This is a genomic window from Streptomyces sp. NPDC088794, from assembly GCF_044750545.1.
Taxonomy (GTDB): Bacteria; Actinomycetota; Actinomycetes; order Streptomycetales; family Streptomycetaceae; genus Streptomyces.
In genome coordinates this window covers 1-55,868 of sequence record NZ_JBIVKB010000029.1, presented here as the reverse complement: position 1 = coordinate 55,868, position 55,868 = coordinate 1, and the positions used below count along the sequence as shown (strand labels likewise).

At 68.8% G+C, this 55,868-nt stretch carries 47 protein-coding genes and 6 pseudogenes; 27 read left to right on the top strand and 26 right to left on the bottom strand.

Features of this window, described 5'->3' with window-relative positions; all coding sequences use genetic code 11:
- Both ACIP6U_RS46935 and ACIP6U_RS46930 read left to right on the top strand, forming a co-directional pair.
- Positions 1–1,080, top strand: a pseudogene (locus ACIP6U_RS46935) (flotillin family protein); the annotation flags it as partial.
- Between the two features lie 115 nt (positions 1,081–1,195).
- Positions 1,196–4,803 (top strand): annotated as a pseudogene (locus ACIP6U_RS46930) (DNA repair ATPase).
- A 394-nt stretch (positions 4,804–5,197) separates the two neighbouring features.
- On the opposite strand, the gene ACIP6U_RS46925 reads toward ACIP6U_RS46930, so the two are convergent.
- On the bottom strand, positions 5,198–6,274 hold the full coding sequence (locus ACIP6U_RS46925; protein WP_401729480.1) for a PucR family transcriptional regulator: 1,077 nt from the start codon (positions 6,272–6,274) through the stop codon (positions 5,198–5,200).
- Between the two features lie 483 nt (positions 6,275–6,757).
- Here ACIP6U_RS46925 and ACIP6U_RS46920 point away from each other — a divergent pair, with 483 nt between their 5' ends.
- Complete coding sequence (locus ACIP6U_RS46920; protein WP_401729475.1) at positions 6,758–7,201, top strand: hypothetical protein; 444 nt, start codon at positions 6,758–6,760, stop codon at positions 7,199–7,201.
- Between the two features lie 27 nt (positions 7,202–7,228).
- Here ACIP6U_RS46920 and ACIP6U_RS46915 read toward each other — a convergent pair whose 3' ends face one another.
- The 6 genes and pseudogenes from ACIP6U_RS46915 to ACIP6U_RS46890 all read right to left on the bottom strand — a co-directional run bounded on the left by ACIP6U_RS46915 (position 7,229) and on the right by ACIP6U_RS46890 (position 12,051).
- Positions 7,229–7,729: a CBS domain-containing protein gene (locus tag ACIP6U_RS46915; RefSeq protein WP_401729473.1), complete on the bottom strand. Its 501-nt coding sequence runs from the start codon at positions 7,727–7,729 to the stop codon at positions 7,229–7,231.
- Positions 7,730–7,846: 117 nt separating this feature from the next.
- Positions 7,847–9,145, bottom strand: a complete 1,299-nt coding sequence (locus ACIP6U_RS46910; RefSeq protein WP_401729472.1) for an SLC13 family permease — start codon at positions 9,143–9,145, stop codon at positions 7,847–7,849.
- Complete coding sequence (locus ACIP6U_RS46905; RefSeq protein WP_401729470.1) at positions 9,142–9,564, bottom strand: hypothetical protein; 423 nt, start codon at positions 9,562–9,564, stop codon at positions 9,142–9,144. The genes ACIP6U_RS46910 and ACIP6U_RS46905 overlap by 4 nt, the downstream gene beginning before the upstream one ends.
- A gap of 22 nt (positions 9,565–9,586) precedes the next feature.
- A complete protein-coding gene (locus ACIP6U_RS46900) occupies positions 9,587–10,822 on the bottom strand; it encodes a cation:proton antiporter (RefSeq protein ID WP_401729468.1) in 1,236 nt (411 codons plus the stop codon).
- Positions 10,823–11,177: 355 nt separating this feature from the next.
- Positions 11,178–11,614: pseudogene (locus tag ACIP6U_RS46895) on the bottom strand (cation:proton antiporter); the annotation flags it as partial.
- Between the two features lie 23 nt (positions 11,615–11,637).
- Positions 11,638–12,051: a MerR family transcriptional regulator gene (locus tag ACIP6U_RS46890; RefSeq protein WP_401729467.1), complete on the bottom strand. Its 414-nt coding sequence runs from the start codon at positions 12,049–12,051 to the stop codon at positions 11,638–11,640.
- Between the two features lie 421 nt (positions 12,052–12,472).
- Here ACIP6U_RS46890 and ACIP6U_RS46885 point away from each other — a divergent pair, with 421 nt between their 5' ends.
- Positions 12,473–13,963: a SulP family inorganic anion transporter gene (locus ACIP6U_RS46885; RefSeq protein ID WP_401729466.1), complete on the top strand. Its 1,491-nt coding sequence runs from the start codon at positions 12,473–12,475 to the stop codon at positions 13,961–13,963.
- 363 nt (positions 13,964–14,326) lie between these two features.
- Here ACIP6U_RS46885 and ACIP6U_RS46880 read toward each other — a convergent pair whose 3' ends face one another.
- The 6 genes and pseudogenes from ACIP6U_RS46880 to ACIP6U_RS46855 all read right to left on the bottom strand — a co-directional run bounded on the left by ACIP6U_RS46880 (position 14,327) and on the right by ACIP6U_RS46855 (position 18,904).
- On the bottom strand, positions 14,327–14,944 hold the full coding sequence (locus tag ACIP6U_RS46880; protein WP_401729464.1) for a uracil-DNA glycosylase: 618 nt from the start codon (positions 14,942–14,944) through the stop codon (positions 14,327–14,329).
- Positions 14,945–15,100: 156 nt separating this feature from the next.
- Positions 15,101–15,469, bottom strand: coding sequence for a hypothetical protein (locus tag ACIP6U_RS46875; protein WP_401729463.1), 369 nt, complete (start codon positions 15,467–15,469; stop codon positions 15,101–15,103).
- 595 nt (positions 15,470–16,064) lie between these two features.
- Positions 16,065–16,874 carry a hypothetical protein gene (locus ACIP6U_RS46870; protein WP_401729461.1) on the bottom strand — a complete coding sequence of 270 codons (810 nt, stop codon included), beginning with the start codon at positions 16,872–16,874 and terminating at the stop codon, positions 16,065–16,067.
- Positions 16,861–17,520: pseudogene (locus tag ACIP6U_RS46865) on the bottom strand (ATP-binding cassette domain-containing protein). The gene ACIP6U_RS46870 and the pseudogene ACIP6U_RS46865 overlap by 14 nt, the downstream one beginning before the upstream one ends.
- 141 nt (positions 17,521–17,661) lie before the next feature.
- The gene (locus ACIP6U_RS46860; RefSeq protein ID WP_401729459.1) at positions 17,662–18,144 is read right to left on the bottom strand and encodes a hypothetical protein; all 483 of its coding nucleotides are present in this window, start codon (positions 18,142–18,144) and stop codon (positions 17,662–17,664) included.
- 244 nt (positions 18,145–18,388) lie between these two features.
- Entirely contained in the window at positions 18,389–18,904 is a 516-nt protein-coding gene (locus ACIP6U_RS46855) for a nitroreductase family deazaflavin-dependent oxidoreductase (protein ID WP_401729457.1), read from the bottom strand.
- Between the two features lie 169 nt (positions 18,905–19,073).
- On the opposite strand from ACIP6U_RS46855, the gene ACIP6U_RS46850 reads away from it, so the two are divergent.
- From ACIP6U_RS46850 to ACIP6U_RS46840, 3 genes are all read left to right on the top strand, one after another.
- Complete coding sequence (locus tag ACIP6U_RS46850) at positions 19,074–20,171, top strand: PP2C family protein-serine/threonine phosphatase (protein WP_401729456.1); 1,098 nt, start codon at positions 19,074–19,076, stop codon at positions 20,169–20,171.
- 34 nt (positions 20,172–20,205) lie between these two features.
- Positions 20,206–20,742, top strand: coding sequence for a MarR family winged helix-turn-helix transcriptional regulator (locus ACIP6U_RS46845; protein WP_401729454.1), 537 nt, complete (start codon positions 20,206–20,208; stop codon positions 20,740–20,742).
- Between the two features lie 80 nt (positions 20,743–20,822).
- On the top strand, positions 20,823–21,512 hold the full coding sequence (locus tag ACIP6U_RS46840) for a hypothetical protein (RefSeq protein ID WP_401729453.1): 690 nt from the start codon (positions 20,823–20,825) through the stop codon (positions 21,510–21,512).
- On the opposite strand, the gene ACIP6U_RS46835 is transcribed toward ACIP6U_RS46840, so the two are convergent.
- The 5 genes from ACIP6U_RS46835 to ACIP6U_RS46815 form a co-directional block, all read right to left on the bottom strand.
- Complete coding sequence (locus ACIP6U_RS46835; RefSeq protein ID WP_401729452.1) at positions 21,513–22,259, bottom strand: DUF4142 domain-containing protein; 747 nt, start codon at positions 22,257–22,259, stop codon at positions 21,513–21,515.
- A 201-nt stretch (positions 22,260–22,460) separates the two neighbouring features.
- The gene (locus ACIP6U_RS46830; protein ID WP_401729450.1) at positions 22,461–23,165 is read right to left on the bottom strand and encodes a DUF4396 domain-containing protein; all 705 of its coding nucleotides are present in this window, start codon (positions 23,163–23,165) and stop codon (positions 22,461–22,463) included.
- 4 nt (positions 23,166–23,169) lie between these two features.
- Positions 23,170–23,415, bottom strand: a complete 246-nt coding sequence (locus tag ACIP6U_RS46825) for a hypothetical protein (protein WP_256910739.1) — start codon at positions 23,413–23,415, stop codon at positions 23,170–23,172.
- 94 nt (positions 23,416–23,509) lie between these two features.
- Positions 23,510–25,189 (bottom strand): chloride channel protein, encoded by a 1,680-nt coding sequence (locus ACIP6U_RS46820; protein ID WP_401729479.1) that lies wholly within the window; start codon positions 25,187–25,189, stop codon positions 23,510–23,512.
- Between the two features lie 198 nt (positions 25,190–25,387).
- Positions 25,388–25,876, bottom strand: coding sequence for a hypothetical protein (locus tag ACIP6U_RS46815; protein ID WP_401729449.1), 489 nt, complete (start codon positions 25,874–25,876; stop codon positions 25,388–25,390).
- A 278-nt stretch (positions 25,877–26,154) separates the two neighbouring features.
- Between ACIP6U_RS46815 and ACIP6U_RS46810 the strand changes: the two genes are divergently transcribed.
- The 8 genes from ACIP6U_RS46810 to ACIP6U_RS46775 all read left to right on the top strand — a co-directional run bounded on the left by ACIP6U_RS46810 (position 26,155) and on the right by ACIP6U_RS46775 (position 33,512).
- Complete coding sequence (locus tag ACIP6U_RS46810; RefSeq protein WP_401729448.1) at positions 26,155–26,832, top strand: hypothetical protein; 678 nt, start codon at positions 26,155–26,157, stop codon at positions 26,830–26,832.
- A complete protein-coding gene (locus ACIP6U_RS46805) occupies positions 26,769–27,413 on the top strand; it encodes a DUF1775 domain-containing protein (protein ID WP_401729447.1) in 645 nt (214 codons plus the stop codon). The genes ACIP6U_RS46810 and ACIP6U_RS46805 overlap by 64 nt, the downstream gene beginning before the upstream one ends.
- A gap of 89 nt (positions 27,414–27,502) precedes the next feature.
- A complete protein-coding gene (locus ACIP6U_RS46800) occupies positions 27,503–29,305 on the top strand; it encodes a copper resistance CopC/CopD family protein (protein ID WP_401729445.1) in 1,803 nt (600 codons plus the stop codon).
- 94 nt (positions 29,306–29,399) lie between these two features.
- Positions 29,400–30,203 carry a hypothetical protein gene (locus tag ACIP6U_RS46795; protein ID WP_401729443.1) on the top strand — a complete coding sequence of 268 codons (804 nt, stop codon included), beginning with the start codon at positions 29,400–29,402 and terminating at the stop codon, positions 30,201–30,203.
- A gap of 382 nt (positions 30,204–30,585) precedes the next feature.
- The gene (locus ACIP6U_RS46790; RefSeq protein ID WP_401729442.1) at positions 30,586–31,032 is read left to right on the top strand and encodes a superoxide dismutase family protein; all 447 of its coding nucleotides are present in this window, start codon (positions 30,586–30,588) and stop codon (positions 31,030–31,032) included.
- The gene (locus ACIP6U_RS46785; RefSeq protein ID WP_401729441.1) at positions 31,011–31,613 is read left to right on the top strand and encodes a copper resistance protein CopC; all 603 of its coding nucleotides are present in this window, start codon (positions 31,011–31,013) and stop codon (positions 31,611–31,613) included. The genes ACIP6U_RS46790 and ACIP6U_RS46785 overlap by 22 nt, the downstream gene beginning before the upstream one ends.
- Positions 31,614–31,934: 321 nt before the next feature.
- Complete coding sequence (locus ACIP6U_RS46780; RefSeq protein ID WP_381300143.1) at positions 31,935–32,372, top strand: NfeD family protein; 438 nt, start codon at positions 31,935–31,937, stop codon at positions 32,370–32,372.
- Positions 32,373–32,411: 39 nt separating this feature from the next.
- The gene (locus tag ACIP6U_RS46775) at positions 32,412–33,512 is read left to right on the top strand and encodes an SPFH domain-containing protein (protein WP_401729439.1); all 1,101 of its coding nucleotides are present in this window, start codon (positions 32,412–32,414) and stop codon (positions 33,510–33,512) included.
- 57 nt (positions 33,513–33,569) lie between these two features.
- Here the strand turns inward: ACIP6U_RS46775 and ACIP6U_RS46770 are convergent, their stop codons facing one another.
- The gene (locus ACIP6U_RS46770; RefSeq protein WP_401729477.1) at positions 33,570–34,847 is read right to left on the bottom strand and encodes a ferric reductase-like transmembrane domain-containing protein; all 1,278 of its coding nucleotides are present in this window, start codon (positions 34,845–34,847) and stop codon (positions 33,570–33,572) included.
- Between the two features lie 372 nt (positions 34,848–35,219).
- Between ACIP6U_RS46770 and ACIP6U_RS46765 the strand changes: the two genes are divergently transcribed.
- Positions 35,220–36,452 carry an alpha/beta fold hydrolase gene (locus ACIP6U_RS46765; RefSeq protein ID WP_401729437.1) on the top strand — a complete coding sequence of 411 codons (1,233 nt, stop codon included), beginning with the start codon at positions 35,220–35,222 and terminating at the stop codon, positions 36,450–36,452.
- Positions 36,453–36,840: 388 nt separating this feature from the next.
- Entirely contained in the window at positions 36,841–37,305 is a 465-nt protein-coding gene (locus tag ACIP6U_RS46760; protein ID WP_401729435.1) for a hypothetical protein, read from the top strand.
- Between the two features lie 176 nt (positions 37,306–37,481).
- Here ACIP6U_RS46760 and ACIP6U_RS46755 read toward each other — a convergent pair whose 3' ends face one another.
- From ACIP6U_RS46755 to ACIP6U_RS46745, 3 genes are all read right to left on the bottom strand, one after another.
- The gene (locus tag ACIP6U_RS46755; RefSeq protein WP_401729434.1) at positions 37,482–38,303 is read right to left on the bottom strand and encodes an alpha/beta fold hydrolase; all 822 of its coding nucleotides are present in this window, start codon (positions 38,301–38,303) and stop codon (positions 37,482–37,484) included.
- Between the two features lie 18 nt (positions 38,304–38,321).
- Positions 38,322–38,576 (bottom strand): transcriptional regulator, encoded by a 255-nt coding sequence (locus ACIP6U_RS46750; RefSeq protein WP_401729433.1) that lies wholly within the window; start codon positions 38,574–38,576, stop codon positions 38,322–38,324.
- A 96-nt stretch (positions 38,577–38,672) separates the two neighbouring features.
- Positions 38,673–40,253 (bottom strand): AMP-binding protein, encoded by a 1,581-nt coding sequence (locus ACIP6U_RS46745; RefSeq protein WP_401729431.1) that lies wholly within the window; start codon positions 40,251–40,253, stop codon positions 38,673–38,675.
- 304 nt (positions 40,254–40,557) lie between these two features.
- Between ACIP6U_RS46745 and ACIP6U_RS46740 the strand changes: the two genes are divergently transcribed.
- Complete coding sequence (locus ACIP6U_RS46740; protein WP_401729429.1) at positions 40,558–40,818, top strand: hypothetical protein; 261 nt, start codon at positions 40,558–40,560, stop codon at positions 40,816–40,818.
- Positions 40,819–41,035: 217 nt separating this feature from the next.
- Positions 41,036–42,694: a penicillin-binding transpeptidase domain-containing protein gene (locus ACIP6U_RS46735; protein WP_401729426.1), complete on the top strand. Its 1,659-nt coding sequence runs from the start codon at positions 41,036–41,038 to the stop codon at positions 42,692–42,694.
- A 163-nt stretch (positions 42,695–42,857) separates the two neighbouring features.
- Here ACIP6U_RS46735 and ACIP6U_RS46730 read toward each other — a convergent pair.
- Both ACIP6U_RS46730 and ACIP6U_RS46725 read right to left on the bottom strand, forming a co-directional pair.
- A pseudogene (locus tag ACIP6U_RS46730) lies at positions 42,858–43,622 on the bottom strand (DUF4142 domain-containing protein).
- 425 nt (positions 43,623–44,047) lie between these two features.
- Entirely contained in the window at positions 44,048–45,022 is a 975-nt protein-coding gene (locus ACIP6U_RS46725) for a DNA-directed RNA polymerase subunit alpha (protein WP_401729424.1), read from the bottom strand.
- Positions 45,023–46,552: 1,530 nt separating this feature from the next.
- On the opposite strand from ACIP6U_RS46725, the gene ACIP6U_RS46720 reads away from it, so the two are divergent.
- From ACIP6U_RS46720 to ACIP6U_RS46690, 7 genes are all read left to right on the top strand, one after another.
- Entirely contained in the window at positions 46,553–47,668 is a 1,116-nt protein-coding gene (locus tag ACIP6U_RS46720; protein ID WP_401729422.1) for a hypothetical protein, read from the top strand.
- A gap of 19 nt (positions 47,669–47,687) precedes the next feature.
- A complete protein-coding gene (locus tag ACIP6U_RS46715; RefSeq protein ID WP_401729420.1) occupies positions 47,688–48,287 on the top strand; it encodes a hypothetical protein in 600 nt (199 codons plus the stop codon).
- A gap of 209 nt (positions 48,288–48,496) precedes the next feature.
- A complete protein-coding gene (locus tag ACIP6U_RS46710) occupies positions 48,497–48,943 on the top strand; it encodes a hypothetical protein (RefSeq protein ID WP_401729418.1) in 447 nt (148 codons plus the stop codon).
- 53 nt (positions 48,944–48,996) lie between these two features.
- Positions 48,997–49,836: a transposase family protein gene (locus tag ACIP6U_RS46705; RefSeq protein ID WP_401729417.1), complete on the top strand. Its 840-nt coding sequence runs from the start codon at positions 48,997–48,999 to the stop codon at positions 49,834–49,836.
- A 589-nt stretch (positions 49,837–50,425) separates the two neighbouring features.
- Positions 50,426–51,763, top strand: coding sequence for a hypothetical protein (locus tag ACIP6U_RS46700; protein WP_401729415.1), 1,338 nt, complete (start codon positions 50,426–50,428; stop codon positions 51,761–51,763).
- A gap of 110 nt (positions 51,764–51,873) precedes the next feature.
- The gene (locus ACIP6U_RS46695) at positions 51,874–52,962 is read left to right on the top strand and encodes a NucA/NucB deoxyribonuclease domain-containing protein (RefSeq protein WP_401729414.1); all 1,089 of its coding nucleotides are present in this window, start codon (positions 51,874–51,876) and stop codon (positions 52,960–52,962) included.
- Between the two features lie 18 nt (positions 52,963–52,980).
- Positions 52,981–53,508 (top strand): hypothetical protein, encoded by a 528-nt coding sequence (locus ACIP6U_RS46690; protein ID WP_401729413.1) that lies wholly within the window; start codon positions 52,981–52,983, stop codon positions 53,506–53,508.
- A gap of 215 nt (positions 53,509–53,723) precedes the next feature.
- Here ACIP6U_RS46690 and ACIP6U_RS46685 read toward each other — a convergent pair.
- Positions 53,724–54,856: pseudogene (locus ACIP6U_RS46685) on the bottom strand (IS256 family transposase).
- A 169-nt stretch (positions 54,857–55,025) separates the two neighbouring features.
- Between ACIP6U_RS46685 and ACIP6U_RS46680 the strand changes: the two are divergent.
- Complete coding sequence (locus ACIP6U_RS46680; protein WP_401729412.1) at positions 55,026–55,445, top strand: tyrosine-type recombinase/integrase; 420 nt, start codon at positions 55,026–55,028, stop codon at positions 55,443–55,445.
- Between the two features lie 4 nt (positions 55,446–55,449).
- Here the strand turns inward: ACIP6U_RS46680 and ACIP6U_RS46675 are convergent.
- Positions 55,450–55,868, bottom strand: a 419-nt coding sequence (locus ACIP6U_RS46675) for an integrase core domain-containing protein (protein ID WP_401729411.1), incomplete at its 5' end; no start/stop codon positions are given.

Here is a 55,868-nt window from a genome sequence, read left to right as displayed (position 1 = left end):
CTGGAGGTCATCGCCCGGGAGCGGGAGACGGAGCTGACCCGGATCGCCGCACAGAAGGAGGTCGAGGCGGAGAAGCGGGAGATCGCCGAGGTCGTGCGGGAGCGGGTTGCGGTGGACCGTACGGTCGCCGAGCAGGAGGAGTCCATCAAGAAGCTGCGCGCTGTCGAGCAGGCGGAGCGCGACCGTCAGACCGTGATCATCGCCGCCGAGGCCGAGGCGCAGGAGAGGCTGGTCAAGGACATCAAGGCCGCAGAGGCCGCCGAGCAGGCCGCCACCCACCGTGCGGCAGAGGAACTCACGCTGGCCGAGGCGCGGTTGAAGTCGGCGGACCTCGACGCGCGGGCAAAGGCGCGGCTCGCCGAGGGTGTGCAGGCGGAGGCCGCCGCCGAAGGGCTGGCCGCTGTGCAGGTCCGTGACAAGGAGGCCGAGGTCATCGAGAAGGCCGGCCGTGCGGAAGCCGGGGCGGCCCAGGCCCGGATGCTCGCCGAGGCCGAGGGCACCAAGGCGCAGGCGATGGCCGAGGCGCAGGCCATCGGCGAGAAGCTCAAGGCCGAGGCCGCCGGTCTCACCGAGAAGGCCGCCGCGATGGCCGCCCTCGACGACGCCTCCCGCGGTCACGAGGAGTACCGGCTGCGGCTGCAGGCGGAGAAGGACATCCGGCTCGCCGGACTCGACGTGCAGCGGCAGGTCGCCGAGGCGCAGGCCACCGTGCTGGCCACCGGGCTGGAGAACGCCGACATCAACATCGTCGGCGGGGAGTCGGTCTTCTTCGACCGACTGATGTCCTCGATCGCACTCGGCAAGAGCGTCGACGGCTTCGTGCAGCACTCCGAGACCGCGCAGGCCCTCGCGAAGCCCTGGCTGGACGGCACTTCCGGCTTCACCGACGACCTGAGCCGGATTCTCGCCTCGGTCTCCACGGCCGATGTGCAGAACCTCACCGTCTCCGCGCTGCTGATGAAGCTCATGAACAACGGCGGCGCGGAAGCCGGACAGCTCCGGCAGCTCCTGGACAAGGCAGGCGAGCTGGGCCTCGCCGACACCTCGCTGGCCGCGCTCAACGGCAGCGTCAGGCCCTGACCGCCACCGGGTCTGACTCGCACTGCCACGGCCCGATCCCGACCCGTGGTCCGGAGCTGCCGCACAGGGGACGGCAGCTCCGGACCGCGTCGCTCCGACTTCCGAGAGGGACTCCATGACCACCGGGACCACCGGTCTGGACACCGGCACGTACGAGGTGCTGCGCGACCGTCTCACCGCGCAGGCCGCCGAACTCGCCCGGCGCGCCGAGGCGCTGAACGCTCTGCGGACCGAGGAGTTCGGCGCCAGCCGGCTGGAGCTGACGAGCACCCGACGGCTGCGCACCGAGCACAACTGCGTGCCCCGCGACGTCGTCGCCGTCGGCGAGACACTCCTCTTCGGCCACAACGTCTTCCTCGGCCTGAAACCGGAGGTGACGGTGGGCGACGTCTTCGCCCTGTACGACCGTGACCTGAACCGGCTGCCTGAGCATGCCGTGCCCGGCCTGCTCGACGACCCCGTCTTCGTCCACGAGTTCGCCGCCCTGTACCGCTACTACCGCCAGGCCCACCTTCTCCAACTCCGCCGCGTCGACGGCAGGTTGCTGGCCGTCTTCCAGACCGGCGAGAAGACCGGCGACATCCGAGTCCTGCGCTGGGCGCTGACCGACGACGGCCGGGCGACCTTCCTGGACGCGCGTGGCGACCGCGACCACGTCTTCCCGCCCTCCCACGACTTCGCATGGAAGCAGACGAGCCGGGAGCACCACGTCCTCGGCCGTCACCCACATGTCTCCATCGAGGGTGAGGTCTTCGTCCAGACGGTCGGCGGCACGCTGACCGTCAAGGTGGAGGACAGCACCGAGACCGGCGAGGGGATCTACGCCGAGTCGGTCACCGAACCGCTGCAATCCCTCGCCGACGCAGACATCTCGTACGCGCGTGTGGGCCCCCTCATCCTCTTGGACATCCGTCCCTACAACGAGGACGTTCACCGCTACCTCGTGTTCAACACGCTCACCAAGAGCGTCGTCCGGCTCGACGGCATCGGCCGAGCATGCCGTGCCCTGCCCGAGGACCAGGGGATCGTCTTCCCCGGCGGCTACTGCCTTGCCACCGGGACGTACAAGACATTCGACGGCATCGACACTGCGGACCTGGAGTTCGAGCGGGTCGTGCGTTCCCCGAACGGTGAGGACGTGCTGTTCGCGTTCCACGCGCGTGTGGAGGGCCGCAGCCTGCTGCTGCCGTACAACATGATCCGCAAGGAGACCGTCACCCCGCTGTCCTGCCACGGCTGGGCCCTCTTCGACGACGGCGCGCTGATGGTGCTGCGTGCCGACAGCGATGAGCCGCAGCGCGTCCACCCGCTCCAGCTGTGGAACTCCCCCTACGTTTCCGACACCCACGCCGCCGCCCAGCCCGTCGGCACCGGCCCGCTCGCCCGCGTCGGCAACGCGGACCTCGTCCGCGGCATCTCCGACTGCCTGTCCATCACGCGCGCCGTCAACGAGACCACCCCGACGAGCGAGGTCTCACCGGCACCGACTACCGCTCGCCGGTCACGGACCCCGACTTCGCCGCCACCCGCCCCTACTGGGACCGCCCGCTGCCCTCGGAGTCACCCGAGGTCTACCGTGCCGAGCACCTCGCCGCACGCCTGCTGGCCGAACACGGACCCGAGGCTCTGGCGGAGGCCGACCTGCCCGCCCTCGTCCGGCAGGCGGCGGAGGCGGCGTACGACGAGGGCCACCAACGGGGAGTCCACGACCACGACGCGGTCCTGATCCTCACGACACTCCTGCGCCTGCACGAGGACGCCGGCTCGCTGCGCCACGAGCCCGCAGCCCGCGCCGCCGCCCAGCTGTTCTGGGCTCACGGCACGACAGCCGAGGAACGCGAGAGCTGGACCCGGCGAGCGGTGTCGCTGGCACGCGCCCGGGACACCTTCGGGTTCGCGCCTGCCATCGACGACCTGCGGGCCGAACTGGCGGAAGCCATCGGCACCCAAGCGGCGGCCGCCTACCTTTTCGAAGAGCTGACCAGCGGCCCCGACGGCTTCGTCATCAGCGTCGGCACCCGCACGCTCCTCGACAAGTTCGGCCGTACGGTGGACAGATCGGCCTACGACGACGACCTCGCCGTCCTCCCCGACCTGCCCGCGCGCAGGCAGCTGGTCGAGGCGTGGCTGACGTCGTACTCCACCTCGACCGGCGCCGAGGTCACCCCTGACGACCTGGCCGAGGCGGTGACCGACCAGCTCTGCCCGGACCTGCCACGCTACGAGTCCGCCGCGACCCTCACCGCCACCGTCGAGGGCCTTCTCGGCACCCACCCGCGCATCAGCGACCGCACGCTCACCGTCCGCGTCGACGAACTAGTGGCCCGTACAGAGGACTTCCGGACAAACGAGGTTCCGGCCCACCGCGCCTACCAGCGGCGCCGGACGGCGTTGGTGGCCGCTGAGCGCACACGTCTCCGGCTGGACGAGCATCGGCCACGCGTCATGTCCGCGTTCGTACGGAGCAAGCTCATCGACGAGGTGTACCTGCCGTTGGTCGGCGACAGCCTCGCCAAGCAGCTCGGCACCACCGGCGAGTCCAAGCGCACCGACACCGGCGGCCTGCTGCTGCTCATCTCCCCGCCCGGCTACGGCAAGACGACGCTCATGGAGTACGTCGCCGACCGCCTCGGTCTCCTGCTCGTGAAGATCAGCGGTCCGGCGCTGGGGCACGCCGTGACCTCACTGGACCCGGCCGAGGCCCCGAACGCCACCGCCCGCCGGGAGATCGAGAAGATCAACTTCGCGTTGGAGGCGGGCAACAACACGCTGCTGTACCTGGACGACATCCAGCACACCTCGCCCGAGCTGCTGCAGAAGTTCATCCCGCTGTGCGACGCCACCCGCCGCATCGACGGCGTGCGGGACGGCGAGCCGCGCACCTACGACCTGCGCGGCAAGCGCTTCGCCGTCTGTATGGCCGGCAACCCGTACACCGAGTCCGGCAGCCGCTTCCGCATCCCCGACATGCTCGCCAACCGCGCCGACGTGTGGAACCTCGGTGACGTCCTGACCGGCAAGGAGGACGCCTTCGCGCTCAGCTTCATCGAGAACGCGCTCACCGCCAACCCGGTCCTCGCCCCGCTCGCCGGCCGCGACCGCACCGACCTCGACCTGCTGATCCGCCTGGCCGGGAGTGACCCGACGGCCCGCGCCGACCGTCTCACACACCCGTACACCCCCGCCGAGCTGGAGCGGGTCCTGGCCGTCCTGCACCACCTGCTGACGGCCCGTGAGACGGTCCTGGCGGTCAACGCGGCCTACATCGCTTCGGCGGCCCAGTCCGACACCACCCGCACCGAGCCGCCCTTCCAGCTCCAGGGCTCGTACCGCAACATGAACAAGATCGCCCAGCGCATCCAGCCGGTCATGAACGACACGGAAGTGGCCGTACTGGTCGACGACCACTACACGGCCGAGGCCCAGACGCTCACCAACGCCGCTGAGGCCAACCTGCTCAAGCTCGCCGCGTTGCGTGGCACGCTGACTGACGAGTCGGCGGTGCGCTGGGCCGAGCTGAAAGCGGCGTACGTGCGTACCCAGACCCTCGGCGGCCCGGACAGCGATCCCCTCGCACGAGCCGTCGCCGCCCTGGGGCTGCTCGCCGACAGGGTCGCGGCCGTGGAGACAGCGATCGACCGTGCCGCCGACCCACGCCGTCTCACAGCGACCCCGGACGCCCGGCACGCGGCCCGCCCGGCTACCGCCCGCGGGGAGGGGTGAGATGTCGCGCGCCCGTCCGGCACCCCTGCCTGCCCTCCCGGCCGACTGCGAAGTAAGCATGTCCCAGTCCCGTCGACAGGGTCCCATTCCCCAGGCGTGCCTGCGATTCAAGGCCGCCCGGAACCGGCCCCTGACGCCAGGCCAGAAGCTGTCCATAACGGCACTGGAGGCCGTCAGGGCGCCCGTCGGGCACGGCTTTGGACACCTCAAGAACCGGCGCGTCCTCGGCAAGGTGCGCACCGAGCCCATCTCGGAGACCGCCCTGGTCAGGGCATTGCTGGTCCTCGCGAACTGCGAAGTCGCACGATGACCTACGATCTGCACCAAGCGGGCTTCGACAGTGATTCAGTGGCTTTCGCCGCAGAGACGGGCGCGGTCGCGGAAACCGCTTTTCTTACGTGCGGCTCGGCTGCGGGAGCTCCACGGTGGGCCAGTCGAGGAGGCGGGCGCCGATGACGGCGGTCTGGAGCATGTAGCGGTGGGCCGCGTCGGCCGGATTGGCGCCGGTGAGCTGGTGGATGCGTTCCAGACGGTAGGTCATGGCCCGCACGCTCAAGGAGAGGCGGCGGGCGGCCTCGGCCGCGACACAGCCGGAGTCGAAGTAGGTGGTGAGGGTGTCCAGGAGAGGCTGCGCACCGCCCCGTGCGGTGGTGAGCGGGCCGAGTGTGTTCACCACGAGGTCGGCCATGGCCTGGCGGTCGCGGGTGAGGACGGGGTACACGAGCATGTCGGTGGCGCGCAGGACCGGCTCCTCGAGGCCCAGGCGTTCGGCCATCTCCAGGGCACTCAGGGCTTCTTCGTACGACTGGACAACCCCGCCGGGGCCGGGCTGCGGGCGGCCGATGGCGACCCGGCCGCCGTCGGTGGCGGCGTGTGCCTGTTTGGCGAAGTAGGGCAGGACCTCGTTCTCGTGGCCGGGGGCGATGCACAGCAGTTGCCCGTCCTTGGTGGTGAGCAGGACGTTGCGGTTGCCGAAGCGCGCGATCAGAGCCTGTTCGACCTGCCGCGGCACCGCACTGCCCTCGTCGTACGCGGCCGGTCCCTGGGCGACCGCCACGGCGTGGGCGTGGGACAGGCGCAGCCCGAAGCGTTCGGCGCGTTCGGCGAGGCGGCCCAGGTCGCTGCGGCCGTAGAGGAGGTCGTCGATGAACTCCCGGCGGGCGGCCTCCTCCTGACGCACGGCCAGGCGCTGGGCGTGTTCGTAGCCCTCGGCGAAGGCGTCGATGACCTGCTGGACGGCGGCCAGGGTGCCGTCGGCCGAGCCGGGGACATCCGGCCAGCAGGCGCGGGCCGCGGCGAGGTGCGCGCCGACCAGGGCGCGCAGACCGTGACCGGCCTCCGCGGCCTGTTCGCCGAGTGCGCGTCGGGACTCGATCTCCTCGCGGGTGAGACGTCGGCCGGTGGCCGAGACCTCCGCGAGGATGCGGGCATAGCCGTCCAGATACAGCTCGGGTATGTCCCGCTCCGGCACGACGTCCCCCGCGCTCTTGATGTCTCCGTGACGCTTCTTCAACGGCCACCGGCATCCAGACCCTAATGAACTCTGCTGGTGACCGGCAATGCGGGTGCGCACGTTGACCGTGCATGATGACGTTTGGTGAGCACTCGGGAGAGAGCCGACGCCGGTCCCCGGCATCGAGAGCGGGCGCCGTCGGCCGTGGACAGCTTCGACGCGGACATCGATCTCGACGCCCTGGGCTGGTGCTTTTCGTCGTCGAACCCGGCTCCGCTTGACCCACGGCACGCAACCGGGCCACCTGAGCGCAGGATCACGGGTGGGTGCCAGACCTTCTGTCACGAGGGAAGCCGCAGCAGGGCCGAGTCTCTGCTCTGGCCCGTATGGCGTAATGCAGAAGAAGGTGTGCCCCGCGCAGTGAAGTCCGCAGTACGGAAAGGGAGAGTGCGGTCCTGGACCGTTACTGGGCACAGGAGGCACGCAGCGCGCTTCTGTACGGTGCCCCTGCTCCTTGGCGCCCTGGTGCTGATCGACTGGAGGCACTCGGGGTTCTCAGGCGTGCGGCTGGTCTGGTGGGCGGCACTGGGCGTGCAGTTCACGATCATCCTGCTGCCGCCGCGGGTGGCTGCTGTGGACAACAGCCACGTCGCACGAGGACTGTTCATCCGTCGGCGCATGTGCACGGCCCGTCTGGTGGCGGTGCGGATGGTCGACGGAGTCACCCAGCGGCTCGTGCTCAGCGACGCGTCAGGGGGCCGGTTGGAACTGAACCCGCGGGTCCAGGTCGCCAACCCACTGCTGTGGCACCACCTTGAGCAGGGGGCCCGGCATTCTCTGGAACAGGGCACGCTGCTGTACGGCATGCCGGTGGTGGAGAGTATGGCCCGGCGTATCGACGGTGAGGCGTGCCGCGGGATCCTCCGGGCGTCCGACCTGAAGTAGGTCCTGCGCGAGTCGCACCACGGCTGCTCACGTCGCGTCCGGTGGTTCCGCCGCTCCCAGCAGTTCGTGCAGCAGGTGTGAGGCGGTGATCACACCGAGGAGGTGCGCACGGTCCTTCTCCCGCCTATCCGGTCCGGCGGTGGTTCGCTCCGCGACCGCCACCAGCGGGCTGCGCACCCGGGCCATCAACGCGGCCACCTCCAGCGCGGTGTCGTCGGGATCCGCGACTGGCGGAGGTTCCGCCCTGCCGGGCAGGCAGTCGCCCACCCGGCGGCCCGCAAGCGCTGCGCACAGTCGGTCGGCGTGTTTCTCGTCCACGACCGCGGCGAGTGTCGGGTCCTCGATCACATAGGCGGGCACCAGCACCTTGACCATCTGGGAGGCGGGCAGGATCGCCTTCGGCTCGCCCCGTTCGTCCAGCACGAGCAGGCCCGGCAGCCGGTGCTCGGCCATCAGTCTGGCGGCTTCCATGGCGTCGCTGTCGACGCTCACTGTCTCGTATTCGACCGCCAGGTCACGCGCGCGCACGGCGGGCTCCTCATCTGCTGAAAACGTCCCTGTGCCCAGGGTCGTACCCCCGCCGCTCCGGAGCCAGCACGTTGACGAGACCCCTACGCGGATGTTCGCGCATCCGTCACCTTCTTGTCAGGCGAGGACGAAGTAGCGCAGCCACACGTACAGTACGGACAGCCCCACGGTGACGGCGGTGACGACCAGGCCGTACTTGGTGAACTGCCAGAAGGAGATGGGCTGCCGGTTGCGTTCGGCGATGCCGAGGACGACCACGTTGGCGCTGGCGCCGATCGCGGTGGCGTTGCCGCCGAGGTCCGCGCCGATGGCCAGCGCCCACCACATGACGTGGTCGCTCGCGCCGCCCATGTTGTGCACCAGGTCGGCGGTGATCGGGGCCATGGTGGCGACGTAGGGGATGTTGTCCACGACGCCGGAGAGCACGGCCGAGGCGGTGAGCAGCAGCATGGAGCCGCCGAGTTCGTTGTCGCCGATGGCGCCCGCCAGAGATCGCGAGATCTCCCCGATCACGCCGGTCTCGATCAGCCCGCCGATCATGATGAACAGGCCCGCGAAGAAGGCGAGGGTGGGCCACTCGACCTCTTGGAGGATGTCGCCGGTCTCCACGGTGGAGACGGCGATCAGCAGGCCCGCGCCGAGGAGGGCGACGACGCTGGGTTCGTAGTGCAGGACGGGGTGGAGAACGAATCCGGCGACCACCAGGACGAGGACAGCCAGGCCCTGCATGAGCAGCCGGGGGTCCTTGATGGCCTCCTTCTCCTCCAGCGCCATGATCTCTTCGGCGCGTGTCCCGTCGTAGACGAACGACGTGCGGAACAGCCACCGGCACAGCAGCACGAGCACGATGGTGAGGAGCGCGGACAGTGGGGCGAGGTGGATCAGGAAGTCGTTGAAGGTCAGGCCGGCCCGGCTGGCGATGATGATGTTGGGCGGGTCGCCGACCAGGGTGGCGGTGCCGCCGATGTTGGAGGCGAACACCTCGGCGATCAGGAACGGGGCGGCGGGAAGCGCGAGCCGCTCGCACACCAGCAGCGTCACCGGGGCGATCAGCAGCACGGTGGTGACGTTGTCGAGGAGAGCCGAGGCGAGGGCGGTGATGACGACGAGCATCACCATCACCCGGAACGGGCGGGCCCGCGCCCTCTTCACCGCCCAGATGGCCAGGTACTCGAACATGCCGGTCTTCTTGAGCACGCCGACGATCATCATCATGCCCATGAGCAGGAAGATGACGTTCCAGTCCACTCCGGAATGCTCGGAGAAGAAGGCTGACTTGTCGTCGGTGGCGCCGATGGCCAGCATCAGCGCCGCCCCGCCCAGGGCCGCGCCGACGCGATGGATCTTCTCGCTGATGATCAGGCCGTACGTGACCACGAATACGGCGATCGCCGCCCAGCCGTGCCAGTCGTTCACGTTCCTCCGACGAGTCGTTGCGTCAGGCGGGCGGCCGGGACAGCGCCCGCGAACCGGGTGCGGTCGCCGTCGCGTTCGACGACGGCGACCGGCGGAGTGTGCGTACGGGACTTGAGGGCCGTGATGTGCATGACGCTCGTGTCCGGACCGGCCGTGGGCGGACGGAACCTTCGGCGCGACTGCCACTCGGCCACCGTGCGCCCGGCAAGCCCACCTGGCACCTCGTTGAGATTCCGATCGTCGATCACCGCCACGAGTATCGGGGCATCCAACGCGTACTCGGGCACGAGCCGCCCCATGGGCTGCGAGCCGGGCAGGATGGCGTCCGGCTGCTCGTCGCGATCGGCGACCAGCAGCCCCGGCAGCTTGTGGTCGACCAGCAGTCGGACCGCTTCAGCGGCGTCGTCTTCAGTGGACACGGGCGGGTAGGACCCAGTGAGTTCACGCGCCGACACGGCCGCTCTCCTTGCTGGTTCGGGAGACGGGGATGCCAGCGTCCAATGCGGCGAGGTCGTCCACATGGAACATGCGGGCGATCGGGACGTCGGTGGAGCTGTGCGCGATGATCGAGAAGGCGATGCACACGGCGATCAGTGTGAATGCATCCTCGCCCTGCGGGATCCCTGCCTGGAGCACCAGCAGCCCGTACACGACGGAGGCGAAGCCTTTCGGCCCGAACCAGGCGGCGACCAGCTTCTCCTGCCGCGTGAACCGGGTGCCGACCAGTGACAGCAGCAGTGAGGCGGGCCGGATCAGCACGATGGCCAGGACCACCACGGCGTACCCGCCGAACGACAGATCCCCGAACAGCTGTGGTGTCAGCAGCGCGCCGAACACCAGCAGGGCCGCGAACTTGGCCAGCTCCGCCAGGGCTTCGCCCAGTGGCTCGAACGCCGCCTTCGCCTCCAGGGAGCGCGCGGTCAGGACGGCGCCCGCGGAGAACGCGGCGAGATAGGGGTTGGCGTGCGTGAGGTGACAGACGGCGTAAAGGATCACACCGATCGCCAGCGGCAGCAGGGGCTGGAGCTTGGGCTCGGCGCCCAGCAGCCGGAAGCGTACGAGCTCGATCACGACGAAGGGGAGGACGACGCCGAAGACCAGCCCCAGGACCAGCTCCAGCGCGATCTTTCCGAGATCGGCCTCGGCGTGAACGGAGGTGGGGCCGGCCGCGGCGATCAGGATGAGCACGACCGGCAGGGCGAGCCCGTCGTTGATGCCGCTCTCCACGTTCAGCAGCTGCCGCAGCTTCGCCGGGACTTCCTTGCGCCCGACGATCGCCGAGGCGAACACAGGGTCAGTGGGCGCCAGGACGGCCCCCACAAGGAACGACGTCGTCCAGTCGAGGCCGACCAGAAAGTGCGTGATGAGCGCCGCCCCGACGAAGGCGAGTGGCATGCCGAGCCCGAGTGCGCGGGCCGGGTTGCGCCAGTTGGCGCGCAGCTTGGGGAACGAGACGTGCATGCCGTCGGTGAACAGCACGGCGAACAGTGCCAGGTCCGCTGTGACGGACACGATCTCGCTGTCCGGGGTGATGTGGATCAGACCGAGGAAGCCATCGCTGACGAGCGCGCCACCGACCAGGAAGAGCAGTGAGGTGGACAGGACGGTCCGGGCGGCGAGCCCTGACAGCAGGACCGCGATGAGCAGTGCCACTCCGAAAACCACGACGAGCACCATGATCCGGACCCCCGATCGGTGAAGAGAGCTGTCCTCCAACCGCCGACCAGACTTCCCGGCACACCGCTGGGAACCATACACGTTCTTTACGTGGCAATGACAGGTTGTTGATGCGCCCTGTGGCCGGGCGAGACATTGCCGGACCTCGGCAAGAAAGGTGCCCGCGCTTCTCGCGATCCGTTGTCATGCTGCTCGCCCGGCGCGGTCCGTGGGTCATGGACAGCACCATGCAGTTGTCCGGACTCAGCTGCTTCGTGTCCGCCAGGCGTTGGCCCGTGCTCACGCGTGGCCGACGGCGTCCTGGTCGGCGAGGGTTTCGTGGGCGTTGGTTGCTCGGCGGGCGCGTGATGTCCTGCGGCTCGATGGCCGGCTGGTGTCGGAGTCGTTCGAGCAGGCGAGCGGCCAGCGGTTCCGGGTAGCGGGCGGTGACAGGGCCGAGAAGGACGAGGATCAGGACGTAGGCGGTGGCCAGGGGCCCGAGGGAGGGCTCGATTCCGGCGGTCACGGCGAGTCCGGCGATGACGATGGAGAACTCGCCGCGTGCGACCAGGGTGCCGCCGGCCCGCCGGCGCCCTTTGGGGTCGATCCCGGCCCGGTGGGCGGCCCAAACAGCCGGTCACGATCTTTGTCAGGGTAGTGACGGCGGCCAGGGCGAGTGCGGGCAGTAAGGACCGGTGGGATGCTCGCGGGGTCGGTGTGCAGGCCGAAGAAGACGAAGAACACCGCGGTGAACAGGTCCCTCAGCGGGGCGAGCAGGCTGTGGGTGCCCTCGGCGACCTCGCCGGACAGCGAATTGATGACGTGATGCCGCGGTTCTAGAAGTGAGCGACCGGTGTGTTCTGCTCCAGTCGGGCGTCCAAGGTAGCGGCGAAGTCTTCGGCGCGGGCCAGTTGGATGCGCAGCTTCTCCACCTGTTCGGCGGCTGCCCGCTGGTAGGTGCGCACGCGCTTGAGCAAGGCCTCGCGTTCGCTGGCGTCGAGTGCATCGTGGCCGTCCAGGCGATCTGTGGCGTCCAGCAGGTCGCGCATCTGCTCCAGGGTGAAGCCGAGGGGTTTCATCCGACGGATGACCATGAGCCGGGCGACGTCGGTCTCGGTGTAGAGGCGGAAGCCGCCCTGGGAGCGGGCAGAGGGGATGACCAGGCCGGTTTCCTCGTAGTGCCGGATGGTGCGCAGAGACAGCTCCGTCCGTCCCGCGACCTCGCCGATCTGCATGTGCTTGTCGTCCACGCTCGCGGTTCCTGGCCCTTCTCCTTCGTGGGGTTGCCTGTACGACCCCACCAGTCTCTACTCTAACGTTAGGGTAGTGTCGTTGAGGGTGAGGGCGGGCCAGCTGTCCCACTGCTGCCGTTCTGGGGCCTATGGCGCCCCCGGCGAATATCCAATTCTTGCAGGAGAGAGCGTGCGTGAACCCGTGATTTTGATCGCCGCCGCCTGCCCGCCGTGACCCTTCGCCCCCTTGCGTGAGCCGCCCGGCTGCCTCGTGCGTGCCGCCCACCGCACACGACTCCACCCTTTGCGACTTCCGGCCCGTTTCTCGGGCTGTCAGCGGAGCGTCGGCCCGGCCTCCGCGCGTCCCGCACGTCCCCGGCGTTCGCCGGCCGGGCGTGCCCGAGCACGACAGGTGCCCAACTCCTTGTCTTCTGCTGCTGTGTCTCCTGCCGCGCGGCTGCGCGGTCTGCGTCCCGACTGGTTGAACGACCCGAAGGTCTGGCGCGCCGAAGTCCTGGCCGGCCTGGTGGTCGCCCTCGCGCTGATTCCCGAGGCGATCTCGTTCTCGATCATCGCCGGCGTCGACCCGGCGATCGGACTGTTCGCGTCGTTCACCATGGCCGTGACGATCTCCGTCGTCGGCGGCCGCCGCGCCATGATCTCCGCCGCGACCGGTGCCGTCGCCCTCGTCATCGCGCCTCTGAACCGGGAGCATGGCTTCGGCTACCTCGTCGCCGCCGTCATTCTGGCTGGACTCCTCCAGGTCGTCCTCGGCGCGGTCGGGGTCGCCAAGCTGATGCGGTTCGTGCCGCGCAGTGTGATGGTCGGCTTCGTCAACGCGCTCGCCGTCCTGATCTTCATGGCTCAGGTGCCGGAGATGCACGACGTGCCGTGGGCCGTCTATCCGCTGATCGTCGGCGGGCTCGCGCTGATGGTCTTCTTCCCGAAGGTCACCAGGGTGATCCCGGCGCCGCTCGTCTCCATCCTCATCCTTACGGTGATCACGGTCGCGGCCGGGATCTCGGTGCCAACCGTCGGTGACAAGGGAACCCTGCCGTCCTCGCTGCCCACCCCCGGTCTTCCGGACGTGCCGTTCTCCCTCGACACCCTCACGACCATCGCGCCCTACGCGCTCGCCATGGCGCTGGTCGGCCTGATGGAGTCGCTGATGACCGCCAAGCTGGTCGACGACATCACGGACACCCGCTCCAACAAGACCCGCGAGTCCATCGGCCAGGGCATCGCCAACATCGTCACCGGCTTCTTCGGCGGCATGGGCGGCTGCGCCATGATCGGGCAGACGATGATCAACGTGAGGGTGTCCGGAGCCCGCACACGACTGTCGACCTTCCTCGCAGGTGCCTTCCTGATGGTGCTGTGCATCGTCTTCGGCCCGGTCGTCTCCGACATTCCCATGGCCGCGCTCGTCGCCGTGATGGTGATGGTGTCCTTCGCGACCTTCGACTGGCACTCCATCGCCCCCAGGACGCTGAAGCGGATGCCGACGGGGGAGATCACCGTCATGGCGCTCACCGTTGCCGTCGTGGTCGCCACCCACAACCTGGCCATCGGCGTGGTCGTCGGTACCGTCACGGCCATGGTGATCTTCGCCAAGCGCGTCGCGCACCTCGCCGAGGTCACCGCAGTCGTCGACCCCGACGGCAACACGGTTGTCTACCGGGTCACGGGTGAGCTGTTCTTCGCCTCCTCCAACGACCTGGTCACGCAGTTCAATTACGCCACCGACCCGGGCAAGGTCGTCATCGACCTGTCCGACACTCACATCTGGGACGCCTCCTCCGTCGCTGCCCTCGACGCGATCGAGACCAAGTACGCCCAACGCGGTAAGGAAGTCGAGATCATCGGTCTGAACCAGCCCAGTGCCCAGATCCACCAGAAGCTCAGCGGCGAACTCACCGGCAGCCACTGACCTCCAGCGCCGCGGTCGGCGAGCGGGCTCCGGTCAATCGGTCGGGGCCCTCTCGGCTCCACCCAAGAGTCCTCCACAGGCGAAGGGCCGCGGCAGGTGGAGGCCGAGGTCAACCCCCCATCGGTGCGCCACGTCCATGTTGTCGCTCACCACTGGACCGCGCTGGCTCCCGTCGGCATCCGTCCTGCAGCCTGGATGTGTGCCGGGACCAGGATCGGAATCATCGAAGCCGGCGGCCATGCCCAGACCACCTAGCGGGACATGACGCCGCTCGTTCGTTGCAGGCGCCCGGACGTGACTCCCTCGACGGCAGCGCAACGTCGGGCCAATGCACGGCCGGGAGTTTGGGAAGCGGCGCCGCGGCTACTGCCGGAGCAGCTTCGCCACCAGCTGATAGGACTCGAGTCGGTGCTGCTCCCGGGCGGCACGGACGTCTGGATCCGGTGACCACAGGGCCTGCCGGCCGGGATGATAGGTGCTGACGACCTGGTAGCCGCCGTCCTGTATGAGGTGTGGGTGGGTCCTCTCGAGCCGTCGCCAGGAGTTTTGGGCGTCGACTCCCTGCAAGAGGACTACTGCGAGTCGGGGAAGCAGCGCAAGCAGGCGTGCCAAGACCGTTATCCCGGCCCCGCGTTCTTCGGCGTTCGGTGCACGGTTGATGTACCAGGGGTAGGCGTTCCAGGGCAGCGTGTCGCGTGCCTCTATGCCGGCCTTGGTGAAGCCGGTGCACTGCCGTTCGGCAGTGGCGTCGTCGTTTTCCACGCAGAGGAAACCCGAGCCCGTGCCGTCCTGGGTCTTGGGACCGGGATCCCGGAGAACGCTCAGCACGCGTGCCTCCACGCCTCCGTGCCAGGGCGCCACGTGCGGCATCCAGCCTCGGCCGTCCTGGTCGCGCAGTTGGTCGACCATCTCGTTGACTGCGCGTACATGCGGTGCGTACCGGTCTCTTTCCTGCTCGCTACGGAAGGCGTTGTCCGCCATACGTCTGACCACGTCAGATCTCCAAACGTGCTGATCGTGCGACAAGCGTCGCCATCGGCGACGATCGACAGGTTCGCGTGCGGGGGCCTTTGACGAGTGCCCAGGTGGGGCTGTGGACCTCAGCCAAGGCGGACGGGCGCCTGGGCCCGTCCATCCTCACAACAGGGCTTCGATGCCAGGGAGTTCACTGCGTACGAGGTCTGGTCGCGCCCGTTCGCGGTCCAGGATGAGAATGAGGAAGAGACCTTCGTGGACGCGGCGGTTCAGCGGGCGGATGAGGTGGAGTTCGGTGTCGAGGGTGACCATGATGTCCTCGATCCGTTCCGGCTTGTGGCCGGTCAGCTGCAGTGCGGACAGATGCGCGCGCACCACATCGGTGCAGGCGTGGGCCGCCAGGTCCAGGTCGAGGTCCGCGCGGCGGCTCTTGGTGCCCAGTGTCATGCGGCTGACGTAGTCGACGACGGCTACGCCGAGGGCTCCGTCGAGGCGCATGGCCCAGTTGAGTGCCACCTGGATCGTGGACACGGTTACCCCTCTCGCCGGTACGCCAAATCGTCGTGCCGACCAGGCTTCCCGGCGCTCCAGACCCGCCGCGGGCCCTTGCTGGTGCACGGTGCGGCGGTTCACCTTTGCATAATGCCATGGTTCTCGGCCGTCCGTGCCACCGATGTGGAGTCGTGGCCGTGAAGAGCCGCTGACGGCGGCCAGGAAAGGGGGAACCAAGCGTCTGTCGACGAGGATGCGGCGGCTCTGAACGTGGCGGCGCCCGTGGTCCGTGGTGCGCATGCCAGGGTGAGTTGGGTGGTGCCGAGGTCCAGACTCTCCGTGGGTCGGGTCCATGACGTGACCTGTCGGCGGATTGACGGCTGGGATGTGCGCGATGACCGCGCGATGCGGGCGCTTCACGTGCTGGAATTCGTCGGAGCCACGTACAGGTGTGGCCCGGCCGACCACGAAGGTCGTCGGCTCGGGAACGGTCCCTGAGCCGACTCTGTCGCGGAGAAGATGACTTCGAGGGCGTGGGGCTCGAAATGAGAAGCATGACTTCAGCTGGCCACGAGACCACGGTCATACGTCGTCTCGTGGTGCGAGTCGGATGTCCTCTCCCGGGAGTGTCCTGCTACCGCGCCCTGCGTACCGGGCGGGTCCGGACGCGGGTGCGGACCCGGAAGATCAGGAGCCCCAGGAGACCGAGTCCGGCGGCCCAGGCCGGGCCGAGGGCGAGGCGGCCCCACAGCGCGGTGTGCCCGAAGGCTCCGCCGGCCGCGAACTGCATCGGGCCGAAGGACGGGAACCATTGCAGGACGGGCTTGTTAGCGAGGGGGTTGCCCAGCGGGTTCTGCAGGAAGGTGTCCATCAGGCCGCCCATGATGATGAGGAAGAAGCCCTCCAGGTCACGTTTGACGAGCACGCCGAGGAGCAGTCCGAGGGCGCCGTAGGTGAGGGCTATCACCGTGTACCCGGCGAGGACGGCGAACCAGCCGCCTGCCGTCGGGCGCCAGAAGAACAGGATTGCGAGCGCGGTGTACAGGGCGATCGCCGCCGCGACCACGGCGACGGCGAGGGACTTGGCGCCGACGAGGGTGGACTGCCGGCATCCAACGAAGACGAGGCGCCGGTCGAAGGCGAGCGCCTTGCGGACGGCGTCGAAGACGACGAAACCGGCGATCATCGTCACAGAGTTGACGCCCGCGGAGATCAGTGTGAGCCGGCCGCCTTCGACATGCAGTACCCCGACGGTCGCGTACAGCTTGAAGTCCAGCGTCTCGCCTGAGGCCGGCGCGTCCATCACCAGGTACCAGACGGGCACGAAGAGCACGAGCAGCAGTCCGGCGAGACGATTGCGGGTCTGGTCGCGCACCGAGAAGCGCAGGGCCGTGGGGAACTGCCCGTACAGCGGCCGCTGTACGGGAGCCTCAGGCGTTGACATGGCGGTCCCCTTCGGCGGCCGTACGCAGGGACAGGCGGCCATCGACAAGGTCGGCCAGAACGTCGAAGCCGTCCTGCTCGAACACGAGGTGGGTGATGACCACGACGGCCTTGTCGCGGGCGCGCAGATCCTCGGCCAGGTCCCAGAAGCGGAGGTAGGTCTCCCAGCCGAAGCCCTGGTAGGGCTCGTCGAGGAGCAGGACGTCCGGGTCGTGCAGCAGGGCCAGGGTGAGGTTGAGCTTCTGCCGGGTGCCACCGGAGAGTTCGTCGACGACGGTCTGCTCGTATCTTTCCTAGCTGAGCAGGTGCACCAGCTCGTGGCCGCGGTCGAGGTCGGGCAGGTGGTGGGCGGCGGCGAAGTGGCGCAAGTGCTGTGCGACGGTCAGGCTGCCGTTGAGGACGGGGTCCTGGGGGCAGTAGCCGAGTGTGCCGGACAGAATGATCCGGCCGCGGTCCACGCTGAGGGTGCCGGCCAGCGCTTTGAGCAGGGTGGACTTGCCGGCGCCGTTCTCGCCGACGACGGCGACGAGTCGGCCGGGGGCGACAGTGAGGTCAGCACCGCGCAGGACACGGTGCTTGCCGTAGGACTTGTGCAGGTTACGGGCTTGGAGCGCGGGCGGTGGTGCGGGGGTGGATCCGGTCGGCACGCCTCCCTGCCTTACTCGAATGCTTCGCCTTGTGGAGGTGCGTTCAGCCCGCTCGCGTGGACGCTGAGCGTCTTTGGGGCCTGGCGCGCCACGTCGTCGAGCGACAGCGGTCGCTACTCACGTGTCAGGTCCGGCGGGAGCTCAGTCCACGGGGGACGCGTATGGGGTGGGCTCGACCGCGGTGAGGTGAGGCGGAATGGTGGCGTCGCCCGACTCGTCACCCGGCACGCCCGCCCTTGTGGACAGCATGGACCAGGCGCCCAGGGCTACGGCGATCGCGGCGGCCGTGGCGATCACGCGGCCGATGCGACGGAACTTGGCGGGGCCGTCGAGGTCCCGCCAGGGCGGCCACGGATCGTCCGGGTGCCATGGGTCGCCCTCGACGTCTGTCCTGTTGTCGGCCCGTGTGTTGCGGAGGCGCGGTTCCGGTCGCGCTGTCCGGTACGGCTTGCGGTGAGGAGGATGAAGTGGGGACATCCGCTTCTGTGCCGAGGGCTCCCTTGGGGCGGACGCGCGGATGGCCTGCTCGCAGTCCATCAGGAATCTCAGCCAGACCTCGTCCGCTGCGGGCATGGCGGCCGGCTCGTGCGGCACTTCTTCGCCGTCCGGCCCTGAGGTGGTCATGTGCTCTCTTCCCTCCGGGTGAAGCCGCGCGATCAGACAGCCGTGCTCCGGGAAGTCCGCCGACGGCCGCCGAGGTGCCCTGCGCCGCGTGATCGTGCCGTCATCACTCCTGATCACTCCTGGGCGTCGAAGGGCGAGCGGCCGTCGGCTCGACTCCCCATGCCGATTATTGCATAGTGCAAAATAAGAGCGCCAATCGGGCGGTCATTTTCGGTGCCGATCTAGCGGGCGGGCTGCCGAGCCGTCAGGGGCGTCGCGTGTGCCCACGCGTTGTCTCGCCGGCCAGTCGCACAAAGGGAATCTCCCGGCCGACCTTGCGGTACGACGCCTCTGTGCCGTCTGTTCGAAGGCTCATGAACGTGCACAGGCGTCGGGCTGTGCGCGGATGCCGGCACGCGTACTCGGCCATGATGTCGGCGCCTTCCTCGGGAGCAAGGAAGTGGGCGGTGACGGCGAGCGGGCGGTTACCGACCTGGATGAGGGTCTTCGGCTGCGCGCGCAGGTTCCGGTACCAGTCGGCCTTCGGGCCGAAGCCGGAGGCCACGGTCCAGCTCGCGGTGGCGGGGTCGTGGGTCACCACTTCGAGGGCCGTCATGTGATCCCGATCGGTCAGACGGCCGGTGTGGTGCAGTAGTAGGAGCCGCTTTCCGAGGAGAGGGCCCAGTCCCGCGCGGAAGAGCAGGACCGGCAGGCGCAGGGCCAGGCGCCGCCATCCCGTGGGCCGTTGCGGGAGGCTGGTTCCGGTGTCTCTGTCTGCCATCGTCGCCTTCCGTGCATCCGGGATACCGGCTCCCGGACTCGATTGGGTAAAGGACCTGAAGTTGGAACGGTGTCGCGGGAGCCACCTTTGCATAGTCTAAAGGTGGGGGAGGGGTGCCTGCGGGAACGGTGGGCGGCTCTCGACAGCCGCGAGACCGCTGGAGTGTGTGATGACGGACCGGAAACCACCGTCGAGTGGGGCGGTTCTGTCCTGCACGCCGGTCGTGGTTATGGCGGTGGTCGCGGTGATGGACGTCGTGGCCGGTCCTGGCATCGGTTTCCTCCCGCTCGTCTCGCTCGGACCCGCGTTCGCAGGACTGGTCGGCGGATGGCGCCGTACGGCGGTATTCGGGCTCGCGGCCCTCGTGCTGTGCGTGGCACTCGGTGTGTACGACGGCCTGTTCGAGGAACGCCGCGGTTACACCGCGCTGGCCTCGGTGGCAGGTGTCACCGGCGTGGGTGTCGCGGCGGCCGTGATGCGTTCGCGCAGGGAAGCGGAGCTGGCCAGTGTGCGGTCGATCGCTGAGGTCGCACAGCGGGTGCTGCTACGGCCGGTACCGCTGACCGCGGGTCCGCTACAGGCGGCGGTCTCGTACACCTCGGCGGTCGCTGAGGCGCGCATCGGCGGGGACCTGTACGAGGTGGTGGCCTCGCCGCACGGCATCCGCGTGATCGTCGGTGATGTCCAGGGCAAGGGTCTGGCCGCGGTGGAGACGGCTGCCGTGGTGCTCGGCGCATTCCGGGAGGCGGCTCACGACGAGCCGGACCTGCTGGGGCTCGGCGAGCGGCTGGAGCGGAGCGTGGCCCGGGAGCTGGAGGGTGAGAAGTTCGTCACCGCGATCCTCGGCCAGATCGGCACGGACAGCGAGGCGGTCTTCCTCAACTACGGCCATCCGGCCCCTATGGTCGTGCGGCGGAACGGCACCGTCGACTTCCCTCAACCGCCCTCCTTCGCCCTTCCGCTGGGGCTGGGCGCCCACGGGAGCGAGGGGCCGGTGCCCTACCGGGTGGACTTCGCCCCCGGGGAACAGCTCCTGCTGTACACCGACGGAGTCACCGAGGCCCGCGACGAGGAGGGGCGTTTCTACCCCGTCGGCGAACGGGCCCACCTCCTGAAGGACCCGGACGCGCATCGCGCCCTGGAGGCGCTGCGCGCTGATCTCGCCCAGCATGCAGGCGGCCCGCCCCACGACGACGCCGCGATGCTCCTGCTGCGCTATCACGGCCACGAGGGTCACGGGGAAGGAAAGTCTGTTCCCATCGCGTGAGTGAGCAGGGGCTTCAGCACGGTACAAAGGAAGCATGCCGGAGCGTGAGGCCCCCAATGGGGCGATGGACGATGTGGATGTGGTGACCCGTTCGGTGCTCACCGCGTCCCGCTTGCTGGTGGCGGTCTCCGCCCGTTCCCTCGCAGCTGTCGAAGAGAGAGTCACGCTGCCGCAGTTCCGGATGCTGGTCGTGCTGTCCACCCGAGGCGCCACCAAATTGGTCACGCTCGCCGACCTGCTCCAGGTCGCGCCGTCCACTGCCATGCGCATGGTCGACCGGCTGATCGCCGCCGGTCTCGCCGACCGGCAGGCCAACCCGGGCAACCGCCGTGAGACGCTGCTGCAGCTCACCGAGGAGGGGCGCCGCACGGTCGCCGACGTCACCGCCCGCCGCCGTTCCGAGATCGCCGTGATCGTGGAGAAGCTGCGGCCCACCCAGAGGCTGGCCCTGATCGAGGCGCTGGCCGCCTTCAACGAGGCCGGGGGAGAGCCGCTCGCTCCGGCCTTGGATGAGGCGGAGCCGCATCCGCTGGGCTGGGCGATGGACGTGCCGGTCGCCCGGGACGCCTGACCCGTTCCCGAGCGTCATGGTCGGGCCGGACTTTTCTGCTCTCCGCCCGTTTGCATGGTATGCGGCGAAGACGGCGGTTCATGGCCGTGTCGGAGCCGCACCTTGTGGCGCATCTGCACAGCACGGTATGGGGGCCTGCCGAATTCGTCGGGCTGCCGCCGCGCCGGCTGACGGCGAGGGCCGTTCTGGCTGGGGGTGCGGCCGTATATGCGGTCATCGGCTGCGCGGTCGCCGGTTCGTGGTACGGGGTCTCCTGGTTCGCCGACGGCGAGGCCGGTCTGCTGTATGTGGCACTGCTCATTCTTCACCTCTGTGTGCGGCGCGCGGGGCGGGCGCTGGTCGGTGTCGCCGCCCTGCTCGGTATGTGTCTGGTGTTCCAGGCGCCCCAAGCCGCCGTCAGTCTGGTGCTGGCGGAACGTGGACGTGTGGAGACCTTGGTGGTGACCTCGGTCGAAGGGGGTCCGGGCGCCGTCTCCGGGCACGGTCGTTACCTGTGCTCGGTGGCGGACGGGGACGGCGTGCCTCTGAACGTTCGCATCTGGCGCGGCTGCGGGCAGGCCACCCGGCCCGGCGACGCGATCGCTGTGGTGTACGACGTGAAGGGGCGGGTGCCGCCGCGAGGAGTGGAGGCCGGTTCTTCTCTGCTGGACCCGTTGCGTGAGTTGGGTGGCTGGGCCGCAGCCTTCGCCGTCGTGTCCGTGGTCGCGGTGGTGCGCTCTCACCGGCTTTCCGTGCCCGCATCCGGACCGAAGCTTGGATCCGGCAGCTGATCATCCGACGGCAGGGTTGGGGGAAGGGGTCGGTGAACTCGTGTTCACGTCCAAGTCCGGCCTGGGGGTGAGGACGACGACGGGGGAGCCCGGCTGGGGTGCGGGCGGCGTCAGTTGTCCCTTCGGGAGCTTGGGTGGCGTGGTCTGCTGGAAGTTGACCTGCTGGTAGTTGACCATTCCGGTGTTCTCCAGGACCGTGATGTGGTCCAGCACGGTGTCGTTGGCCAGGTCGGCCAGCTGGCGGACCAGGGTGTTCTCCGTGGTGGCACGGATCTTGGCGATGGCCGGGAAGATCTGGCCGTGCGTGACGCGCATGATGTTGACGGCGGTGGAGTCGAACTCCCTGCCGGTCTTGGAGTTCGCTGTCGCCACGAACTGCTGCTGCTGGGGAGACGCCTGGTTCGGCAGGGTGATGTTCAGTTCGGGAGCGATCCTGCGGCACAGTTGGTCGAGTCCGGCATGGCCGACGATCAGGTGCTCGCCGGCTTCCTTCATCTCTGCCGTCGTGCCCCGCTGCAGCGCCAGCTCACCCAGCGGGTACTCCCACAGCCCGGCGGCACGGACCTTGACCACGAAGTCCCGGTCGGCCTCGGTCAGTGACCCCCACTGGGTGCTGGCGATGATGCGGGACTGGTTCGTCGAGGCGTTCTGGACTCCCAGCAGGGACGGGTAGGCGAGCGCGGCCAGGGTGAGGACCAGAGCGCCGCCCACGAAGACGGTGCCAAACGTTTTGCCGGAGAAGGGCATGGGGCCTCCTGAGTCACGGACGATGTGTCAGGAGGTACGACCCAGTCGACGGATTCCTTCATTGCACTAGGCAAATTTTGCACTCTACTGTGTGATGTGTGTCACTGAATGACGCGGGATCTGGGTAGTGGGCTTTCCCGTGCCGAGCCGGGGTGTGATGAACATGCCCGATCCGCGCAATGCGGTAGCCGTCGGCCGGAGTCACATCTTCTCCTTCCAACCCGCCCGGACCAGCCAGCCGTTGACGGGCCAAGCGGTGAAGAAGCCGACGACCATGGCGAGCTGCATGAACAGCCAGTACGAGGCGGTCGTCTTGGCCAGGCCCGGCGCGAAGAGGACCTCCTGGTAGAACCACATGCCCGCGAACAGGCCGATCTGGAACGACACGATGGAGAAGGTGTCGGCCTTCACGGCGGCCCACAGTGCCCGCGTCGGCCCGATGTCGCGCACGGGGGCGATGGTGAAGTACTGGAAGCCGATGCCGAGCAGCCAGGCGAACGAGAAGTCCAGCAGGAAGTCCGCGTACAGCGGCTTGCCGGCGAGGGTGAAGCCGGCCGCGTGGACCAGCCACTCGCCGGCGATGTCACCCAGGACGCAGCCGGCCCCGCAGTGGCTGATGGCCTTGGCCGAAGTCACCCACGCGGGCAGCCTCTCCGGATCCGGCTCGCCCTCCGCCTCGATCACGGGGCGGGAAGTGCGTCGGCCGTGGGCGGCGTAGAACCACAGGGCGACCGGGCCCCAGTACAGGGCCGTGATCGGATACACGAGGTGCATGATCCACATGCGTTGGCGTGCGCCGCGCAGCCCGATGTCCGCGATGATCGCCAGCGCGCTCGCACCGGCCAGCGCCAGGCTTGCCCAGCCGAGCACCTCCAGCCAGGCCGGCGGGTCGAAGTACGCCTGCACGGGCTCAGGTCTCGTGCAGGTGTGCGGAGGCCACGCGCCCCGGCCGCATGATGCGTATCTTGTGGCTCTCGCAGGCGGGACACTGCGGGGACTGCAGGGGTGAAGGCGTGCGCTCGTCGCCCAGGTGGTAAACGGCGACGAGCCGGGCGTGCTCGTCCACCGTCACATCGATGTCATACGTGCTCTCCCATCCGTGTCCGCACTGGAGACAGGCGAAGGAGTAGGCGCGCTGGACGTGGTGTGCTGACATGGTCCACCTCTCTGGGGAACGGTCGTTCCGTCGAGGTCACCAGTACCCAGTTTTGCACAGTGCAAAATAGATGCGACGTCCTCTCGAGACCCGATCACCCGGCCGTGTGCACCGAGCGCAGCGCGCTCTGGTGGCTGAGCCAGCCGACCGGTGAGCCGTGCGCGGGATCGAGGACGGGGACCCCGCTGCCGGCGGCCGAGAGCAGGGTGTGGAGGGCCTGCGCGAGGGGCTGGTCGGTCGTGACGCGGGCGGGCATCTCGGCCAGGCGGCCGACCTCGGCCGGGGCTGCGTCCGGCTGTTCGGTCAGTGCCTCGGCGATCGCCTGGGCGGTGACGACACCCACGTACTGCCCGGAGTCGTCGACCACCGGCAGTGCGCCGTATCCGGACAAGCCCAACAGGTCTGCCGCATCAGTGAGTTCGGTTGACGCGGACAGCGATGAAGGGAGGGGGTCCATGACGGAACCCACCTGCTGGGCGCCGATCCGGGCTCCGGGGGCGGCGCCCTCGAGGTCGATGCCGCGACGGCGGAGTTTGAGGGTGTAGATCGTGTCGCGGGTCAGCAATCGGCTGGTGGCGGTGGCCAGCACTATGGCCAGCATCAACGGCAGGATGATCGAGTACTCCCCGGTCAGCTCGAACAGGATCACCACGGCCGTGATCGGCGCCCGCGCGGCTCCGGCGAACACCGCGCCCATGCCCACCAGTGCGTACGCCCCCACCGAGCCCGCCGTGCCGGGCAGTAGGTGGTGGACGCTGGTGCCGTAGGCCGCGCCGAGCATCGCCCCGATGAACAGGCTGGGCGCGAACACCCCGCCCGAGCCGCCGATCCCGATGGTCAGGCTGGTCGCCAGCATCTTGCCCACCAGCAGCAGGAGCAGGAAGCCGACCGCGTATCCGTCGGTGGTGGCCTTCTCCAGCACCGGGTAGCCGACCCCGTACATCTCCGGTAGGGCGAGCAGCACTAGGCCGAGTGCCAGTCCGCCGACCGCGGGACGCAGCCACTCCGGGCCGCGCCAGGCCCAGTCGCAGGCGTCCTCGATCAGGTAGAGCACCCGCGCGAACCCCACGCCGACCACCGCGGCGACGACACCGAGCAGGGCGAACAGGCCGTACTGCGCGAAGTGGTCGACGCGGAAGGCGGGCAGCTTCAGGAAGGCGACATTGCCGAACGCGGCCCGGCCGATCACGCTCGCCGTGACGCTGGCCAGCACGGTCGCGCCGAACGCCTCGGCGGAGAAGGTGCCGAGGATCAGCTCCATGGCGAAGAACACCCCGGCGAGCGGCGCGTTGAAGGTCGCGGCGATACCGCCCGCCGCACCGCATGCCACCAGCAGCTTCATCCGGTGCTCGGTCGCCCTCGTCATCCGGCCCAGGGTGGAGCCGAGCGCCGAGCCGATCTGCACGATGGGCCCCTCGCGGCCCACCGAGCCGCCGGAGCCGATGGTCAGGGCGGAGGCCAGGGTCTTGACCACCGCCACCTTCGGGCTGATCCGGCCGCCGCGCTGGGCGACCGCCAGCATCACCTCGGGCACCCCGTGTCCGCGTGCCTCCTTGGCGAAGCGGTTCACCAGAGGCCCGTACAGCAGACCGCCGAGCACCGGGACGATCAGGACGAAGTACGGGCCGAGCCAGGGCACGTGCGGGTTGCCGGTGCCGGGCGCGGCCGCGTAGTCCGCGTGGCCGGAGAAGAGGTGGGTGAAGGCCGTGATGCACCAGCGGAAGGCGATCGAGCCCGCGCCCGCCCCGGCGCCGACCAACACGGCGAGCGCCATCAGGCCCCAGGGTGCGGTGCGGAGCCCCGTTGCGCCGTGTACGGGGGTGAGGGTGGTTTTCGTGGTTCGGGTCCGCTCGTTCTGTTCGGCCGTCTGTCGGGCTGCCAGTCCGGCCGCCTGAGTGGTGCCCATTCGTTCCCCTTCCTTACGTTTGCATTATGCAAAGCATGTCAAGGGGGCGTCGTGCCGGGGGTGCGTTCAAGCGGTGGTGACCTGCGCCCGGGCGCGGACGAGGCCCGCCACGCCGAACTGGAGCACGACCGGCAGCATGTGCTGGGCCGTGACGCCGTGCACATGGCGGAGCAGCACGTGTGGACCGTCGCCGTCGAAGGTGACGGTGCTCCCGTCCAGGAGCGGGATTCCCGCCGTGTCCAGCATCCCGTTGCCCTTGGCCGACTTGCTGCCGACGAGTGTGCCGCGCCCTCGGTCGGGGGTGGCGACCATGCCGAGATGTTCGGGGACGCCGTCGTCGTTGCGGACGGTCATGGTGAGGGTGCCGTCGCCCGAGCGGTCGAGGTGGGCGACGGCGTGGGTGACCGTCAGGTCGATGCCCCGGGCCCGGGCGGTGGCCTCGCCGGGCGTGCTGGGCGCTGCCGCGGAACCCGGGGTGGAGGGGGCGGCGGTCGGGCTGCCGTGCGCGCATCCCGCGGTCAGGGAGACGAGGAGGGCGGAGATGGGGACCGCCAAGGTCGTTCAGGCGCGTAGGTTGATACCTGCCATGTTTGCATTGTGCCAATGTTGGCTCTCGGCCTTCCACTGACCCCGGTCGTGACCGGTGGCACGCGCCGAGTGAACGCGACGGGCAGCGCTTGCGTATCCCCTCGGGCCAAAGGGTCTGCTGGGCGGAGGGAGGGACGATCATTCAGGGCGAGTGCCGAGCAACCGCGCAGGGACCTCTGTCCCGGCCGGAGACCGGCCGCGTCACGGCCTGTGCCAGGGCAGGGGTGTTCGCCCTGGCCGGGGGCTTGATCGCCGCTCTGGGGCATCACGCGGTCGCCGACGGGGTGGTGCCGTGGCGGCTCGTCCTGCTGCTGGCGGGAGCCCAGTTCGCCGCCGTGTGGCCCGTGGCCCGGCGACGGTTCTCCCTGGGCTCCGCTCTCGGCTCGGCCCTCGCCGTGCAGGGCGGGGTGCACCTGGCGCTCACCGTCGTGGGCACGTCGGTTTCGACCCTGGGGGACGTGCGCCGTCCTGTGCTCTCCGCCGCGGCCGAAGGGGACACCTGGCAGCACGCCTCCGCCGCCATGAGCGCCGTCCACCTGCTGTCCGCGCTGGCGGTGATCTGGTTGCTGCACCGCGCCGACGCGGCCGTGGCGGTCGCCCTGGGGATCGCGCGTGCCGTGAGAGGCGTCGCGACCGCCGTCGCTTCCTGGCTTCGTTCACCGTCGGGCGGCGCTCGGGTCCGCCCGCTGCCCGCCGTGCCGCTCACCGGATGCCTCGTACGACCAGTGCGGGAAAGGCCACCGCTCCTCGCGGACGCACTGGTGCGCAGGGGACCACCGGGACACGCCCCCGTCCCGACCGGTCCCTCGTCCGGGCCGCCCCCTCGGGCTGTCCGGCTTCTCCCGCAAGGAGCATCCCTGTGTCCATCCACCCTGCCGCCCGCGCGGCGGGCCGTCCCGCCGTGGTCGGAGCCGCCGCGCTGACGGCCGTGCTGACCCTGTCCGATCCCGCCTCCGCCCACGCGGAGGTCGCGGCCGACATCCCGCGTGCCCTGGCCCGGAACGTCACCCTCACCTTCGTCTCCGAGGCGGAGTCCGACAGCGCCGGCTTCCAGCGGGTGCGTGTCGTCCTGCCCGACGGCATCGCACCCGGCGACGTCACGCTCGCCGATGCCCCGAGGGCCTGGAAACTCAAGGCCACACCCGACGGCTACACCGTCGCGGGCCCAGCCCTCACGACCGGGACAGACGCCGAACACAAGGTCAGGATCCGGCGGCTGCCGGACGCCCGGCAGCTCGTGTTCAAGACCGTCGAGACCTACGCCGACGGTGAGATCTCCCGCTGGATCGAACTGCCGACCGGCGGCGCGGCGCCCGAACAGCCCGCTCCTGTCCTGGAGGTGATGGGTGCCACGGAGTCCGCGGCGACCAGCGCGGGTCCCGACCGGAAGAAGGCCCCGGGGCGGAGCGGTGGGGCGTCCGCAGGGCTGATCGCCGTACCGCTGCTCCTGGCGGCGGGAGTCTGGTGGTTGATCAGGCGGCGGGCCTCCTCGGGCAGCGGCTGACCGGCATTCGTGCCGCCCTGCTGCGTGCCGGACGCGATCAAAGGTGTCCGGCCGCACCCGAGAACCAGCAGCCGATCCGGAGACATGACATGGAACGACGTAGGACCGAACGAAGCGGCCAGGTGACCAGGGCGCTGCTGATCGTGGTCGCCACGCTGGCCGGCGTCCTGCTGGGCGGTGCCGCACCCGCCTCGGCTCACGCGGTGCTGACCTCCAGTGACCCACGTGCGGGCACCGTGCTGAAAACGGCGCCGAAGGAGGTGACGGTCTCCTTCGACGAGTCCGTCGCCCTCGCCGAGGACTCGGTGCGGGTGCTCGACCCCGACGGCCGCCCGGTGACCGCGGGCGACCCCACCCACGCGGACGGCGCGGCGGACACCGCCCGCGTACCCGTGACCGGCGACCTCCAGGAGGGCACGTACACCGTCTCCTGGCGCGTGCTGTCGGCGGACAGCCACGCCGTCTCCGGCGCCTTCACCTTCTCAATCGGAGCACCGTCGCAGACCCGGGCCGAGGCGACCGCCGAACCGGCCGTGGACCCGTCCGTCAACGTGCTCTACGGCGTCGGCCGCTACGTCGCTTACGCCGGACTGGCCCTGCTCATCGGCGGCGCGGTGTTCGTCACGGTGTGCCGGCCCGGGGCCGCCGCCGTACAGGCGGCGCGCGGGCCACTGCTGACCGGTTGGTGGGCGCTGACGCTGTCGACGATCGCCCTGCTGCTGCTCCGCGGGCCGTACGCGAGCGGGGACGGGCCGGGCGGCGCGTTCGACCCCGGGCTGCTGCTCGACGCTGTGGACAGTCGGCCGGGCGCCGCCCTGATGGCCCGTCTGGTCCTGCTCGTGGCGGCCGGGTTTCTGTTGCGGCGGGGGCGGTTCGGGTGGAAGGCGGGCCGGCGTTGGACCGTCCTCGGCGTTGCGCTCGTCCTCGGTCTGGCCGTGACCTGGGCCGTGGCCGAGCACGCCTCCGCGGGGATCCAGGTGCCCGTGGCGATGGTCTCCTCCGTGCTGCACCTGCTCGCCATGGCGGTGTGGCTCGGTGGGCTGACCGCGTTGTTCCTCGCGTTGTACCGGGCACCGGCCGACGAACCGCTCCCGCCCGCCTCCGTGGCCCGCTTCTCCCGGCTCGCCCTGGCTTCGGTGGCCGTGCTGGCGGCCACCGGTGTCTACCAGTCCTGGCGCGGGCTCGGCTCTTGGGAGGCGTTCGCCACGTCCTACGGCAGACTGCTCGCCCTGAAGATCGGGGCGGTGGTACTGATGCTGGTGGCGGCGTCGTACTCGAGGAGCTGGACCGAGCGGATGCGGACCGTGCCCCGGGAGGAACCGGTGCTGGTGACCGTGGGGGGCGGTGATCAGGGTCCGCCGCCCGGCCCGGTGCCGGGCGGGTCCGGGACCGACAGCCACCGGCGCGGGCTGCGTCGGTCCGTACTGGCAGAGGTGGTGATCGGCGTCCTGGTGCTCGCGGTCACCACTGTGTTGACGGGCAGTCAGCCGGGGCGGGCCGCCACCGAGAGCGCGGCGGCCGAGACGGTCTCCAGGGTCCCCGGCCAGCCTGACGTGAGCCTGACCCTGATCCCGTTCGACACGGGCACGCCCGGCGGGCGCGGCAAGGTACAGGTGACCCTGGAACCGGGGCGGGTGGGTCGGAACGTCGTCGAGGTGGTGATCTTCGCCGCCGACGGCAGCCTCGTGGCCATCCCCGAACTGCGCCTCACCTTCACCCACTCCGCCCGCAACGTCGGCCCGCTCGACGCTGGGCTCGCCGACCAGCGCGGCTACTGGGGCAGTGACACCCTCGACCTGCCGCTCGCCGGGACCTGGACGATCCGGGCCACCGTCCGAATCTCCGACATCGACCAGGTCACCGTGTCGAAGAACGTGAAGATCAACCTGTGAGGCGGCGCCGAGGCGTTCGCCGACGCGCATGCGTGAACGTTTTGGTCCGCGGGCCCGTAAGAGACGGGAACCTGTCGGTCTGAGGAGCCACTCGATGCCCCGAACGCACCGCCTGCGCGGTGGCACGCATGGCGGCCACCGGGCGATCGGTGTGCCTGTGAGTGCGGCGGCCGTTCTGCGGCCGGTGCGCGCAGCGGTGTTCGCGGCGGTCTGCGTCGTGACGACGGCGCTGGGGCACGCACTGATGTCCGGTGACCTTCTGCCCTGGTGGGCGGTGGGTGTGGCCTTCGTCGCGACCGTATCGGCGGGGTGGTGGCTGACGCTCCGGGAGCGCGGCGTGGAGACGGTCGTCGGCGCCACGGTCGTCGCGCAGGGGCTGCAGCATCTGCTGTTCACCCTGGCTCCCGGGTTGCTGTCCGCGCGCAACGCGACGGCCGGTGCGCCGGAGGCAGCGAGGGTCTCCGGGACCCAGCACGGCATGGCGGCGATGTCCCACTCGGGCATGCTCGTGCACCACCCCGGCACGATGGGGCAACCCGCCGACGAGCCGCTGTTGTCCGTGGTGACGCATGGGGGTTCCGGCGGGATGCTCCTGGCTCACCTGGTGGCCGCCGTCGCGTGCGGTGTGTGGCTGTGGCGGGGCGAGGCGGCCGTCCACCGGATCGGCCGCGCCCTCGCCGCAGCCTTGTTCGCACCGCTGCGCCGCGTCTGCCGCGTGCTCTTCCGTACGGCGGCTTGGTGCGAACTCCCGTCGCACCGGGCCACTGTCGGTGGTCCTGAGCGCCGGCGATCCACTCCCGCCGAGCTGAGACACACGGTCGTCCGCCGGGGACCGCCCGCCCCGGTACGGCAGTCCGCCGCTTTGTCTTACCAGCCGTTGCTCGCGATCAGGTCCTGAGGACAGACCGATTCCGGCGGTGGCAGAAGGACGGGCGTGCGGCTGGTGCGCACATGCGTGCGCAGGCCTCTCACTCAGCTCTCCGGATCGCGCCTGACGTCGTGCCGCGGATGCCGCCGTGCAATCCGCTGGGCCGTCCGGGCACGTCCGCACGCCAACGATCGGGAGTTCTCCCATGCAACACAGCACATCCGACACCCTGTCCCCGAGCTCCGTGGAGTCGCGGAAGCGCCCGACAGGCTGCCGGGCCCGGCAGGCGGCGGCAGCCTGCGTCACCCTGGCGGCGACGGCCGCTCTACTGGCCGGCTGCGGTGGTGACAGCGCCTAGAACACCTCTGCCCTGAAGGCGGCCTCGGCGTCCCCCTCGAAGACCATGGACGGCATGGGTGACATGGCGATGGGCGACCCGTCGGCCACACCGGCCGACAAGGTCCCCGGCGCCGAGGTGGTGAGGGGCGCCTTCGCACTGCTCGACACCCGCCCGTCCGGCATGGACGACGTCAAGGGCACCGCCTGGCTGGCCCAGGGAGCGCAGGGCACCACCGTGACCGTCTCCCTCACCGGACTGAAGCCCGGTGACTCCTACATGGCACACCTGCACGCCCAGCACTGCTCGGCCGGGAACGGCGGGAAGCACTTCCAGTTCGAGAAGGGCGGTGCGACCGCGCCCCCGAACGAGGTGCACCTGATGTTCACCGCCGACAAGTCGGGGATGGGCATGACGACGGTCAACAACACCCGCAAGACCGGAGAGGGCGCCGTCGCGATCGTCGTCCACCCCGCCGAGGCACAGGACAACCGGATCGCATGCGCCGACTTCGGCTTCTGAGGGCGCCCGCCGTCCTGTCGGGCTGCCTGTGCGCGCTGCTGTTCCTCGGCGGCGCACGCGCACACGCCCACACCGCGCTGAAGGACGCGACACCGGGACCGGGCGACAAGGTCGCCCCCGGAGTGGACGTCCTCTCGCTGACCTTCGGTCTGCTGAAGCCCGGCACCACACCGAAGATCAGCCTGGTCGGACCCGACGGCACCCCGGTGTCCGTCGGACAGCCCGTCGTCGCCGACGACTCCGTCGCCTGCGCGGCCGTCACCCCCCTGCGCCCGGGCGTCAGCACGCTCAGCTACACCGTCGTATCCGCCGACGGAGACACACAGAGCAGCGCCTTCCAGTTCGAGGTCGCGGACGGCGCCGGGACCGTCGCCGTTCCGGCCGCCTGCCGGGGCCTGCACCTGAGAGCGCCGGAGACGGGTGAGGGAGAGAACGCGGCCGGGGCTGGGGACACGATCCTGGGACTCGGCCGCGGGACCGCGCTGTCGGCAGGAGGCGCGGCCGTCGTCGTGCTCGCCGGCGGAGGCGTGCTGGCTCGGCGTGCCAGGCGATCGGCGCACCGAAGGAGGTCGGCCGGATGAGAGCCGTGGGACCCGGCGGCCACCGAGGCCGCCGGGTCCCACCTGCGCATGGCGGGATCGAAGTGGTCGGCTCGACGAGCAGACCGTCGTCGTTTCGGGCAAGGACGCCGCCGCGTCGAGGACGTGCGCATCGAGGTGTCCCGCGCCGCCGAGCCCCCTGGCCGAGCGCCTCGCTCGCACCCTGGCCCCTGATCGGGAGGCGTGTCCCGGCCGGTCGGGGCACACGCCTGGACCGCCGTGGTCCATGACTCCTGGTGTCTGTCCTGTCCAGCGCCACGGGGAGTAGCTTGGTAAAGAAAGCCCCAAGAGGAGGGCGGTTCGATGCCGTGGTTCGTCTGGTTGCTCGCCGCCGCGGTCCTGGGGGCCGCGGAGTTCTTCACCCTGACACTGGTCCTCGGACTCCTGTCGGGCGCCGCCCTGGTCACCGCCGTGGTCGCCGGAGTGGGAGTCGGCGCTCTCGGCCAGGCCGTGGCCTTCGCGGTGACGGCGGCAGCGGGTCTCGTCCTCGTCCGTCCCCTCGCGCTGCGGCTCCTGGCACAGCAACCCCTCATCCGCGAGGGCAGCGACGCGCTGGTCGGCAAGCGGGCCGAGGTCGTGCAGGAGGTCACCGCCACGCACGGCCTGATCAAGCTGGCGGGCGAGGAATGGTCCGCCCGCGCCCTCGACGAAAGCCTGGTGATCCCGGCGGGAGCGCTGGTGGACGTCATGGAGATCGAGGGCGCCACGGCCATCGTCTACCCACGCGAACTCCTTCCATGAACGGCTGAGAACGGCTGAACACACAGCAACGGAGGCACTGTGGACCCGGTTGTCATCGTCACCCTTGTGGCGGCCCTAGTCGTCGTCTTCCTCTTCGCCGCCACGGTGCGGATCGTCCCGCAGGCGCGCCGCTACAACATCGAACGGTTCGGCAGATACCGCCGGACGCTGCAACCCGGCCTGAACTTCGTCCTGCCGGTGGCGGACCGCGTCAACACCAAACTCGACGTGCGTGAGCAGGTGTACTCCTCCGACCCCAGGCCGGTGATCACCGAGGACAACCTCGTGGTGAACATCGACACCGTGCTCTACTACCAGATCACCGACCCGCGGGCGGCGGCCTACGAGGTCGCCGACTACCTCCAGGCGATCGATCAGCTCACCGTGACCACGCTGCGCAACGTCATCGGCAGTATGGACTTGGAGGAGACGCTCACCTCCCGTGAGGAGATCAACTCCCGGCTGCGCGCTGTCCTCGACGACGCCACCGGCAAGTGGGGGATCCGGGTCAACCGTGTCGAGATCAAGGCCATCGATCCACCGGCCACCATCAAGGAGGCGATGGAGAAGCAGATGCGGGCCGAGCGCGACAAGCGCGCGGCCATCCTGCACGCCGAAGGGGAGCGGCAGGCCAAGATCTTGACCGCGGAGGGCACGCGGCAGAAGGACATCCTGGAAGCACAGGGCGCGCAACAAGCCATGATCCTGCGGGCGGACGGTGAGGCCAAGGCGGTGGAGCTCGTCTTCCAGGCCGTCCATCGCAACAACGCCGACCCGAAAGTCCTGGCCTACAAGTACCTGGAGACGCTCCCGCACCTGGCGAGCAGCGACAACAACACGTTCTGGGTGATCCCGGGGGAGCTGACCGAGGCTGTACGGACCGTCACCAGCGCGTTCGGGGACCAGTCGACGGCCGGCCGTCCCCAGCCCGCGCAGTCCGAGGAAGCCGCCGACGCCGACATGCCGCGTGATGGTCGGGTTCCGGAGCTCAACGCGGGCTCGGCGGTCTCGCTCGACGCTGCGACGGCCGCTGACGAGGCCGGGAAACAGGCCGCCGCCGCGGTGAGCGACGCCAAGGCGGAGGCCGAGGCCGCGATGTCGACCCAAGTGCCGCGCCGCGGGCAGACGTCCGGCGACTGAGCGCGCGCCAGGGCCGACGCCGCTAGCTGCCCTGACGCTGCCAGGTCCCCTCCTGGTTCACGCCAGGCCGAACTTCTCGGCGTGCACCTGTCGCGCGGGGACCCTCAGGTCTCGTAGGCCGGAGAGCGCGGCCGCGGTCATGGCCGGTGGGCCGCAGACGTACACATCGCGTTGGGTGATGTCGGGGACCAGGTGGTGCAGGCTGTCCGGGCCGAACGGCGGTGGGGCGCCGTGCTCGCCTGTCCGGCCGGTGAGCAGGTGCAGCCGTCCGCCCCGGAGTTCGACCAGGTGGCGTACCTCGCCCAGCAGCACGGCGTCGGCCTCGCTGCGCACCCGGTACAGCACGACGACGTCGCCGACGGCCTGCTCCTCCAGCATGGCCCGCACGGGTGTGATCCCCACGCCGCCGGCGATCAGCAGGGCGCCGGGCCGGGTCCGGTGCAGTGAGGTGAACGCCCCGTACGGTCCCTCGACGAAGGCTCGGCTGCCGACCGGGAGGTCCCGCAGGCCGGCACTGGTGCTGCCCGCAGCCTTCGCGGTGAGGCGCAGCCCCATGCCGCCCGGTGCCGCCGACAGGGAGAAGGGGTTGGCCAGCCACCAGTGGTTGTGCCCTGGGAACCGCCAGATGCAGAACTGCCCCGCCCTGGCCGGCAGTTTGTCGAGGCGCCGGCCGGTGACGTACACGGAGACCACGTCGTCCGCCTCCGGCACCACGGCCGTCACGGTGAAGCGGTGATAGACGTTGCGCCACAGCGGCGTGAAGACCCGCCCCGTCAGCAGGGCGCCGAAGGCGAACAGCCACAGAAACCACCAATAGGCCGTGGCGAACGCGGAGGACGTGAATGTCGTGGTCTCCTCCAACTGGTGGACGAACGCCAGGCCCAGGGCCACGTAGAGCAGCAGGTGCAGTCCGTGCCAGACCTCGTACCGCAGTCGGCGCCGCAGGGGACGGGCGGAGATCACGGCGATCACGACGATGGTGGCAGCGGCCCACATGCCCAGGAGGGAGGCCGGTACGCCGCTCAGGGCGACGAACGTCCTGCCCATGGATGTGTCGTCGAGTGTCGCGTAGCCGAGCACCACCAGCGTGGCGTGGGTCAGGACGGTCCACAGCAGCAGGAAGCCGGTCCAGCGGTGCCACACCGTGAGCCGGTCCATCCCGATGCGTCGGTCGAGCCAGGGCAGCCGGGCCACCAGCAGCAGTTGGAACAGGATCAGCAACGCCGCATGCAGCCCGAAGAACTTCGCGACCGTGAGTACGCCGTTCTTGCCCGAACCGGCGCCGAGGAACAAGGCCTCGACGATCGCCACATTGACGGCGACGAACGTCCACATCGCCCAACGCGCCGTGGTCACCGGAAGCGCGCCGCCGCTGCGTGCCGTGTTACTCGCCGTAGCCAAGATCGCCCCACATCCCCCGTGGCCGCGAGGATGCGACCCGTATGCACAAACCCCATGAAGATCGAGTGATTCGTCCGGATGACCCCGATCGGAGAAGCATACGGAGAGTCGGTCCGATCCGTTCACGCCGGAACCGAATCCGACGTTCCTGGTGTGCACCTCGGCCGACCCCGAAGTCGGTGAGGCCGGAGCGACCCTCGGTTGGTCTGCCGCCGAGCCGGCAGACCGTGACGAAGCGGAGTGCTGACCGGCCGTACCGTCAAGGGAGCACCACACAGCGGGAGTTCAGGCTTGTACGATGCAAAGGTGCAGGGGGAGAAGTACCGCTTCGGGGAGTACGAACTGGAGGCGGGGCGGCATCAGCTCCGCCGGGCCGGTGAACTGGTCCATGTGGAACCGCGGGCCATGGACCTGCTGTGCCACCTGGTCGAACACCGCGACCGGGCAGTGCCGAAGACCGAGCTGCTCGACGAGGTCTGGGGCGACCGCTTCGTCAGCGAGGCCGCCATCACCACGGCCTTGCGGACTGCGCGCATGGCTGTCGGTGACAACGGCACCCGGCAGGAACTGATCCGCACCGTGCGCCGACGGGGTTACCAGTTCGTGGCGCCCGCCACGGTGATCGGGCCTGCCCCGCCCGCCGTCGCTGACCGGGATGCCGCCCGTGGTCCGGCCTTGCCTGACGGGCCGAGCGGGGCCGACCGGCAGACCATCCGGTTCGGCCGGGCCCGCGACGGCGCCCGTATCGCCTACGCCACAGTCGGTTCGGGTCCGCCCCTGCTCAAGGCGGCCAACTGGATGACCCACCTCGACCTGGAGTGGACGACCCCGGTGTGGTCGCACTGGCTGGGAGGTCTCGCTCGCAACCGTCAGTTGATCCGCTACGACGAGCGGGGCTGCGGCCTCTCGGACTGGACGGTACCCGGCTTCACCTTCGACGACTGGGTCGACGACCTCGACTACGTGGTGGACGCCGCCGGCCTCGACCGCTTTCCGCTGCTCGGGGTGTCGCAGGGCGGTGCGGTGGCGATGGCCTACGCCGTGCGTCGGCCCGAGCGGGTCACTCGGCTGATCCTCGCCGGGGCCTACGCCCGGGGGCGTCAGGTCCGGGCCAAGGACGAGACCGAGTCCGGCGAAGCGGCTCTCGATCTGGATCTGGCCCGGGTGGGCTGGATGCACCAGGACCCGCGGTTCCTGCGTGTCTTCGCCTCCCAGTTCCTGCCCGAGGCCACGTCGGCGGACTGGGACGAGTTCGCCGCGTTCCAGCGGCAGACGACCTCGCCTGCCAACGGGGTCCGCTTCCTTGAGGAGTTCGCCCGGATCGACGTGTCGGACATCGCCCACAGAGTGGCTTGCCCGACACTGATCCTCCATTCGCGCGACGACGAGCGGGTGCCCGTCTCGAAGGCCAAGGAGCTGGCCGCGCTCATTCCCGACAGCAGGCTGGTTCTGCTCAAGAGCGGCAATCACCTGCTCACCGCGTTCGAACCGGCCTGGGACGAGTTCTTGTCGTACGTCGACGCCTTTCTGAACGAGTGAGCCGCGCGCTCTGAGCAGTCGGCAGCCCCGGAGCCATTGGGCTGGCTGTTGCGCGGGGCGGCGCACCCGGCTGCCGTGATCAGCGTGCTTCACGCGAACTGTGTCCGGCCGGGGCGCGAGGCATGTCAGGCCGTACACGTGGTTGATCATGCACAGGAGTGATGGCCACGCCCGCAGCCCTTGCCGAACAGGCGTCTTCAAATCGGCTCGCCGAACGAGGGAAGCGCCCTCAGGCCGCCCTCATACCGTCCTCAGGGACGCCTCAGACCTCCACCAAGCCTTGGCCTGTCGGCGAGCCCGATGCTTGAGCGGTGCCGGGCCAAGGAGCGGTCGGGGGTGTCTCCCCCAACCCGGCACTGACCTCACACACAAGAGAGAAGGACCGAAGATGCGAATCGACAACACCAGGACGTCCGGCCAGGCCCGGACTCGCCGGGGGCTGGCGCTGCTGATCGCGACGGGGGCCGGGCTGGGCTCCCTGCTGCTGGGCACGCTTCCGGCGCAGGCCAACGACACCACCAAGACGGTGGCGGCGGACGGCCAGTCGATCACGTTCGCAACGAGCGACAGCAGCCGGGACGTCAGCGGCAGCGTCAGCTTCGTGGTGCAGGCGGACGGCAACTGGTCGATCGCGGGAAGCGGGCACAACTCGCACCTGCTCGTTCGGACCTTCCACTGGACCTGTGACCTGACGTGGGACGCGGCGGGCGTCACGCACTCGACCGGTAAGAAGGCGGTGCCCGGCAAGAAGACCCGCAGCATCAGCTCGGCGGCGTACGACCCCAACATCCAGGCGGACTTCGCCGACATCGCCGCCCGGGGCAGGGCCGACTGCGACATCGTCATCGGCTAGTCGCACACCCTGCGCACGAGCCGGCGCCACGTCGGTCCGATGTGATCACCTGCGTCCGCGAAGCCGCGAGTCGGCTTCGCGGACGTCGCGTCAGAACTGCGGGTCTGCCTCCGAGGCGCGTCAAAGTGCTCTGCAGGGTTCCGGGGATCACTCGGAGAGGAAGGTGTAGAGGTGGGTCAGGAAGGTGGGCCAGGCGGGGTCGTCCGCGGTGAACAGACGGATGCGGCTCTCGAGCAGGACCAGTCGGCTGTCGGGGATGAGCGTGGCCAGTTCCAGGGCCTGCGCGACGGGGACCCGTGCGTCCTGGCGGGCGAGGTGGTCTGCCGCTGGTAGGCGGTGAAGGCGTCCCACCCCGCGGGGGTGGCCTCGGCGAGGAACTGGGCGGCGAAATACCGCAGGAAGCTGCTTTCCTGGGAGCGCCATCCGGCGCGGGCGATGTTCAGGTCGACCTCGGCGGCATCGCGTTCGGCGTCGTCACGGGCCCGCACCTGCTGGCCTCGGGCGAAGGCCGAGGTGAGGATCAGTCGGCTGACCCGCTCGGGACGGCGAGCGGCATAGGCGACCGCCACCGCGCCGCCCTGTGAGACGCCGAGGAGCGGGAAGCGATCGAAGCCAGCGGCGTCGACCACGGAGTCGAGGTCGTCGATCAGGTCGTCGAGGGCGAGACGGGGCACGGTCCAGTCGGACAGACCGCAGCCCCGTTCGTCGTAGCGGATGAGCTGGCGACCGCGGGTGAGGCCGTCGAACCAGTGCGCCCACATCGGGGTGGTCCGGTCGAGGTCGAGATGCGTCAGCCAGTTCGCCGTCTTCACCAGCGGGGGGGGGCCGTGCCCGGTGATCGCGTACGCGATGCGGGTGCCGTCGGCGGGCCGGCTGAACCGGATGACCTCGTGGTCGGCCTCCGCTCCCGCGGTGGCGGCCGGGATGCCGGACGGTGGCGGCACAGCGAGGGAGGGAACCGTCGTAGGGGCGACGAACTGGAATCCCTGTCGCTCCATCGTACGGATGAACTGCTGTCAGGTATCGTCGCCGCCGACCGCGTGGAGGGCGGCGCGCACCCAGTCGGCGAGGGCCGCCTCGCCGGTCGTGGGTTCGCAACCGATCGCGCCGAGCAGCTCCTTGATGGGTACGACGCGGTCGCGATGCTCCACGAGATGGCAGAGCAGAGCCAGAGCCCGAGGCTCGAGGACAACCTGCCGGCCGTCGCGGCTGAGCCGGCGACGGTCTGTGTACAGCTCGTACAGTCCGAAGTGGAAAACGGCGCCGCTCACGCCGCTGACTGTGCAACGCTTGTTCGATCTCGTGGAGATTTAGAGGAGATATCGGGGAGTTGGGGACGACTCGTGCGCACCGAGGAGAGGGCACGGTCAGGAGCGCACCGGGCCTCTCTCCCGCAGCAGTCGCCGGAGGATCTTGCCCGAGGCCGCCTTCGGTACCGCCTCGATGAACTGCACCCGACGGATCTTCTTGTACGGGGCGACCTGGCCGGCGACGTGGGCCATCACCTCGCTCGCGGAGATCGGTACCCCGGACACCGGGACCACGAACGCCTTGGGCACCTCGTTGCCCTCCTCGTCATGGACACCGATCACGGCAGCGTCGGCGATGCCGGGGTGGCCCACGAGGATCGCCTCGAGTTCGGCCGGTGCCACCTGGTAGCCCTTGTACTTGATGAGTTCCTTGACCCGGTCGACGATGAACCAGTTCCCGTCCTCGTCGACCCGGCCGATGTCACCGGTGTGCAGCCAGCCTTCGGCGTCGACCGTCGCGTCGGTGTCCTCAGGGCGGCCCAAGTAACCCTTCATCACCTGTGGCCCCCGGATCCACACCTCGCCTGCTTCGCCCTCCGCCACGTCCAGCCCGCTGACCGGGTCGACCAGCCTTGCTCGCGTCGACGGGAGCAGACCTCCCACACTGCCGACGGGTTCGTCGAGATCGTCGTCGGCATGGAGATGCGAGACGGGAGACAGCTCCGTCATGCCGTATCCCTGCCCGACCTCCACGCCCAGCCGGTCGGCCACCGCCGCCTGCACCCCGGCGTCCAGCGGCGCTGCGGCGCAGATGATCCGCCGCAGGTGCGAGAGGTCCAGGTTCCCGACCGCGGGGTGCTTGGCCAGCGCCAGCATGACCGGTGGGGCGACGTATGCGTGGGTGATCCGGTCGCGCTCCAGGCTGGTCAGGAACGCGTCGAGGTCGAACCGGGCGTGCACGTACACGGTCGCACCGCGCAGCAGCGCGCCGTTGAGCAGCGCGGTCAGCCCGAAGATGTGGAAGAACGGCAGGATCGCGATGACCCGGTCGCCCTCGGCGAGGCGATGCACGGCCGCTATCTGTTCGAGGTTGGTGCACAGGTTACGGTGGGTCAGCATCACGCCCTTGGGCACACCCGTCGTACCGCTCGAATACGGCAGCACGGCGACATCCACCGCCGGATCGATATCCGGCGTGGACACCTCGCTGTCGCTGAGCAGCCCGAGGACCGGACGGTGACCCTCGGCCGTGTCGCAGACGAGGACCTCGATGTCCCGGCCGGTCTGACGCCGAACCAGGCCGACGGCGGCCCGCGCGGTCTCGACGAGGGGTGAGACGCTGACCATCAGCCGAGCCTCGGAGTCGACCAACTGCTTGGCGATCTCGGCCGGCGTGGCCAGCGGCGACAGCGTGGTCACCGTTCCACCCGCGGCGGAGGTGGCGTAGAGCACGACCGGGAAAAGGATCGTGTTCGGTGAGTGCAGCGCGACCACGTCACCTTTGCGGAGGCCCTCGACGGCGAGTCCCGCCGCGAGTTTGCGCACCAGCCCGGCCAACTCGCCGTACGTCAGCGTCCGTCCGCCGGCCACGTCCACCAACGCCGGCCGCTCTCCGCGCCGTACGGCGTCGGCGAGTATCCGTTCATGCAGGGGGCGGTCGACGACCGCGACATCCGGATACCTGCTCTTGTAGATCATCGAATCTCCGTTTCTCGGCAGGCCGCGTCGATGAGGGCCGCCGCGTGTCGGCCAGGGGCGTTCCGTGTCGTCCCGGACCGAGACGGACCGGGATCACCCGATCATCGGGCTCGCCCCGGTGGCGCGGCTTGGCGGAACTCTGAGGCTTGCCTGAGGGGAGGCTGAGGGGGATCCGAGTGGGCTGTCGCCCGAGGCGGGTCAGCACTGGTAGGCGTTCACCGGTGTCGTGGATTCGTGTGGATTTCGGTGCTCTGCCCGTTCCCAGTGCATTCGCTCCCTCGAAGTGCTCGTGCCCGTTCCCGCCATGACCACAATGGACGCAGGCGTGTGTCGGCGCCCGTCGCGTGCCGTCCTCTCGCCTGCCATCCGGTGGCTGCTGATCGCCCTCGTCCTCTGGACCGTGGGCATGACGGTCGGCCAGTGCGCCCCGCCCGCGCGATGTGCTGCCTCGGCCGCTTTTCTCGCCATGCGCGGGGAGAACCGCGACCTGGTGCGGCGACGGTGGAAGGCCGCGCGGTTCGCCGGTCCGCATCAGCGATTTCGTACGCCGCCCGCCGACTGCTGACGCTGCCTCCGCGGTCAAGGTGCTGTTCGCTGAGCATCTCCACGCTGTTCGGGTCGGTCCGGCGTTCTTGCGCGGCGATGCCGTCGGGGCGGAAGTCGGTCCGGCCGTCTGATCGTCCCCGCTTCGTCGGCTTCCTCCCGCCGGATGTCTTGACAGTCCGGTAACGATCAGGCTCAGCAAACACCTGCACAGTGCAAACAAACATACGATCCGCACCATGAACAGAGCTGTGAAGATCGGCATAGCCGGTACCACTACGGCGCTGCTCGTCTTCGGGGGAATCGGTGCCTACAACATCGTGCAGGCGTTCTCTCCCGGGACGACGGGGAGCGATGAGGCCAAGGCGGCGCGCGCGTTCGACCCGGCGGCGGTGTCGAGTGAGCCGCCATCGGATGCCAAGGCCGTGAAGCTCACCCAGGCTTTCCTGGACAGCTGGTCCGAGCAGCGCCTCGACCTGGCGGCGAACGACACCGACGACTCGACCACGGCCGCATCGGCTCTGCGGGCATACGCGGACGGCCTGCACCTGAAGACGCTGGCCTTCAAGCAGGTCACTTCTGCGGGTCCCTCGACGGTGACGGCGGGCGCCACCAAGGTCACCTTCGACGTGACGGCCAAGGTGGCGGGCGGCACCTGGACCTATCCGAGCGCCGTGGCCGTACGGCAGAGCACCAACGGCCAGTTGGCGGTGCACTGGAACAACTCGGTGCTCTATCCCGGCCTGGGCGACGACCAGTCGCTCACCGCGGGCACCCTTCCCGCGGGCACGAGCACGGCTGCGGTCGTGGCGAGCGACGGCAGGACCGACCTGGCCCGCTTCTCCTCGCTGCACGACATCGTGGCGACGATCCGCCAGAATGCCACCCCGACCGGCGGCAGCACCGGCACCGGCGTCGCCGTGGTCGACGCGGCGGGCGACGGTGTGAAGACACTGCGGGTCTTCTCCAAGGGCAAGGCCCCGGTCATCAAGACGACCATCGACGCCTCCCTCCAGGAGGTGGCCGAGACCGCGGTGAAGGACGCACACCTTCAGGGCAAGCCCGCCGGGACGGTCGCGCTCGACTGGCGGACCGGGCACATCCTCGCCCTGGCCCATACGGGCGCGGACGGCGACATCGCCATCAACGGCATCAAGTCACCGGGCTCCACGATCAAGATCCTCACCTCGGCCGCCCTGTTCGACCAGGCGGGCCTCACCCCGAACAGCCCCGCTCCGTGCACGGACTCGCTGACGGCCAACAGTCAGCTGTTCCACAACGATTCCGGGGTACGCCCCAACGCGGGCTCCACGATCGCCCAGGCGTTCAGGGTCTCGTGCAACACCTCTTTCATCAAGGACGGCTTCCACTACCTCGTACACGACGGAGACGCCTCCGCTCTCCACGAGGAGGCCGTCAACGTCTTCGGCATGGGCAGTTGGTCCATCGGCGGCGGGGTCGCCACCACCGACCCGAGCATCCCGGCGGACGTCCAGGGCGGCGACCAGGCCGCCCAGTTCATCGGCCAGGGACGGGTGACGGCCACCCCGTTGTTCATGGCGTCGGTGGCGGCCACCGTGCGAGGTGTCGGCTTCAACCAGCCCGTCATCCTGCCCGGACAGCACCAGGACACCGCGCCCCGGCCCATCTCCGCCCGCACGGCCGGCTACCTTCAGTCGATGATGCGCACCGTGGCCACCAGCGGTACCGCCACACCACGCCTCGGTGGTCTGACCGGCGTCGGAGCCAAGACCGGCACCGCGGAGGAGGGCGACCACACCAACGGCTGGCTGACCGCGTACAACTCCCGCATCGCCGTCGCCGCCCTGGTCGAAGGCGGCAGCTCCGGGGTGGACTCCGCCGGCTACGTCGTCCGGCACCTGCTCACCAGCAGCTGACGTACCGACGGAATCGACCGTCGCGGCACCGAGGGTCCGCGGGGCCGGTCGGTCTTACCGCGGTTCGGACGGAAGAGAGTTGCCTGCCGGCATTCTCACGGGGGGCCAGGATCCGATGACGTACCGGCCGGATTGGGCGCGCATACGGGGCTTTCCTTGCCGGTCATCCGACCGCCAGGGTGGGCGACGGCGACTGAGTGGCGGTCGGGCCGGTCGGAACTCCGTCGGTCGGCAGACCGGGGGGTACCGTGAGCGCGATCACGGGCGCTCACGGTTGCGGCACCGGTGGTGTGACCTGGCCGGCGGGAAGCTTCGGTGGGTTCGTCTCCATGTTGTTGACCTGGTCGAAGTTCACGAGCTCGGTCTTCTCCATCATCTCGATGTGGTCCAGGACCACATCGTTGGCCTGGTCGGCCAGTTGACGAACCAGGGTGTTCTCGGTGGTGGCGCGGATCTTGGCGATCGTGGAGAAGATCGAACCGTGCGTGACGCGCAGGATGTTGGCCAGGTCTGAGTCGAACTGCCTGCCCGTGTCCGACTTGAACTTCTCCAGGGAACCCTGCTGCTGGGGAGTGGGCTGGTTGGGAATGGTGATGTTGAGTTCGGGGGCGATCCTGTGGCAGCTGGCGTCGAGTGCGGCGTGCCCGATGACCAGGTGTCGGCCGGCGTCGCGCACGGCGGCGGTCGTCCCCCTCTCCATGGTCAGTTGCTCGGAGGTGCCCTCCCACAGTCCTGCGGAACGGACGAAGACCACGAAGTTGCGGTCGGCCTCGGTGAGCGGTCCCCACTGGGTGCTGGCGATCACGCGGGACTGGTTGGTGGACGCGTTCTGGACGCCGAGCATGCTCGGGTATGCCAGGGCGGCGAGGGTCACGGTCAGGGTCCCGCCGACAGCGACGGTTCCGATCGTGCTGCGGGAAATAGGCATCGGACCCCCTGGGACGGAAAGCGGGTACGCCAACAGGTACGGTGCGTAACGGAAAGAGCACTCTTGCTTAGAGCAAAGATTGCACTATGTCAAATCGATGTCTGGTCGCAGGGCTTCGGTAGTGGCCTGCGGGGGCGTGGGTGGAGGTGCGAGTCGTGGAGGTCATCAGTGAACGTGGAGGCTTCCCTACCCTCGATCGGTGGCGACTTCGGCAATCCGCCTGGGCCGTGCAGGCGGTGGATGGTCGGGAGGGCGTGCGTCGTAGCCGTCGATGGCGGTGCGAGCGGTCGCCGGAGAGCGTCGAGTTGGCCGTGAGGACAGTCCTTGGGTCACTCCACGGCAGAGCCGTGAGGCATCTCCTGCAGCCGTTGATCGCCGCATACTGCTTCCTCTCCAGCCGCTGTCCGTCGCACGGCTGCCCGGACTCAGGCGGTGCTGCCGAAGGTGGCGAGTGGGCCGACTCCGGGGCTGTCCTTGAAGGCCAGACCCATATCGGTCAGCTTTGCCTTGACCTCGTCGATGGACTTCGTACCGAAGTTGCGGATGTCCAGGAGGTCGGCCTCGGAGCGGGCGACCAACTCCTCCACGGAGTGGATGCCTTCACGCTTGAGGCAGTTGTAGGAGCGGACGGTGAGGTCCAGCTCCTCGATCGGCAGGGCCAGGTCGGCAGCCAGGGCGGTGTCCGTCGGGGACGGGCCCATGTCGATGCCCTCGGCGTCGATGTTCAGCTCGCGGGCGAGACCGAACAGCTCCACCAGGGTCTTGCCGGCCGACGCCATGGCGTCACGCGGCCGCATGGCCTGCTTGGTCTCGACGTCGACGATCAGCTTGTCGAAGTCGGTCCGCTGCTCGACACGCGTCGCCTCGACCTTGTACGTGACCTTCAGCACCGGGCTGTAGATGGAGTCGACCGGGATACGGCCGATCTCCTGGCCCACCTGCTTGTTCTGAACAGCCGAGACGTAACCGCGGCCGCGCTCGACCGTGAGCTCCATCTCCAGCTTGCCCTTGCCGTTGAGCGTGGCGAGGACCAGGTCGGGGTTGTGCACCTCGACGCTGTTCCGCAGGGCGATGTCGGCGGCGGTGACCAGCCCCGGACCCTGCTTGCGCAGGTACATCACGACCGGCTCGTCGTGCTCCGAGGAGACGACCAGCTGCTTGATGTTGAGGATCAGCTCGGAGACGTCCTCCCTGACGCCCGGCACGGTGGTGAACTCGTGCAGAACGCCGTCGATGCGGATGGACGTGACCGCCGCACCCGGGACCGAGGAGAGGAGCGTACGGCGTAGGGAGTTGCCGAGGGTGTAGCCGAAGCCCGGCTCCAGCGGCTCGATCACGAACCGGGAGCGGAACTCGTCGACGACCTCTTCGGTCAACGACGGACGCTGGGCAATCAGCATGAGACAGGGCCTCCAGCTATTCGTCGCCCGGTACCGGGCGACACGGGCATCAAAGCTTTGGAAATCCTTCGGTCTCGTTCAGGGGCGGGGACGGCGTCGCGACCCTCGACGGAAGCCCGCCCCGGGCACGCGCGCCTCGCGTCGATGCGCGGCATCACTTTGGGAACGGCCACGGGCCGCACGGCCGCTCTGGGCGAGTGCAGAGCTTGTGTCCCAACTGGCCGCACAGTTATCTCCTCCGGTCGTTCACGGACCGACGAAAGGCGTCCGTGGCCCCGTTGTTGCGTTCTTGCTCCTTCTTTGGTCAAGCTTTGCATGATGCAAAATAGCACGCTGGTGCCAGCAGCCGCCGACTGGACATGCGTAGCGGGAGCCTTGTGGCCGCTGCGGCGCGGACTCGGTCGGGTCGTGGCACATGGGAGAGGCGGTGGCTCGATCCCCAGCAGCTCTGGCCCTCAAATGCCCAGAGAGACAGAGCCCCATCGTGGCCACTGCTTCCTACGGCAACACCGACGTCCCTGTCGACGATCAAGCTTGGACGTTTCGTCGGCCGCCCCGGACGAGGCGTTGCTGCCGTCCTCCTCGTACAACCGCACGATGTGTGCGCCATCGGTCGCTTCGCGGCGCGGAACTCTGCCCTGGGGTGCCGCGGCGCGGTCAGGATCTCAGTGGTGCCCGGCACCAGTGCAGAGCCTCCGAGAGGCCGTCGCTCCGCACGTCGACGCTGATGAGCGCGGAAGACGTCGACGCCTTCGGCGGGGTGCCGAGGTCGGTGCCCTCAGATGCGCTCGCTGGACTGCTGAATCAGGTGCAAACCGGCTTGGAGCATCTCGTGATTCCGCTGACGGCCGTCCACGCGTTGCTCGTGTGGTGCTAGGCACGCACCCTGCTCACCGAAGACCTCGACCTGTCTTGCGGCGCGCTTCAGGTCTGCCGGCGCTGCTGCTGAGCACGGGAAATCTGAAGGACTTCACCCACCAACTTGCCGCCGATTGGTGCACCTACCGTCACCGCTGCTGGCCTGGCTCTGCCAACCGTCATCTACTGGGCGGTCATTGAGCGGTGTGCATCGTAAAGTCACAGGTCACAGGTCACAGGTCTGGCTTGAATGGCGAGTTGGGTACTCGTGCCGGTCGGCGGCCGATGGCCATGGCGTAGATCGTCGGCCAGGGCAGCGCTTCACGCACCCATACCTGAACCGGCCGCTCCCCGGCTCGCTCACCGTGACGTACGCCACACGGAAAGCGCCTTCACTTGTAATGAGCATGTTAATTGGTAGCGTTTCGGTCGCACAGTGTTACCAGATCATCTCGTTGTGAAGGGAAAACTGTGAGACCCGTTTTCAGAACGACCCTGATAGCCCTGGTCCTTGCGTTACTTCCCGCGCAAGCGATCGCCGCAACATCGCAGTCCCAAGCCCCATCCAGCCAAACCTCTTCAACGGCGAGCACGCCCGAGCCGAAACCGAAGAAGGCCGAGCTGCCCGACTCTCGCCTCGCGGCGGCCGGCGTCACCACCACCTGCGCCAAGGTGCGGTCCGAACTCGCCGCACGGGCGGCCAAGGGCGAGAAGAACGTCACCTGCGTCATGCCCGGCCCTGAGCAGAAGCTCTCCGCCCCGCAGGCCACGTTGCTCGCCGACCGAACCCCCGTCCCCCTGCCGGACTGGTGCTACGACGTGTCGAACGGCGACGGCGCCTGGTGGTACACACGTTCCGAGGCGTGCGCCATCGGCTCCTGGATCGTCGACGTCATCGAGGTGCCCAGCGGCGAACTGGTCGGACAGATCTACTACTTGCAGGCCGATCTCATCTACACCAATGCCACCCTGCCGAACTGGGGCCACCAGTTGGCCATCAGCATGGTCGACGGCTGGGGTCTGATCAGCGGCACCACGGTCAGCGGCGACGCTACCTGCAACGGAGCCTGCACCCTTCCGGCCTCCGACATCGACTTCCCGGCCCAGGCCGTGACCCCCACCAGCGTCCCCTACGGTGACGCACTGCCCACCACCACGGTCTCCGCAGCGGGAGCCACCGGCACTGCGAAGACCACGATGTACTACAAGTTCAGCAACCCTGCGTGGACCAACAGCACCCCGCTGACCGGTTCCACCCCGCCGGTGGACGTCCGCTGCGACAACGCCACTCCCGGGGTCACCTCGATCGGCTGTGTCTTCAAGGACTACGAGCCGGTCAACGTCGTCAGCCTCAGCGGCTCCTACCCGAACTACGCACGCCACATCCGGGACGCTCAGGCGTCCGGGCTGCCCGGCGCCTATCCGAACGGCACCCCTCTGACCCGGCTGACCGATGCCGCGCTGCGTCAGAGCAACGGCGACACCGCCTGCCCGCAGGCGTCCAGCGGCGGCTACCCGCGGCCGACCGGATACAGCTGTGATGAGTATCCGTTCCGCTCGACCTGGCAGGGCGCCTTCACCAGCGCGACACCGCCCAACCCGGGCAGAACGTTCGACTGGTGCCAGATCAGCGCGCTCCCTCAGGGCGTCACCGGCCCGAACGGCTGGAGTGCCTGCATGATCCCCGCGACGGAGAACTCCAACGCCGGTCTCCTGGACCTGCGGGTCTTCTACAACGACAACCGGGTCATTGAGAAGGATCCGTTCTTCGTCTGGATCGTCGACTGACAATCCGTAGCATGGCCGCATGATTGAGCCAGCGCCCACGACGGCTTCCAGCCCGGTCCACGTCGACTACCACGCGTTCGAGCTCACGGACTCCGACGAGCGTGTGCCCATGGGTTTCGACACCTCGAACGGACTGGTCTTCTCCCGACCCGGGCACGCCGTCATCTGCACCGGCATCAACAGCGGCCCGGTCAACGTCAGCATCCAGTTGCGCCGGTCTCCGCCCGAGCGGGCGGAGACCGGCGCCTGGGACGAAGTCGTCGACCACAGCGTTGAAACACGCACAGGCCGCTTGCGTGTCACGTGCGTGATGGACGATCCGCCGGAACTCCCCGCGCTGACACCGTTCGGGCCGGGCTCGTACCGCATTCGGGTGCACGCCCGAGGCCGCGACACCGCGCCCGACGGCCACGTCGTCGATCCCGTCGAGGACTATCTGCTCGTCGTGTGGCCCGACGAGCTTCGCCCCGATGAGGTCCACAAGCAGACCGACCGCTACGGCGCTCAACTACGCGGCCAGCCCGGCAGGCCGGCACCCCCGAAGGAACCCGTCACAGACACCGAATCCGAACGGCAACGCCTCATGCGGGCCCGGCTCAAGCGACGCAGTTCTCAGTGAGCGGTCTGCATCGTGAAGTGGCAGGTCACGGGTCTGGCGTGAATGGCGAGTTGGGTACTCGTGCCGGTTGACGGCCGATGACCATCGCGTAGATCTTCGGGCAGGTCCGGCTCCGGCGGGATGCCGGGTTCGGCTGCGCCGACGACCGGCCCCCGCCTACGATCCGTCAGCAGGTCGGCACGCCGTGAGAACGCGGGAGGGTGCGGGGGATGCAGGAGCGGCAGTGGATCACTGCCCGCCGAAGTGAACTGGACGCTCTCGCCAAGGAGTTGGCCAAGCAGCTCCAGGAGGTCCAGACCGAGCTGGATGAACTGGCGATCGCGGAGCGGGTGCTGAACCGCCTGGCCGAGCAGGCCCGGGCCGACGCCGGGGCTGCTGCTGCAGTACCGGTGAAGGTGGCCGGGCGGGCAGTCCTGCTCATCCCGCATCGCAGCGACGCGGCCGACGAGGGCGCGATGCCCGCCGACTACCGCAAGATCCTGGCGATCATGCGGGAGGCCGACGGGCCGGTGCAGGTCCGGGTGGTCGGCGAGCGGCTGGGGCTGGACACCTCGGTGCGCGGCAAGCTGGAACCTCTGCGGGCGAAGATGACCAAGGTCGCCGACCGCGGCTGGCTGCACAAACGCCCTGACGGGCAGTTCACCACACGTCCATAACTGCACGGGGCAGGGGCGTAACTGACAGGCCCCCGACGGCAGTTGAGTTTGGTGTGACGAAAAACAACAGTTCCGTCGAGGGCCCTGACGGCCTTGTCTACACCGCCCGCCTGCCGCTGTCGACTGCCACCCTGAACCATCTCGCCAACCTGATACGCGGCCACCTGAAGAAGATCGGCTCACGGTGGCGTGCACTGCCCGCGGGGAAGATCGCCACCATCGTCCTGGCGGTGCTGCGCTGTGACCAGCGGCCCGGTGACCTGGCCGGCGGCAACGGAGTGCACCGCACCACCGTGAGTCGCTGGGTGAGGGAGGTCGTGGGCCTGCTGGCCGCCCGCGCCCCGCGCCTGGACCGCGCGCTGAAGAAAATCGCCCGAACGGGTGGCGGAATCGTACTGCTGGACGGCTCCCTGATACGCACCCGGCGGCGCACCGGAACAGCGAACCGGAAGAACTACTCCGGCAAGAACAAATGCCACGGCCTGCTCGTGATCGCCCTCACCGACGACCGGGGCCGACTGCTGTGGGCCTCGGCGGCCCGCCCCGGGCGCACCTCGGAGATCACCGCCTGCCGGCACGACAAGCTCACCCGGAAACTGCGGGAAGCCGGGCTGGGAGCCATCGCCGACCTGGGATTCGTCGGCCTCGACGACAGTGATCCCGGCGCCGATCCGGCGGTGATCACCGGTTACAAGGCGGCCCGGAACCGGCCCCTGACGCGAGGCCAGAAGCTGTCCAACACGGCACTGGCGGCCGTCCGGGCACCCGTCGAGCACGGTTTCGCCCACCTCAAGAACTGGCGCGTCCTCGGCAAGGTACGCACCGACCCCGCCTGGGCGACCGCCCTGGTCCGGGCCCTGCTGGTCCTCACGAACCGCGAAGTCGCCCGATGACCGACGATCTTCACTGAAGTCACCTGCCAGCGACCAGCACGAGCACCCCGATGCCCACGCACACCACCCCCGTGACCGGCAACTTCAGCTTGCACACCGCTCATTGCTCGGCGCTCAACCAGGAGCGCCCTCCGGTGTCCTTCAGAACGATCCGGATTGTTGTCCCGACGGCCGCGCGATGGAGGGGCTGTGTCAGGACCGCATCTCGGACGATGGCGATGGCGATGGCCGAGGCGAGGCTGCGAGCGACGGCAGCTGCCAGAGCTGACCAACCGCGGAGGGGGCGGCCGAGCCGTCCCCAATACTTTTCAGCCCCGATCGCTTGTCGTCCCCATGTCTCCACCTCAGGCGATCGCCTAGGGGCTCATGTCTCAGGTCCTCGGTGACGGGGTGCGTTCCAGCATCTCAGCAGGCCGAAGCGCGAACCATCACACCCTCTGTGAAGGGACAGACAGCTCGATCTGCGCCTGGGTGCCGAAGTACCCGGTCCTACGGATTCAGCCAGGTTTCGACACGGGTGTGTGGCCTGTGCATGTACCGGAAAGGACCTCGACCACTCATTCGATCATCGTATGTAGGAGCGTTGCGCGTGCGACGAAGACTTCTTCCTGCCCTGTCCGCAGCCGTAGCCGCCGTTGTCCTACCGCTGACCACCGCGTCCCCGGCGGCGGCGAGCCCGCCGACGACCAGCTGTCAGATCGAGCACGAAGCGTCGATCATCTTCTGGGGTGTCGCCTGCACTCAGCCGGGGGAACCGGTGATCGGCGCCTTCGCTACCTGGCGAAACACACCCATCACGTTCACCAGCGGCTCGACCGGCGACACGACCGTGTCTGCGGCCAACTACCTCACGATGACACCCAACACCGAGGGCGGCCTCTTCGCCAACTACGTCCAGGTCGGTCTCTACGCCGAAAAGACGGGCGCATCAACATCCACCTACGGCCCGCGGTGGACGGAGCTGGGTGACAGCGGCGGTCGCACGGAAGCCATCACGGCCGGCACCAATCCCTCGACGCCGGACGGAACGAACCACACGTACATGGTGCTGCGCCAGGACAACACCGACCAGTGGGACGTGCTCTACGACTTCAACTGGGTCGGCTCCACCACCGACCAGCTCGCCGTACCACGGGGCAACGCGAACCGGATCGACATCGGCCTGGAGGTGATGGGCCCTCAGTACCTCACAGTTCCGCAGATCGCCAACCGCGTGCAGTACATGGCCGAGAACAAGACCTGGTACCGCGCCGCGACCGCCAACACCGCACAGGTCGCTTCCCTGGGCCTCTGCGGTCAGGGCAGCACCGCGCCCTACTGCTTCGACATGCAACTCACCGACAACACCACCTTCACCCAACTCGCCGTGGCCAAGCCAGGACCGACGACGCTGCAATCCCTCGACGGCTCGGCCGGCCCCGAACAGGGTCTACCCGGCGGGCAGCCATCCTCAGCAGGAACCACGCCGTTGGCGACGCACGGGACCTACAACGGGGTCGACCAGACGGCGCTCGCCGCATGCATGACGCAGGACCCGGACAGCTGCCTGACCACCGTTCCGGGACTGGCACAGTGCGTCCAGACGGTTCAGCGGTGCAACGCAGCCGCGCTGACGGCCAAGGACACGGACGCAGGCCGGATGTCGGCCTCCACCGCCTCCGGCGCCAGCCGCGAGCAGATCCTGGCACGGGCGGCCGCGTCCTTCGACGTCCCCGCCCAGGAACTGGACATCACCGCCGCGAAGAGCACCGCCACCCCGCCCTCCGCGGCCGGTTCCGGCGCCACGGACGCTGTCTGGACCGTTGATTCCTCGTCCCCGACGCACGGCCTGGAGCAGCGAGGTCACCTGTTCCACGGCTTCCGAGCCACCTACTCGGCAGTGACCGGCCGACTCCTCGACGCCTGCTGGGGGACGATGTGCAGCTGATACGACTCCGCACAAACCGTCGCGTCACTTCCCGGTCTGCGGACCGGATATCCGGCCTCGCCCACGGGTCAAGACTGATCACTACGGTACTGGCCGCCTTCGCCACCCTCGTGGCGATCCTGGGACCGACGTCGACAGCAGAAGCGGCGACGGCCGCTCCGCTGCGGCAGCCGACGACTGCCGCGCTGGCTGCCGAGGCCGATGACCTCCGCACCGAATGCGCCGACCATCCCGAGGCCAACTCGCAGACCGGCTGGGTCAAGAGCCGCTTCGAGACCTGCGTGCACCAGCCCGTCAACCTGACTCTCAAGAGGGCCAACGGGGAGATTCTCGGCCACCTGACATTCGATCTGTGGGTCCTCGGCTTCGCCTACGACGGCTCCCGCCGAGTGGACTACGTGAGCAGCATCGAAAACATCGTGCCGGTGTCCGTCAGCGGCGACGACCCCGCCACCTGGGTCCTCAGCCAGCAATACTCCGACACCGTCAACCTCGGAGACTCCGGCACCAACCCCGTCATCACCCCGCCCACAGACACCCTGCGCAGCGCTCCGCTCGCCGAATGGGTGGCCGTACCGCAGTGGACCGTCACCTACACCTCACCCGACACTGGCGGCTACGACCCGGCCAACTCGCAGATCGTCGCCGGCCGGATCACCCTGGCCATGACCCTCACCTCACCCACATCCGTACCGTGGATCGAACCGGACATGGCGCACTCCGACATCCGCTTCGACTACGCCGGACCGGTGGCCGGCAAATACCAGGGCACCGTCTTCACCGGCGCACGCGTCGAACTCCAGCTCAGCCTGAGCGACCCCGAGGTCGACCAGAGCGCTCGGCACATCCTCGACGCCCAGCAGTTCCCCGAGCGGACATTCCCCTCATGGCCCGGCAAGTCCGTCCCCGGCGCGCAGGAGCCGCTCCACCGGCTGACCGATACCGAGCAGAGGGATGCCAACAGGAATCAGGCCATCAAGACCTGCAAGGACGTGTGGGGCGACTACTCTGGAACCGGTCTGGAATGCGATGAATACCCCTTCGCGAGCACCAAGGAGCGTGGAGAGGGCAACTTGCGCTATTCAGCCAGACTCATCGACGGAACCGACAATGGAAAGGGAGGCAACCGATTGAACGCCATGTACACGATGAACCGCGTCCTTGATGGTGACGCCTTCTACGTCACCATCGTCCCGTAAGACGGAGAATTCCCGATCGTGACGCTCATCATGGAGTACCGCACGAGTGCCCGGCCGGACCGCTGTGTGATCGAGGTCTATGACGCCGATGCGTACGAAGGCGACGCGGAAGCCTGGGACCGGGCCGAGACTGAAGTAGTCGCAGGCAACGGCTATCACCTGTACCTCCGCACTCTGCAATCCGATTTGCGCGTCGAGGTCGCCATCCGAGTCTGGGACGCCCCCCAGGTTCCCCCTGAGGGCGTCGAAGGCTGGATCGGTATCAGCCTGGAGTCAGAAACCAGCGAACTGGTCGTGAACCAACTCACTTCCGGTCCGGTCGGCACGACCAGGTTGCCCCGCCCCGGTGTCTACGCCGGACATGCATGGTGGACAGGCCGGCAGGCCGCGGCGGACTACTACGACCAGAACATCCGGGGAGGCTCCCGGCAATTCGACACCGTGGAAGATGTTCGTCGTGTGCTGGAACTGTCGCCGGTCGTGGAGCGGTACACCCTCGACCTGTGGTTCCTTCGCGAGTCTGTGCCCGAGGACGAAGAGGCATGAAGGACCCAACACCCCGCGCTTGAAGGGCGCGGGGTGTTCCTCTACCACACACGCGCCCGTCGCGTGATCACTGTCTCCCAAACAGAACCACCCCCAACTGATCCACGGCCCCAGCGGCGCTCGTGGACCAGCTCACCTGCAACGCCACTCTCATCGAGACAGGCACCGAGTCCTACGGGTGTGTCAATTTAACGGCTGATCTTGGTTGTTGATGGTCAGTTGTTGCTTGGGGTGAGGCGGCCTTCGAAGGCGATCTGGAACGCGTTCAGGGGTGCTTTCCGGCGCATGGTCCAGCGCTTGCGGCCCTTCCCGGTCGGTCCAGGCTCATCAGTGCCATGTAGATGCACTTCAGGGCGGCGGCCTCGTTGGGGAAGTGCCCGCGGGCGCGAACAGCCCGGCGGATGCGGGCATTGACACTCTCGATCGCGTTCGTGCTGCAGATGACCTTGCGGATCTCGACGTCGAAGGAGAGGAAGGGCACGAACTCGGGCCAGGCGTCAGACCACAGCTTCACGATCGCCGGATACTTCCGGCCCCACTCCTCCTGGAACTCCAGGAACCGCTCCGTCGCCGCGTCCTCGCTGGACGCGGTGTAGACGGGCTTGAGAGCTTTGGCGACCTTGTCCCAGTCCTGACGGGCTGCATATCGGAACGAGTTCCGCAGCAGGTGAACCACACACGTCTGGACGATCGTACGAGGCCAGACGGCCTCCACCGCCTCGGGAAGGCCCTTCAGCCCGTCGCAGACCAGCATCAGCACGTCGTCCAGGCCGCGGTTCTTCAGCTCGGTGAACACATGCAGCCAGTACTTGGCGCCCTCTTCGCCGTCGCCGGCCCAGATGCCGAGGATGTCGCGGGTGCCGTCCACCGTCACAGCCATCACCACGAACAAAACGGGGTAAACACGGTCGAGGGGACGGTTCTGCCACTCGGCCATTCCTTCCATCACCTTGTCGGTAATGGTGGAGATGGTCTGCTTGGACACCTCGGCCAGGTGAGCGGCGATCTCGCCGTGCGTCAGCCCTTTCGCGGACAACGACAGAACCATCTCGTCGACCCCGGTCAGCCGCCGCTGCCGCTTCCTGACGATCTGCGGCTCGAACGTGCCCGCAGTGTCACGCGGCACCTTGACCTCGACCGGCCCGACGTCGGTCAGCACGGTCTTGGCCCGGCCCCCGTTGCGCGAGTTGCCACTGCCCCGGCCGGCCGCATCGAGCTTCTCATAGCCCAGGTGATCAGCAATCTCACCTTCCAGTGCAGACTCCAGGACCCGCTTGGTCAGCTGCTGCAGCAGCCCACCCTGCCCGGTCAGCTGCAGTCCCTCCGACCTGGCCCGTTCCACCAGCATCGCGACCAGCCGCTCGTCCGACACAGGGACGGACGGCCCGGACTGGGCACTCTCGACAGATTCCACGGTCTCCAACTCCACGGCGGTGTCAGTCACTTGACGTCTCTCCCATGACCGTCGGATCCGCCGTTAGATTTACACTCCCCCTTCCCTTGAGGAGTTCATAGCTGTGTCTGTCGACGTAACGGACGAAGAATGGCTGTTGTCCGTGGAGCAGGTTCGATCGCTCCTTGAATGGATTCATGGGCACGCGGGAGTTGATCGCTCGGTGTGTCCCTTCATACGCACCGTGACGGAGCAGGCGCTGCGTCTGGGCGAGGCTCGCGCTTTACGAGTCCGCGACGTGGTGCTCCCGGAGCGTGACTTGGGCACGCTGACAACCCGTCACCGGGGAGTGGCGCGGGAGATCCCCCTCCAGCCCGAGCTCGTTGAGTTCCTGCGTGAGTGGATCAGTTGGGCTGGTCTGCGGGAGGACGATCTGCTGTTTCCCGGCAGGCGCGGTGGGCGCCTCTCGGCTTCCGTCTACCGGCGGGTGTGGGAGCAGGCCCAAGAGGCTGTCCTGCCCCGTGTCGTGTGCAACCGACGATGATCGTTTACGCCTGGGGTGCGGTCTTCTGCTTGAGGCGTTCGTAGGGAGTCTGGCCGCCGAGGCCGCCGTGTGGGCGATGGTAGTTGTAGTAGTCCTCCCACTCGCGCAGCTTGTCGTTGAAGACCTCGGCATCGTCGATGATGACGCCCTCCAGGAGCCGGTAGAACTCCTCGCCGTCGATCCGGTGAGAGCGTTCGACCTTCCCGTTCAGCCGCGGTGTGCGGGGCTTTATGTAGGCGTGACCGATGCCCTTGTCGAGGATGTGGAAGTGGAAGGCCGACTGGAACTCGGCTCCGTTGTCCGTCTGGATCACCTCCACCTGGAACGGCAGCCTCTGCAGGACGTAGTCGACGAACTGGATGGCGGTGGCCTGGTTGAGCGTCGGGTAGATCTTCAGGACCCGCAGCCGGGTGCAGTCGTCGA

Bases quoted from the DNA above. Each gene is read 5' to 3' on its own strand.
- ACIP6U_RS46900 (WP_401729468.1), bottom strand. From the start codon at position 10,822: ATGGTGCTCGTCGTGGTTTTCGGAGTGGCACTGCTCATCGCGGTCCTG.
- ACIP6U_RS46880 (WP_401729464.1), bottom strand. From the start codon at position 14,944: ATGGCGGACAACGCCTTCCGTAGCGAGCAGGAAAGAGACCGGTACGCA.
- ACIP6U_RS46870 (WP_401729461.1), bottom strand. From the start codon at position 16,874: ATGTCAACGCCTGAGGCTCCCGTACAGCGGCCGCTGTACGGGCAGTTC.
- ACIP6U_RS46860 (WP_401729459.1), bottom strand. From the start codon at position 18,144: ATGACCACCTCAGGGCCGGACGGCGAAGAAGTGCCGCACGAGCCGGCC.
- ACIP6U_RS46855 (WP_401729457.1), bottom strand. From the start codon at position 18,904: ATGGCAGACAGAGACACCGGAACCAGCCTCCCGCAACGGCCCACGGGA.
- ACIP6U_RS46850 (WP_401729456.1), top strand. From the start codon at position 19,074: ATGACGGACCGGAAACCACCGTCGAGTGGGGCGGTTCTGTCCTGCACG.
- ACIP6U_RS46845 (WP_401729454.1), top strand. From the start codon at position 20,206: ATGCCGGAGCGTGAGGCCCCCAATGGGGCGATGGACGATGTGGATGTG.
- ACIP6U_RS46840 (WP_401729453.1), top strand. From the start codon at position 20,823: ATGGCCGTGTCGGAGCCGCACCTTGTGGCGCATCTGCACAGCACGGTA.
- ACIP6U_RS46835 (WP_401729452.1), bottom strand. From the start codon at position 22,259: ATGCCCTTCTCCGGCAAAACGTTTGGCACCGTCTTCGTGGGCGGCGCT.
- ACIP6U_RS46825 (WP_256910739.1), bottom strand. From the start codon at position 23,415: ATGTCAGCACACCACGTCCAGCGCGCCTACTCCTTCGCCTGTCTCCAG.
- ACIP6U_RS46820 (WP_401729479.1), bottom strand. From the start codon at position 25,189: ATGGCGCTCGCCGTGTTGGTCGGCGCCGGGGCGGGCGCGGGCTCGATC.
- ACIP6U_RS46800 (WP_401729445.1), top strand. From the start codon at position 27,503: ATGGAACGACGTAGGACCGAACGAAGCGGCCAGGTGACCAGGGCGCTG.
- ACIP6U_RS46795 (WP_401729443.1), top strand. From the start codon at position 29,400: ATGCCCCGAACGCACCGCCTGCGCGGTGGCACGCATGGCGGCCACCGG.
- ACIP6U_RS46790 (WP_401729442.1), top strand. From the start codon at position 30,586: ATGGGTGACATGGCGATGGGCGACCCGTCGGCCACACCGGCCGACAAG.
- ACIP6U_RS46785 (WP_401729441.1), top strand. From the start codon at position 31,011: ATGCGCCGACTTCGGCTTCTGAGGGCGCCCGCCGTCCTGTCGGGCTGC.
- ACIP6U_RS46780 (WP_381300143.1), top strand. From the start codon at position 31,935: ATGCCGTGGTTCGTCTGGTTGCTCGCCGCCGCGGTCCTGGGGGCCGCG.
- ACIP6U_RS46770 (WP_401729477.1), bottom strand. From the start codon at position 34,847: ATGTGGACGTTCGTCGCCGTCAATGTGGCGATCGTCGAGGCCTTGTTC.
- ACIP6U_RS46760 (WP_401729435.1), top strand. From the start codon at position 36,841: ATGCGAATCGACAACACCAGGACGTCCGGCCAGGCCCGGACTCGCCGG.
- ACIP6U_RS46755 (WP_401729434.1), bottom strand. From the start codon at position 38,303: ATGGAGCGACAGGGATTCCAGTTCGTCGCCCCTACGACGGTTCCCTCC.
- ACIP6U_RS46745 (WP_401729431.1), bottom strand. From the start codon at position 40,253: ATGATCTACAAGAGCAGGTATCCGGATGTCGCGGTCGTCGACCGCCCC.
- ACIP6U_RS46740 (WP_401729429.1), top strand. From the start codon at position 40,558: ATGACCACAATGGACGCAGGCGTGTGTCGGCGCCCGTCGCGTGCCGTC.
- ACIP6U_RS46735 (WP_401729426.1), top strand. From the start codon at position 41,036: ATGAACAGAGCTGTGAAGATCGGCATAGCCGGTACCACTACGGCGCTG.
- ACIP6U_RS46725 (WP_401729424.1), bottom strand. From the start codon at position 45,022: ATGCTGATTGCCCAGCGTCCGTCGTTGACCGAAGAGGTCGTCGACGAG.
- ACIP6U_RS46715 (WP_401729420.1), top strand. From the start codon at position 47,688: ATGATTGAGCCAGCGCCCACGACGGCTTCCAGCCCGGTCCACGTCGAC.
- ACIP6U_RS46710 (WP_401729418.1), top strand. From the start codon at position 48,497: ATGCAGGAGCGGCAGTGGATCACTGCCCGCCGAAGTGAACTGGACGCT.